The 56,291-nt window shown below is 66.9% G+C and carries 51 protein-coding genes (1 of these 51 running past the window's edge); 26 read left to right on the forward strand and 25 right to left on the reverse strand.

Annotated features, from left to right (window positions below; translation table 11 throughout):
• Positions 1-158: 158 nt before the first annotated feature.
• From QT386_RS09485 to QT386_RS09500, 4 genes are all read right to left on the reverse strand, one after another.
• Positions 159-605 (reverse strand): DUF4124 domain-containing protein, encoded by a 447-nt coding sequence (locus QT386_RS09485; protein ID WP_289273511.1) that lies wholly within the window; start codon positions 603-605, stop codon positions 159-161.
• A gap of 115 nt (positions 606-720) precedes the next feature.
• Positions 721-2,073 (reverse strand): DUF1329 domain-containing protein, encoded by a 1,353-nt coding sequence (locus tag QT386_RS09490; RefSeq protein WP_289273512.1) that lies wholly within the window; start codon positions 2,071-2,073, stop codon positions 721-723.
• Positions 2,074-2,157: 84 nt separating this feature from the next.
• A complete protein-coding gene (locus QT386_RS09495; RefSeq protein WP_289273513.1) occupies positions 2,158-2,613 on the reverse strand; it encodes a GNAT family N-acetyltransferase in 456 nt (151 codons plus the stop codon).
• Complete coding sequence (locus tag QT386_RS09500; RefSeq protein ID WP_289273514.1) at positions 2,613-4,085, reverse strand: RimK family protein; 1,473 nt, start codon at positions 4,083-4,085, stop codon at positions 2,613-2,615. Before QT386_RS09500 ends, QT386_RS09495 begins: the two co-directional genes overlap by 1 nt.
• A gap of 273 nt (positions 4,086-4,358) precedes the next feature.
• Here QT386_RS09500 and QT386_RS09505 point away from each other — a divergent pair, with 273 nt between their 5' ends.
• The 3 genes from QT386_RS09505 (at position 4,359) to QT386_RS09515 (ending at position 7,501) form a co-directional block, all read left to right on the forward strand.
• Positions 4,359-5,306 (forward strand): SPOR domain-containing protein, encoded by a 948-nt coding sequence (locus QT386_RS09505; protein ID WP_289273515.1) that lies wholly within the window; start codon positions 4,359-4,361, stop codon positions 5,304-5,306.
• 190 nt (positions 5,307-5,496) lie between these two features.
• Positions 5,497-6,666, forward strand: a complete 1,170-nt coding sequence (locus tag QT386_RS09510) for a fatty acid desaturase (protein WP_289273516.1) — start codon at positions 5,497-5,499, stop codon at positions 6,664-6,666.
• Positions 6,667-6,838: 172 nt separating this feature from the next.
• Complete coding sequence (locus tag QT386_RS09515) at positions 6,839-7,501, forward strand: hypothetical protein (RefSeq protein WP_289273517.1); 663 nt, start codon at positions 6,839-6,841, stop codon at positions 7,499-7,501.
• 243 nt (positions 7,502-7,744) lie between these two features.
• Here the strand turns inward: QT386_RS09515 and typA are convergent, their stop codons facing one another.
• Entirely contained in the window at positions 7,745-9,583 is a 1,839-nt protein-coding gene (gene typA / locus QT386_RS09520; protein ID WP_289273518.1) for a translational GTPase TypA, read from the reverse strand.
• A gap of 184 nt (positions 9,584-9,767) precedes the next feature.
• On the opposite strand from typA, the gene QT386_RS09525 reads away from it, so the two are divergent.
• Positions 9,768-10,697, forward strand: a complete 930-nt coding sequence (locus QT386_RS09525) for a GGDEF domain-containing protein (RefSeq protein ID WP_289273519.1) — start codon at positions 9,768-9,770, stop codon at positions 10,695-10,697.
• Positions 10,698-10,715: 18 nt separating this feature from the next.
• Here the strand turns inward: QT386_RS09525 and purT are convergent, their stop codons facing one another.
• On the reverse strand, positions 10,716-11,918 hold the full coding sequence (purT, locus tag QT386_RS09530) for a formate-dependent phosphoribosylglycinamide formyltransferase (RefSeq protein ID WP_289273520.1): 1,203 nt from the start codon (positions 11,916-11,918) through the stop codon (positions 10,716-10,718).
• Positions 11,919-11,997: 79 nt separating this feature from the next.
• Between purT and pyk the strand changes: the two genes are divergently transcribed.
• The 4 genes from pyk (at position 11,998) to ppk1 (ending at position 17,136) form a co-directional block, all read left to right on the forward strand.
• Positions 11,998-13,431, forward strand: coding sequence for a pyruvate kinase (gene pyk, locus QT386_RS09535; protein WP_289273521.1), 1,434 nt, complete (start codon positions 11,998-12,000; stop codon positions 13,429-13,431).
• Between the two features lie 106 nt (positions 13,432-13,537).
• Positions 13,538-14,245 carry a glycerophosphodiester phosphodiesterase family protein gene (locus tag QT386_RS09540; RefSeq protein WP_289273522.1) on the forward strand — a complete coding sequence of 236 codons (708 nt, stop codon included), beginning with the start codon at positions 13,538-13,540 and terminating at the stop codon, positions 14,243-14,245.
• Positions 14,246-14,332: 87 nt separating this feature from the next.
• A complete protein-coding gene (locus tag QT386_RS09545; protein ID WP_289273523.1) occupies positions 14,333-14,992 on the forward strand; it encodes a glutathione S-transferase family protein in 660 nt (219 codons plus the stop codon).
• Positions 14,993-15,075: 83 nt separating this feature from the next.
• The gene (ppk1, locus tag QT386_RS09550; protein WP_289273524.1) at positions 15,076-17,136 is read left to right on the forward strand and encodes a polyphosphate kinase 1; all 2,061 of its coding nucleotides are present in this window, start codon (positions 15,076-15,078) and stop codon (positions 17,134-17,136) included.
• A 213-nt stretch (positions 17,137-17,349) separates the two neighbouring features.
• Here the strand turns inward: ppk1 and QT386_RS09555 are convergent, their stop codons facing one another.
• Entirely contained in the window at positions 17,350-18,873 is a 1,524-nt protein-coding gene (locus QT386_RS09555; protein WP_289273525.1) for a Ppx/GppA phosphatase family protein, read from the reverse strand.
• 288 nt (positions 18,874-19,161) lie between these two features.
• Between QT386_RS09555 and QT386_RS09560 the strand changes: the two genes are divergently transcribed.
• From QT386_RS09560 to QT386_RS09575, 4 genes are all read left to right on the forward strand, one after another.
• Positions 19,162-19,485: a cytochrome c gene (locus QT386_RS09560; RefSeq protein WP_289273526.1), complete on the forward strand. Its 324-nt coding sequence runs from the start codon at positions 19,162-19,164 to the stop codon at positions 19,483-19,485.
• A gap of 9 nt (positions 19,486-19,494) precedes the next feature.
• A complete protein-coding gene (locus QT386_RS09565; protein WP_289273527.1) occupies positions 19,495-19,839 on the forward strand; it encodes a c-type cytochrome in 345 nt (114 codons plus the stop codon).
• A gap of 149 nt (positions 19,840-19,988) precedes the next feature.
• Entirely contained in the window at positions 19,989-20,597 is a 609-nt protein-coding gene (locus QT386_RS09570) for an outer membrane beta-barrel protein (protein WP_289273528.1), read from the forward strand.
• A 149-nt stretch (positions 20,598-20,746) separates the two neighbouring features.
• Complete coding sequence (locus QT386_RS09575; protein ID WP_289273529.1) at positions 20,747-21,361, forward strand: outer membrane beta-barrel protein; 615 nt, start codon at positions 20,747-20,749, stop codon at positions 21,359-21,361.
• A gap of 67 nt (positions 21,362-21,428) precedes the next feature.
• Here QT386_RS09575 and QT386_RS09580 read toward each other — a convergent pair whose 3' ends face one another.
• From QT386_RS09580 to rpsU, 8 genes are all read right to left on the reverse strand, one after another.
• Positions 21,429-22,139, reverse strand: a complete 711-nt coding sequence (locus QT386_RS09580) for a hypothetical protein (protein WP_289273530.1) — start codon at positions 22,137-22,139, stop codon at positions 21,429-21,431.
• 346 nt (positions 22,140-22,485) lie between these two features.
• Positions 22,486-24,384, reverse strand: coding sequence for an RNA polymerase sigma factor RpoD (rpoD, locus tag QT386_RS09585; protein WP_289273531.1), 1,899 nt, complete (start codon positions 24,382-24,384; stop codon positions 22,486-22,488).
• Between the two features lie 83 nt (positions 24,385-24,467).
• A complete protein-coding gene (gene dnaG, locus QT386_RS09590) occupies positions 24,468-26,276 on the reverse strand; it encodes a DNA primase (RefSeq protein ID WP_289273532.1) in 1,809 nt (602 codons plus the stop codon).
• A gap of 99 nt (positions 26,277-26,375) precedes the next feature.
• A complete protein-coding gene (locus QT386_RS09595; protein ID WP_289273533.1) occupies positions 26,376-26,723 on the reverse strand; it encodes a hypothetical protein in 348 nt (115 codons plus the stop codon).
• A gap of 150 nt (positions 26,724-26,873) precedes the next feature.
• On the reverse strand, positions 26,874-27,767 hold the full coding sequence (locus QT386_RS09600) for a Ku protein (protein ID WP_289273534.1): 894 nt from the start codon (positions 27,765-27,767) through the stop codon (positions 26,874-26,876).
• A 10-nt stretch (positions 27,768-27,777) separates the two neighbouring features.
• Positions 27,778-30,264 (reverse strand): DNA ligase D, encoded by a 2,487-nt coding sequence (gene ligD / locus QT386_RS09605; RefSeq protein ID WP_289273535.1) that lies wholly within the window; start codon positions 30,262-30,264, stop codon positions 27,778-27,780.
• Positions 30,265-30,405: 141 nt separating this feature from the next.
• Complete coding sequence (locus tag QT386_RS09610; protein WP_289273536.1) at positions 30,406-30,852, reverse strand: GatB/YqeY domain-containing protein; 447 nt, start codon at positions 30,850-30,852, stop codon at positions 30,406-30,408.
• 111 nt (positions 30,853-30,963) lie between these two features.
• Positions 30,964-31,179 (reverse strand): 30S ribosomal protein S21, encoded by a 216-nt coding sequence (rpsU, locus tag QT386_RS09615; protein WP_117288404.1) that lies wholly within the window; start codon positions 31,177-31,179, stop codon positions 30,964-30,966.
• A 118-nt stretch (positions 31,180-31,297) separates the two neighbouring features.
• On the opposite strand from rpsU, the gene tsaD reads away from it, so the two are divergent.
• Positions 31,298-32,323, forward strand: a complete 1,026-nt coding sequence (tsaD, locus tag QT386_RS09620; protein ID WP_289273537.1) for a tRNA (adenosine(37)-N6)-threonylcarbamoyltransferase complex transferase subunit TsaD — start codon at positions 31,298-31,300, stop codon at positions 32,321-32,323.
• A gap of 13 nt (positions 32,324-32,336) precedes the next feature.
• Positions 32,337-32,711 (forward strand): dihydroneopterin aldolase, encoded by a 375-nt coding sequence (gene folB / locus QT386_RS09625; protein ID WP_289273538.1) that lies wholly within the window; start codon positions 32,337-32,339, stop codon positions 32,709-32,711.
• Between the two features lie 43 nt (positions 32,712-32,754).
• Here folB and gmhB read toward each other — a convergent pair whose 3' ends face one another.
• Both gmhB and glyS read right to left on the reverse strand, forming a co-directional pair.
• Entirely contained in the window at positions 32,755-33,312 is a 558-nt protein-coding gene (gene gmhB, locus QT386_RS09630; RefSeq protein WP_289273539.1) for a D-glycero-beta-D-manno-heptose 1,7-bisphosphate 7-phosphatase, read from the reverse strand.
• Between the two features lie 121 nt (positions 33,313-33,433).
• Complete coding sequence (gene glyS / locus QT386_RS09635) at positions 33,434-35,500, reverse strand: glycine--tRNA ligase subunit beta (protein WP_289273540.1); 2,067 nt, start codon at positions 35,498-35,500, stop codon at positions 33,434-33,436.
• Positions 35,501-35,699: 199 nt separating this feature from the next.
• On the opposite strand from glyS, the gene katG reads away from it, so the two are divergent.
• From katG to QT386_RS09650, 3 genes are all read left to right on the forward strand, one after another.
• Positions 35,700-37,871, forward strand: a complete 2,172-nt coding sequence (gene katG, locus QT386_RS09640) for a catalase/peroxidase HPI (protein ID WP_289273541.1) — start codon at positions 35,700-35,702, stop codon at positions 37,869-37,871.
• 33 nt (positions 37,872-37,904) lie between these two features.
• Entirely contained in the window at positions 37,905-38,333 is a 429-nt protein-coding gene (locus tag QT386_RS09645) for an organic hydroperoxide resistance protein (RefSeq protein WP_289273542.1), read from the forward strand.
• A 118-nt stretch (positions 38,334-38,451) separates the two neighbouring features.
• Positions 38,452-39,360: an aspartyl/asparaginyl beta-hydroxylase domain-containing protein gene (locus tag QT386_RS09650; protein WP_289273543.1), complete on the forward strand. Its 909-nt coding sequence runs from the start codon at positions 38,452-38,454 to the stop codon at positions 39,358-39,360.
• Positions 39,361-39,447: 87 nt separating this feature from the next.
• On the opposite strand, the gene QT386_RS09655 is transcribed toward QT386_RS09650, so the two are convergent.
• A complete protein-coding gene (locus QT386_RS09655; RefSeq protein WP_289273544.1) occupies positions 39,448-40,527 on the reverse strand; it encodes a hypothetical protein in 1,080 nt (359 codons plus the stop codon).
• A 144-nt stretch (positions 40,528-40,671) separates the two neighbouring features.
• Positions 40,672-41,565: a glycine--tRNA ligase subunit alpha gene (gene glyQ / locus QT386_RS09660; RefSeq protein ID WP_289273545.1), complete on the reverse strand. Its 894-nt coding sequence runs from the start codon at positions 41,563-41,565 to the stop codon at positions 40,672-40,674.
• A 334-nt stretch (positions 41,566-41,899) separates the two neighbouring features.
• On the opposite strand from glyQ, the gene glnA reads away from it, so the two are divergent.
• Positions 41,900-43,309, forward strand: a complete 1,410-nt coding sequence (gene glnA / locus QT386_RS09665) for a glutamate--ammonia ligase (RefSeq protein WP_289273546.1) — start codon at positions 41,900-41,902, stop codon at positions 43,307-43,309.
• A 182-nt stretch (positions 43,310-43,491) separates the two neighbouring features.
• Here the strand turns inward: glnA and QT386_RS09670 are convergent, their stop codons facing one another.
• The gene (locus QT386_RS09670) at positions 43,492-44,604 is read right to left on the reverse strand and encodes a hybrid sensor histidine kinase/response regulator (RefSeq protein WP_289273547.1); all 1,113 of its coding nucleotides are present in this window, start codon (positions 44,602-44,604) and stop codon (positions 43,492-43,494) included.
• Positions 44,601-46,745: an ATP-binding protein gene (locus QT386_RS09675; protein WP_289273548.1), complete on the reverse strand. Its 2,145-nt coding sequence runs from the start codon at positions 46,743-46,745 to the stop codon at positions 44,601-44,603. Before QT386_RS09675 ends, QT386_RS09670 begins: the two co-directional genes overlap by 4 nt.
• A 238-nt stretch (positions 46,746-46,983) precedes the next feature.
• Here QT386_RS09675 and QT386_RS09680 point away from each other — a divergent pair, with 238 nt between their 5' ends.
• From QT386_RS09680 to QT386_RS09690, 3 genes are all read left to right on the forward strand, one after another.
• On the forward strand, positions 46,984-47,124 hold the full coding sequence (locus tag QT386_RS09680) for an entericidin A/B family lipoprotein (RefSeq protein ID WP_367401419.1): 141 nt from the start codon (positions 46,984-46,986) through the stop codon (positions 47,122-47,124).
• Between the two features lie 220 nt (positions 47,125-47,344).
• Positions 47,345-48,079 carry a trehalose-phosphatase gene (gene otsB / locus QT386_RS09685; RefSeq protein WP_289273550.1) on the forward strand — a complete coding sequence of 245 codons (735 nt, stop codon included), beginning with the start codon at positions 47,345-47,347 and terminating at the stop codon, positions 48,077-48,079.
• Complete coding sequence (locus QT386_RS09690; protein WP_289273551.1) at positions 48,076-49,518, forward strand: trehalose-6-phosphate synthase; 1,443 nt, start codon at positions 48,076-48,078, stop codon at positions 49,516-49,518. The genes otsB and QT386_RS09690 overlap by 4 nt, the downstream gene beginning before the upstream one ends.
• Before the next feature lie 35 nt (positions 49,519-49,553).
• Here the strand turns inward: QT386_RS09690 and QT386_RS09695 are convergent, their stop codons facing one another.
• Positions 49,554-49,793, reverse strand: a complete 240-nt coding sequence (locus tag QT386_RS09695; RefSeq protein ID WP_289273552.1) for a hypothetical protein — start codon at positions 49,791-49,793, stop codon at positions 49,554-49,556.
• Positions 49,794-49,974: 181 nt separating this feature from the next.
• Positions 49,975-50,445 (reverse strand): hypothetical protein, encoded by a 471-nt coding sequence (locus QT386_RS09700; protein ID WP_289273553.1) that lies wholly within the window; start codon positions 50,443-50,445, stop codon positions 49,975-49,977.
• Positions 50,446-50,783: 338 nt separating this feature from the next.
• On the opposite strand from QT386_RS09700, the gene QT386_RS09705 reads away from it, so the two are divergent.
• Genes QT386_RS09705 through QT386_RS09715 form a run of 3 tightly spaced genes read left to right on the forward strand, consistent with a single transcriptional unit; the run spans position 50,784 to position 52,322 of the window.
• The gene (locus tag QT386_RS09705; protein WP_289273554.1) at positions 50,784-51,587 is read left to right on the forward strand and encodes a BON domain-containing protein; all 804 of its coding nucleotides are present in this window, start codon (positions 50,784-50,786) and stop codon (positions 51,585-51,587) included.
• 45 nt (positions 51,588-51,632) lie between these two features.
• Positions 51,633-52,070 carry a PA2169 family four-helix-bundle protein gene (locus QT386_RS09710; RefSeq protein WP_289273555.1) on the forward strand — a complete coding sequence of 146 codons (438 nt, stop codon included), beginning with the start codon at positions 51,633-51,635 and terminating at the stop codon, positions 52,068-52,070.
• A 45-nt stretch (positions 52,071-52,115) separates the two neighbouring features.
• Positions 52,116-52,322 carry a CsbD family protein gene (locus tag QT386_RS09715; protein WP_289273556.1) on the forward strand — a complete coding sequence of 69 codons (207 nt, stop codon included), beginning with the start codon at positions 52,116-52,118 and terminating at the stop codon, positions 52,320-52,322.
• 103 nt (positions 52,323-52,425) lie between these two features.
• On the opposite strand, the gene QT386_RS09720 is transcribed toward QT386_RS09715, so the two are convergent.
• A complete protein-coding gene (locus QT386_RS09720) occupies positions 52,426-52,593 on the reverse strand; it encodes a DUF1328 domain-containing protein (RefSeq protein WP_104229129.1) in 168 nt (55 codons plus the stop codon).
• 174 nt (positions 52,594-52,767) lie between these two features.
• Between QT386_RS09720 and QT386_RS09725 the strand changes: the two genes are divergently transcribed.
• Positions 52,768-54,132 carry a sigma-54 dependent transcriptional regulator gene (locus QT386_RS09725; RefSeq protein ID WP_289273557.1) on the forward strand — a complete coding sequence of 455 codons (1,365 nt, stop codon included), beginning with the start codon at positions 52,768-52,770 and terminating at the stop codon, positions 54,130-54,132.
• Positions 54,133-54,176: 44 nt separating this feature from the next.
• Here the strand turns inward: QT386_RS09725 and QT386_RS09730 are convergent, their stop codons facing one another.
• Positions 54,177-54,731 (reverse strand): DUF1003 domain-containing protein, encoded by a 555-nt coding sequence (locus QT386_RS09730; RefSeq protein WP_289273558.1) that lies wholly within the window; start codon positions 54,729-54,731, stop codon positions 54,177-54,179.
• 296 nt (positions 54,732-55,027) lie between these two features.
• On the opposite strand from QT386_RS09730, the gene QT386_RS09735 reads away from it, so the two are divergent.
• Positions 55,028-56,291 carry the 5' portion of a DUF1302 domain-containing protein gene (locus QT386_RS09735; protein ID WP_289273559.1) on the forward strand. It continues 665 nt past the right edge of the window, so the window shows 1,264 of its 1,929 coding nt (coding positions 1-1,264); its start codon is at positions 55,028-55,030; its stop codon lies beyond the right edge, outside the window.

Raw genomic sequence — 56,291 nt, forward strand, 5'->3', positions numbered from 1 at the left:
ACTTAAAGGCCATCGTGTAATCGCGCTGCGTCCTCTTAACCCTTGATTCCATTTGACTCTCCTTCTCGACTTCGAAAAGGTGTCAACCCTGGGCAGGACGGGTCACAGATGTGAAAAAGGCCGGCACAAGCCGGCCTTTTTCGTGGGCGGGGCCTTCTTCAGGAAGGACCGCCGCAACTGGTGGCCGCCAGCGCCTCGGCCTGCCGGCGCTGCTCCTCGTGGCGTTCCGTGGTCCAGCGCTCCATCTCGCCCTTCTCATTGCGCGTCATCAGGCGGCTGGGAATCTTCTGCGCCAGCAGGGCCAGCCGCTCCCGGGCGGCAGTGCAGGCCTCGTCCTGCTTGGCCTGCTTGGCCGCAGCCTCGGTCTCCTTGCGGGCCGCTTCCTCCTGGCCCTTGTCCAGCGCCTCCACTTGGCGCTGCAAGGCCTCGGCCTCGGCCGGATTGCCCGGCGTCACGCGCGGCGTCACCTTTTCGGCCGTGCGGCCGACCGGCGGGGTCTGGCTGTAGGTGACGCGGCCCTGGGCGTCCACGGAGCGGTAGATATCGGCAGCGGCCAGGCCGGGGAGCGCGAGCAGCAGGGGCAAGAGCAAGGCATGGGTCTTCATGCTCCAAGCTTAGAGCTTCCGCGCCGGCAACACACGCCGGCCCGGCGGCGGCCCGACAGGAGGCACCAAGAAAAACGCCGCCCTGTGGGCGGCGTTCTGAGGACGGCGTGACGCTTTACTTGGTGGCCTGGCGCTGCACGTTGGCCGGGTCGAAGTAGGACGGCTCGAACACCTGCTCGTAGGCCTCCTCGTCTTCGTTGTTCATCGCCTGGGTCAGGTAACGGCCACTCTGCAGGTCGTAGATCGTTTCCAGCACCGAGGCCTGGAAGGTCTTGTTGTAGGCCTGGATCGGATGGGCTTCCTGCCAGCGCCACAGCTCGCCACGACGGTCGTAGATGTCCACCAGCGAGATCTGCCAGCTGTCCTCGTCCAGGAAGAACACACGCTTGGCGTAGACGTGCGAGGTGCCTGGCTTGAGCGTGCCTTCCACCACCCAGACACGGTGCAGCTCGTAGCGCGGCAGGTCCTGGTTGATGTGGTTGCGCTTGATGATGTCCTTGTACTTGTACTTGTCGCTGTGCACGACGTAGGCGTTGTACGGGATGATCATTTCCTTCTTGCCGACGATCTTCCAGGTATAGCGGTCGGTGGCGCCGTTGAAGGTGTCGGTCTGGTCGTTGGTGCGCAGGTTGTCGGCGCCCGTGCCCGGGTTGTCGTAGCCGACGTTCGGGGCGCGGCGCAGGCGGCGCTGGCCGGGGTTGTACTGCCAGGCGCGGCGCGGTTCCTTGACCTGGTCCATGGTCTCGTGGACCAGGGTGATCTGGCCGGCCAGGCGCGGCGGCTGCGCCACCACCTGCAGGAAGTAGATGATGACGTTCTGCAGCGATTCGGGCGTGGCGCCCTTCTGGCTGTAGGTGAAGCGCACGTCCTCGCGGATCTTCACCAGGTTGAAGTCACCGCTGGTGGTGACGGCGGCCTGGTTGTTCCAGCGACGGCCACCCGGGCCACGGTAGCGGACCTTGTGGTTCCACACCGGCTCGACGCCGCTCTTGGGAATCGGGAAGGGAATGCCGGTGATGGTGTTCACCAGGGCCTCGCCGCCGCCGCCCAGGTCACCTTTCAGGGCATTCTGGTAGGTGGCCTCGTTGACGAAGTCCGGGAAGGCCGCGGTGCGGCGCGTCTGGAAGACGTTGAGCTTGTAGCTGTCCGGGTACTTGGCGAACATCGCCAACTGGCCGGCGCTGAGCTTGTCCTTGTACTGGGAATAGTTCTTGCCGGTGACCGTGTAAAGCGGCTTGTCGCTGGGGAAGGGATCGCAGAGGCGCTTGCCGTCGCCCTGGTAGCAGGACGGGGTCTGGGTGTAGCCGCCGTCCCAGGCCGGAATGCTGCCGTCCTTGTTGGCCGCCTTCTCGCCACCCATCGGCATCAGGGTGGACTTGAGCTTGTCGGCCTCGGCCTGGCTGACCTTGGCGGCGGCCGGCAAGGCCACCAGCGTCAGCGCCAGGGCGATGCAGGTTTTGATCTTCATTCTTGTGAACTCCTCGAATTGCTTTCGCTTGGCGAACGATAGTGCAGAAGCAGCGCTCGTTCCAGACGGCGGCCAGGCTTTCGCTCAGCCCGGCAGCGGCTTGCGCAGGCGCAGGCCGTCGGCTCCATCTTCGTAGTATGCGCGCAGTACCGCCGTCTCGGCATAGCCGAGCCGGCGATAGAGTGCCCGCGCCGGGGCATTGTCCGCACGCACTTCCAGTGACATTAGTGCCTTTTTACCAAGCCGTGCATGCCGCTCGGCGGCATTGACCAGCCGGCCGGCGATCCCCTGCCCACGGGCGGCGGGATCCACCACCACCGAGTAGATGCGCGCCACGGCATTGTTGCGCCGCGTCAACAGTACCAGCGCGCCGAGCGTGGCACCGCGCGCGCGTGCCACCCAGATGGGGGCGCTGTCACCGGCCAGCAGGCGGCGCAGGGAGCGGGCCGACATGCGGTCGCCGGGGAAATTCTGCTCCAGCGCCAGCAGCGCCGGCAGGTCGGCAGGGCCGGCACGGCGGACCTGCGGGCGGTCGGGCATCAGCGCACCGCGTCGCGCGCGCGCGATTCCAGGCGCTTGACGAAGTATTCCATGATGCGGCGGTACAGCAGTTCCTTGAGCACCAGGTCCTCCACGCCGAAATCGATGTTGGGGTTGTCGTTGACCTCGATGACCTTGACCACCTTGCCGAACTGCTTGAGGTCCACGCCATAGAGGCCGTTGCCCACGGCACGGGCGGCATCCACCGCGATCTTGAGCACCTGGCCCGGCACGTCCTTGACGTCCACGGTCTCGTGGTTGCCTTCCTGCTTGGCGCCCTTGTCGTTGCGCTTGACCACCTGCCAGTGGCCCTCGGCCATGTAGTAGCGGCAGGCGTAGAGCGGCTGTCCGTCGAGCACGCCGACGCGCCAGTCGTACTCGGTGGGCTCGAAGGACTGGCCGATGATGAGGTCCGAGCGCTCCAGCATGTCGCGCGTCTGGCGCTTGAAGTCGGCCTCGCTCTCGGCCTTGATGACACCCTTGGAGAACTGCGAGTCCGGCTGCTTGAGCACACAGGGGAAGCCCAGCTCGCGGGCGGCGGCAGCGATGTTGCCGCGGTGGATCACCACCGTCTTGGGCTGGGGGATGCGGTGGCGCTCCATCAGCTGCGCCAGGAACACCTTGTTGGCGGCGCGCAGGATCGACACCGGGTCGTCCACCACCACCAGGCCTTCGCGCGCGGCGCGGCGGGCGAAGCGGTAGGTGTGGTGGTTGACCGCGGTGGTCTCGCGGATGAACAGGGCGTCGAACTCGGCGACGTGGCCGTAGTCGCTCTTGTCGATGAACTCGACGTCGAAGCCCTGCTCCTCGGCGGCCTTTTCGAAGGCCTTGAGCGCGCGGGCGTTGGAGGGCGGCTCCTTCTCGTCGTCGTTGACCAGGATCGCCAGGTCGTAGCGCGCCGAATCGCGCTTGGTGCGCGGGTGGCGGCGCTTCATGAAGAAGTAGTCGCGCGCCGCCTCGTAGAGGAATTCATGGTGCGCCGCCGGCACCTCGCCCAGGGCGATGGGCCCCAGGGTCTCCACGCGCCATTCGTCGCCGCGGTGGATGAACTTGGCCTGCACCAGCGGCGCCGGGAACAGGTTGAACAGCGCCCGTGCCAGGCGCTCGTGGCGCTTGGCGATGGAGCGGCCGAAGTAGACATTGAGGATGTACTCCGCCGAACCGATGCGCGACAGCGAGTTCTGGATCAGCTCCTCGATCTCGTCGTTGAGCACCGACGGACTTTCCGCCAGCTTCAGGTCCTGGATCGTGGTGATTTCGGGCAGCGGCTTGTGCCCGCGGGCACTGGCCAGCAGCGACACGTAATAGCCCGTGGTCTGGTAGCTGAAGGAGCGGCACAGGTTATAGATGCGCGAGCGCTTGGCGCGCGTCATCGACTCGTCGGTCAGGTAGTCCCAGGCCGTCACAACTTCGATACCGGGAATGTTCGCCGGCCAGTCGGAGCGCTGATCCACCACCACGATGCCGCTCACGTCGGCAGGCCCTGCGGATCGGCGGGAGGCGTAGCGACGCGTTCAGACCCGCGTATCGGGCCTTGGGAATCTTCGGGCATGTGGGAGGCGGTTGATCGGTCTTGAAGGAAAAAACCGCAGCATCATCCTAGCATGCGAAGTGCTTCGCAGAGGCGGCGTACACTGCTGCCGGCAGGATCGATGGCTGTGATTATTGATTGAATTATGAAATTAGAGTTTATCCAAAAATCAACTTCGCGCCAGGCTGCTGCACGCAGTGCCGCCGGCCTCGTCATGCTCGTGCTGGCCGGCCTGGCGTACGCGCAGCCGCTGCCCCTGGCGGTTGCCCGCGTGGCGCCCACCGCGGAACTGCGGCGCGGCGACGAGATCCTGGAACTGCGCAGCCGCGTGCCGCTGAGCCCGGACGACCGCGTGGTCACCGGCCCTCAGGGCCGGGTGTCGCTGCAACTCTACGGCGGCGGCGCCCTGCGCCTGGGCGGCGACAGCACGTTGCGCCTGCACAGCATCGAGCCGCCGGGCCCCGGCAACAGCGGCGTGGCCAAGCTGATCCTCGAACGCGGCGCCCTGCGCCTGGATGCGCGCGGCCGCTCCGGCCAGCCGCCGCAGGACTACCGCCTCAATGCCGGGCGCCTGCGCCTGCGCGTATTCGGCGGCGAGGCCTGGACCGAAGTGACGTCCCGCGGCGAAAGCGTCTGCCTGCTGTCGGGCGCGGTGGAGATCGTGGCCGACACCGGCGGCGAGCGCCTGGACCAGCCGGGCGCTTGCCTGGTGTTCGGCCAGGGGGGACGCCTGCCGGTCCATGGCGACGGCGGCGAGGCACTGGCGCGCAAGCTGCTGCGCACCGCTTTCGCCGACGACCTCAACGCCCGCGCGCTGGCCGAGCAGACGCCGGAGCCGGTGGCCGAGGTACTGCCGCCAGCCGATCCCGCCGTGGCCTCGCCCGAGGCGGCGCCGGTGCCGGTGCCGGCCACGCCCGGTCCGCGCTGGACGCTGGTCCTGGCCTCCTTCCCCGATCCGGCGGCGGCGGAGAACGCCGTGCGCAGCTGGCTCAACCAGGGCGAGACCCCCCAGGTCCGCCGCTCGGACACACCGTCGGGCGTGCGCTTCCGCGTCACCGTGGGGGATTACGCCGACCTGGCCCAGGCCCGGGCCGGCCTGACGGAACTGCGCAGCCGCCAGCTCAACGCCGCCGAAGCCTGGGTGATGCCGGTCAAGGATTAGGGCGTTCCAGCCACCCGGTGGGCCCGGGAATTGCTGCGGTTTGCAGGGCGTAGAGATTCCGTCACGAAACCGCCACGCTGTTTCTGTACAAGTGTATAGTGAGACCGTGAGGCCTCGGGTCCACGCACAGCGCTTTTGCTGCGCCTAGCGGCCGGTCAGTGCCGCAAAAGTCTTTCTGGAGAAGTGCTGTATGTCATCCGCCTCGGATTCCGCCTGGGAACGCGCGCCGCTCAACCTGCCGGCCGTGATCCTGTTCAGCCTGACCACCCTGGGCATGCTGACGGTATTCCCCTGGTACGCCTGGACCCATGATTTCAGCGCCGCCGCCTGGGTCTGGTTCGTGGTGTTCATGTACGGCACCGGCATGTCGATCACCGGCGGCTACCACCGCCTCTGGGCACACCGCGCCTACCAGGCCCACTGGAGCCTGAAGATCGTATACATGCTGCTGGGCGCCATGTCGCTGCAGAACAGCATCCTGATCTGGGCCTCGATGCACCGCATCCATCACAAGGAAGTGGACCACCGCGACCGCGACCCCTACTCCGCCGAGCGCGGCCTGTGGTTCTCGCACATGGGCTGGATGCTGCGGAACTACCCCAGCTCCGCGCTGGACTTCAAGAACGCGCGCGACCTGATGGAAGACCCCATCGTGATGTTCCAGCACAAGCACTACCTGGGCATCGCGCTGTTCATGAACATCGCCGTGCCGGCGCTGCTGGGCTGGGCCTACGGCGACGTCGGCGGCTTCCTGATGCTGGTAGGCCTGCTGCGCCTGGTGATGAGCCAGCACTTCACCTTCTTCATCAACTCGCTGGCCCACTACTGGGGCCGCCAGCCCTACACCACCGAGAACAGCGCGCGCGACAACGACGTGCTCGCCCTGTTCACCTACGGCGAGGGCTACCACAACTACCACCACATCTTTCAGTGGGACTACCGCAACGGCATCCGCTGGTGGCAGTGGGACCCCACCAAGTGGATGATCGCCGGCGCCGCCCGCCTGGGCCTGGCCTATAACCTCAAGCGCGTACCGGAATTCGTCATCCGCCGCCAGATGGTGCAGCGCCAGCTGGAACGCGCGCAGGCGCAGTTGGCCAAGGCCCAGCCCGAGGTCCAGCCGGGCCGCCTGGCTGCCCTGCAGACGCTGCTGGAGCATGAGCTGAAGCACTACGCCGAGATCGCCTCGGAGTGGGCCAAGCTGCAGCAGGAGAAGCTGGAAGCCGCCAAGCGCCAGCTCGCCGAGCAGTGGGAGAACAGCGAGGCCCGTGCCCGCATCCGCGCCCTGGAGGATTCGCTGCACCAGCAGCACCGCCGCCTGCGCCTGCTGAGCCTGCAGGCCGCCCAGGTCGCCGCCTGAGCCTGCCGAGCTGTACGAAAAAGCCCCGCTCGAGCGGGGCTTTTTCGTAGGGGCTGTCGGAGCGCAGTTTTCCGGCCATCCGAACGGTCACGCACGGCGCGCAAACGGTCACCTTTTCCGCGGGGTTTTGCCGAAAACTGATGACAGATGCCTGATTTGATCGGGGGGCGTCATGAAGCGATGCGGCAAGGGGCTTGCGGGTTTGATGATGCTGGGGTGCTGCAGCCCTGCGTCGGCGGCATGCCAGAACGACGAGGGCTTCCGCTGGCTGGGCTGCGCTCCCGAGACACCACAGCTGAGCAGCGGCTGGACCGGCGGCACGACCACCACCCCGCTGGAAGCGGGCTTCCGCCTGGCCGAGTGGCGCAACGACAGCTATGCCCGCCACAGCATGCGCCTGCGCTTCGACGCACGCAGCGATACCGAGGACCTGCTGCGCCGCTGGCGCTACGGCGCCGGCCTGGACCTGCATCTGCCCGGCGACGGCCTGCTGCAGGCCAGCGTCTCCACCACCAAGCGCCGCCGCGGCGAGGGGGCGCGCTACGCCTTCACACCGGACGGCCTCTCCAGCCGCCGCCACGGCGACCAGCCGTTCTGGGCCCTGGGCCTGTCGCTGGCCCCGGAGGATCGCGCCGACGGCCGCCGCCTGATGCTGACGCCTCAGCTACGCCTGGACGTGGACCGCTGGCTGGACACCTATGGCAGTGCCGAGCTGTACGTGGAGTACACCCCTTGGATCCACGACCTGAAGGGCACCTCGCGCGAGGACCGCGAAAACCTGCAGGACACCCTGGACGAGCGAGTGCCGCAGTTGCGGATGCGCTGGCGGTTTTAAATCCCTCCGCAGGGTGGACAAAGCGAAGCGTGCCCGCCCTGCGCGAGCTGGCGAATTTGAATAGGGGCAGGCCTCCCTACGCTCGCTCGACAGAAACCCTCTCGGCCACTGCTCCTGCGTTGCCGTACCTCGGGCATCCATGCCTTCGTCATCCCGGCCTCTCTCCCGCAAGCGGGCCAGAGGAGGAAAAGCCAACGAAAAAGCCCCGCATCGCGGGGCCTTTTTTGTTGCAGCAAACAGCTTTTAGTCGTCCTTGTCCGAACGCTTGCGCTCGTGTTCCTTGAGGAACTTCTTGCGCACGCGGATCGACTGCGGGGTCAGTTCCACCAGCTCATCGTTGTTGATGAACTCGAGGGCCTGCTCCAGCGAATGCTTCACCGGCGGCGTCAGGATGACGTTTTCATCCGAGCCGGAGGCGCGCATGTTGGTCAGCTTCTTCTCGCGCAGCACGTTGACCACCAGGTCGTTGTCGCGAGCATGGATGCCGACGATCTGGCCTTCGTAGACCTCGTCGCCCGGCGAGGACATCATCTTGCCGCGCTCCTGCAGGTTGAACAGCGCATAGGCCGGAACCTTGCCTTGGTCGTTGGAGATCATCACGCCGTTGTGGCGCTGGCCGATGTCGCTGGCCTCGGCCTTGGGGCCGAAGTGGTCGAAGTTGTGGAACAGCAGGCCGGTGCCCGAGGTCATGGTCATGAACTGGGTCTGGAAGCCGATCAGGCCGCGCGAGGGGATCATGTACTCCAGGCGCACGCGGCCCTTGCCGTCGGGGACCATATTGTTCATCTTGCCGCCGCGCTCGGCCAGGCCCTGGATCACGCCGCCCTGGTTGGCTTCTTCCACGTCGGCCACCAGGGTTTCGTACGGCTCGCAGATCTCGCCGTCGATTTCCTTGAGGATGACCTGCGGACGCGCCACGGCGATCTCGTAGCCTTCACGGCGCATGCTCTCGAGCAGGATGCCCAGGTGCAGTAGGCCGCGGCCGGAGACGCGGAACTGGTCCGGGCTGTCGCCCGGCTCGACGCGCAGCGCGACGTTGGTGCGCAGCTCGCGCTGCAGGCGGTCGCTGATCTGGCGGCTGGTGACGAACTTGCCTTCCTTGCCAGCGAACGGCGACTTGTTGACCTCGAACATCATGCTCATGGTGGGCTCGTCGACCTGTAGGGTCGGCAGCGCTTCCGGGGTCTTGGGATCGCAGACGGTCTCGGAGATGCCCAGGTCTTCCACGCCGGTGATGGCGATGATGTCGCCGGCCTCGGCCTCGGGGACCTCGTGCTTGTCCAGGCCCATGAAGCCCAGCACCTGCAGCACGCGGCCGTTGCGGGTGGAGCCGTCACGGCCCACCACGGTCACCGGCTGGTTGGCCTTGACGCGGCCACGCTTGACGCGGCCGGTGCCGATCACGCCGACGTAGGTCGAATAGGCCAGCGAGGTGATCTGCATCTGGAACGGCTGGTCCGGCTGCACGTCCGGCACCGGCACCTTGTCGACGATGGTCTCGAACAGCGGGGTCATATCGCCCTCGCGAATGTCCGGCGAGTTGCCGGCATAGCCGTTGAGGCCCGAGGCGTAGATGAAGGGGAAGTCCAGCTGCTCGTCGGTGGCACCGAGGCGATCGAACAGTTCGAACACCTGGTCGACGACCCAATCCGCACGGGCGCCAGGGCGGTCGATCTTGTTCAGCACCACGATCGGCTTCAGGCCCATGTTGAAGGCCTTCTGCGTGACGAAGCGGGTCTGCGGCATCGGGCCGTCGACCGAGTCCACCAGCAGGAGCACGCAATCCACCATGGACAGCACGCGCTCGACCTCGCCGCCGAAGTCGGCGTGGCCCGGGGTGTCGACGATGTTGATGCGGTAGTCGATGCCGGTGCGCTTGTCGAGCCAGCGGATGGCCGTGTTCTTGGCCAGGATGGTGATGCCGCGCTCACGCTCCAGGTCGTTGGAGTCCATCACGCGCTCGCCGAGCTGTTCGCGTGCATCAAGGGTCTGCGACTGGCGCAGGAGCTTGTCGACGAGCGTGGTCTTGCCGTGGTCGACGTGGGCGATGATGGCGATGTTGCGGAGATTCTGGATGCTCACGGGAGGGTGTCCGATTGCTGCGGTGCGCAAAAAAGGTCGCGAATTGTACGCGAGGTCCCGTGACGCTGCATGAACGGCTTTTATCGGCCCCCGGCGCCCTTTGGCCTGCCGGGGCCGCCCAAGGGGGCCGGGGCTGGCTATTTTGCGACCATGCATGTCCATGCGGGCCATGCGGAGTCCGCCTATGAAGCCTGTCGCCGTCACCCTCGCCTCCTACCGCCGCCTGGCCCGCTGGCTGCCGTTCCGTCAGCTGGACGCGCAATTGTCCGCCCTGGTCGCCCTGGCCGGCCTGATGCCCCTGCTGGGGCTTCTGGCCGGCCTGGTGGTGCCCGGGGCACCCCGCGGTACCCTGGTCCTGCTGGGCGCGCTGGCGGGCACCGGCCTGGCGCTGTGGGGGCTGCAGCAGCTGCTCGCCCCCCTGCGCATGGCTCAGGCCGCCCTGCAGCTGCGCGCCACCCAGGGGCGGGTCCAGCCCCTGCCGACCGACCTGGGGGGCGACATGGGGGACCTGCTGCGCGAACTGCGCCGGGCGCTGGAGGCCGAGGCGGCCCAGGGCCAGAGCCTGCAGGCCCTGAGCCTCGACGACGCCCTGACCGGCCTGCCCAACCGCCGCTTCGCCGGGGAGTACCTGCGCCTGGCCGTGCATGCCGCCGAGCGCACCGGCTCCCGGCTGACGGTGGCCCTGATCGACCCGGCCCACATCGCCCGCCTCAACGAGGAACATGGCGTGGACACCGGCGACCGGGCGATCCGGGAGCTGGGGGAATTCCTGCGCCAGTGGCTCAAGCGCAAGAGCGACTGGGTCGGCCGCTGGGAGGAGGACCAGTTCCTGGCGGTGATGTTCAGCGAGCAGAACCAGGCCACCGAGTACCTGGAAAACCTGAAGCGCGAGTTCGCCCGGCGCATGCAGCACTTCGACGGCGGCCCGCTGAGCCTGAACGTCGGCCTGGTGGAACTGCGCAAGCATGAGCGCCTGCAGGACTTCAGCGAGCGCCTGGAGACCGAGCTGCGGCTGGAGAAGCACATGGAGCCGCGCCGCCCGCCGGAGGCGGACGTGCCGGGTAGCGCGAAGGTCTATTCCATCGCCGGCGCGCTGCTGCGCCAGCGCCACTAGGGCACGGGCACTACCCGCTCAGGCGATCCGCACCGCGGCGGCAGAGCGGCGCGCCTTGGCGCGCGCCTCGTCGATGCTGTCGCCCAGCGCCAGGGCCACGCCCATGCGGCGCTTGCCGGCGATCTCGGGCTTGCCGAACAGGCGGAACTGGGTGTCGGGTTCGGCCAGGGCGGCAGCCACGCCCTCGAAGGCCGGCGCGGGACGGTCGCCTTCCAGCAGCAGGGCGCAGGACGCCGAGGGACCACGGCCGCGGATGTTGGGGACCGGCAGGCCGAGGATGGCGCGCAGATGCAGTGCGAACTCGGAGAGGTCCTGCGAGATCAGCGTGACCAGTCCGGTGTCGTGCGGGCGCGGCGACACCTCGGAGAAGATCACCTCGTCGCCGCGCACGAACAGCTCGACGCCGAACAGGCCGCGGCCGCCCAGGGCAGAGGTGATCTGGTCCGCTACCGCCTGGGCCTTGGCCAGGGCCGCGGGGCTCATGGGGTGCGGCTGCCAGGACTCGCGGTAGTCGCCGTCGATCTGCAGGTGGCCGATCGGCGCACAGTACGAGGTCTTCACGGCGGCGGAGCCGTCGGTGCCGGCGGCATGGCGCACGGTCAGCAGGGTGATTTCGTAGTCGAAGTCGATGAAGCCCTCGACGATCACGCGGCCGGCGCCGGCGCGGCCGCCGGCCTGGGCGTACTCCCAGGCCTCCTGGATGTCGGCCTCGGTCTTCACCACGCTCTGGCCCTTGCCGGACGAAGACATCACCGGCTTCACCACGCAGGGCATGCCCAGGGCACGCACGGCCTCCTCGTAATCCTCGTAGCGGTCGGCGAAGCGGTAGGGCGAGGTCGGCAGGCCCAGCTCCTCGGCGGCCAGGCGGCGGATGCCCTCGCGATCCATGGTCAGGCGCGCGGCGCGGGCGGTGGGGATCACGTGATAGCCCTCGGCCTCCAGCTCCTGCAGCGTCGGGGTATGGATGGCCTCGATTTCCGGCACGATGAAGTGCGGCTTCTCCAGCTCGATCACGCGGCGCAGCTCGTCGCCGTCGAGCATGCGGATCACATGGCTGCGGTGCGCCACCTGCATGGCCGGCGCATTGGCGTAGCGGTCCACCGCGATGCATTCCACGCCCAGGCGCTGCGCCTCGATCACGACTTCCTTGCCGAGTTCGCCGGAGCCCAGCATCAGCAGGCGGGTGGCGTTGGGGGACAACGGGGTGCCGAACGTGGTCATAGTGCTGATCGTTTCGTCGGAGAGGCGTGCCGTTTCCGGCGGCGGGAGTAGACTTATACCCAGCATTATCGGAGAACTCATGGCCCGCCGCACCAAGATCGTCGCCACCCTCGGCCCCGCCACCGACCAGCCGGGGGTGCTCAAGCGCCTGCTGGCGGCAGGCGTCGACGTGGTCCGCCTCAATTTCTCGCACGGCAAGCAGGAGGATCACGCACGGCGCGCACTGGCGGTGCGCGAGGCCGCGGCCGAGCTGGGCGTGGACGTGGGTGTTCTGGCCGACCTGCAGGGCCCCAAGATCCGCATCGAGTCCTTTGCCGCCGGCCCGGTGGAACTGGTAGAGGGCCAGCCATTCGCACTGGATACCGCCCTGGGCTCGGAGGCTGGCGATATCACGGTGGTGGGCTGCGCCTACGCCGAGCTGCCGCGCGATGTTGCGCCCGGCGACACCCTGCTGCTCAACGACGGCGCCATCTCGCTGCGCGTGGACGCGGTGGGCAGCACGCGCATCGACACCACGGTGCTCCTGGGTGGCGTGCTGTCCAACCGCAAGGGCATCAACAAGCAGGGCGGCGGCCTGTCCGCCGAGGCCCTGACCGACAAGGACCGTTCCGACCTGCGCTATGCCGTGAGCATCGGCGTGGACTTCATTGCCGTGTCCTTTCCGCGCTCGGCGCAGGACATGCTGCAGGCGCGCGAGCTGGTCAAGGAAGCCGGCGGCGACTGCGCCCTGGTGGCCAAGATCGAGCGCGCCGAGGCCCTGCCGGAACTGGTGGAGCTGGTGGCCGCCTCCGACGTGGTGATGGTGGCGCGCGGCGACCTGGGCGTGGAGATCGGCGACGCCGAGCTGCCGGGCTGGCAGAAGCGCATCATCCGCGAGGCCCGCGAACAGAACCGCATGGTGATCACCGCCACGCAGATGATGGAATCCATGATCACCAGCCCGGTGCCGACCCGCGCCGAGGTGCTGGACGTGGCCAACGCCGTCATGGACGGCACCGACGCGGTGATGCTGTCGGCCGAGACCGCCAGCGGCAAGTACCCGGTCAAGGTGGTGGAGGCCATGTCGCGCGTCTGCATCGGCGCGGAAAGTGCCATGCCGGATCGCCCCAACCGCTTCCGCCGTGCCTTCGACGCGCACTTCGAGCGCACCGACGAAGCCATCGCCATGGCCACGGCCTGGACCGCGCGCAACATGCGCGCCGACGCCATCCTGTCGCTGACCGAGTCGGGCAGTACGGCGCTGATGATGTCGCGCAGCGAGATGAACATCCCGATCTTCGCCCTGACCCGCCACGAGAAGACGCGCCGCCGCATGGCGCTGTGCCGCGGCGTGTTCCCGGTGGATTTCGCGCCGAGCATGCTGGACACGCTCAAGCCGCTGCAGGAGGCGGTGGCGCACATGGAGAAGCGCGGCAGTGTCACCCAGGGCCAGCGCGTGATCATGACCAAGGGCGATTTCACCGGCCCGGGCGGGACCAATGCGATGAAGATCGTGACCGTGGGAGAGTTCTAGAGGCTATGCCGTCCGCGAATGAACGCAAATAAACGCGACTCGCTTTGCTTTATTTGCGTTCATTCGCGTCCATTTGCGGACTGAATGCTGTTGGCGGAGGAAGACCATGACCGGCAAGGCTTCGGATTTCCTGGTGATCGGCCACCGCGGCGCCCGCGGCCACGCGCCGGAGAACACCCTGCTGGCCATCGATACCGGCATCCGCATGGGCGCGCACTGGGTAGAGTTCGACGTGCAGCAGCTCGGCGACGAACTGCTGCTGATGCACGACCTGCGCCTGGACCGTACCACCAACGGCCATGGCCCGCTGGCGGAGTACACGTTCGAGGAACTGCGCCGGCTCGATGCCGGACAGGGCCAGCAGATACCGACACTGCAGGAAGCCCTGGACGTGGTGGACCAGCGTGCGGGCGTGAACATCGAGCTGAAGACCTGGGGCGGCTGCGCCGCCGCGGTGGCGCGCGTGCTGCGCGATTACCTGGCGGACGGTTGGCCGGCGGAGCGGTTCCTGGTGTCCTCCTTCCACCTGCCGGAGCTCTGGGAGTTCCGGCAATTGCTGCCCGAGGTGCCGGTGGGCGCCCTGGTCTGCGGCGTGCCGCTGGACTGGGCCGGCTCGGCGGCCGAGCTGGGCGCCGCCAGCCTCAACGTCTCCGACGAGTTCGTGGACGACAAGCTGGTGACCGACGCCCATGCCCGCGGCCTGAAGGTCTATGCCTATACGGTGAACCATCCGGACGACATGCGCCGTCTGCGCGCGCAGGGCGTGGACGGCATCTTCACGGACTACCCGGACCGGGCCCTGGCGCTGGGCTGAATCCGGCGCCGGAGGCGGCGCTTTGACAGTTCCTCGGGCGGGGGGCCACCATGGCCAATGATCCCGCCCTCGAAGGATTTGTGATAAATGATTGACCTTTATACGGCCCCCACTCCCAACGGCCACAAGGCCTCGATCATGCTGGAAGAGTTGGGCGTGCCCTACCGGGTGATCCCGGTGGACATCTCCCGCGGCGACCAGAAGCGCCCGGACTACCTGCAGTTGAACCCCAACGGCCGCATCCCCACCATCGTGGACCGCGACGCCGGCGACTTCGCCGTGTTCGAGTCCGGTGCCATCCTGATCTACCTGGCCGAGAAGTACGGCCGCTTCCTGCCGGCCGACGTCCAGGGCCGCTCGCGGGCGATCCAGTGGCTGATGTTCCAGATGGGTGGCGTCGGCCCCATGCAGGGCCAGGCCAACGTCTTCTTCCGCTACTTCCCCGAGAAGATCCAGCCGGCGATCGACCGCTACCAGAAGGAAACCCGGCGCCTGTACCAGGTGCTCGACACCCAGCTGGGCCGCAGCGAATACCTGGCCGGCGACTACTCCATCGCCGACATCGCCACCTACCCCTGGGTGAAGATCCACGACTGGGCCGGCGTGGAAGCGCGCGACCTGCCGAACCTGAGCGCCTGGATGGACAAGGTCGCCGCCCGCCCGGCGGTGCAGCGCGGCCTCAAGGTGCCCGGCAAGGTCTCGCCCGAGGAAATCGTCAAGAGCGCGCAGAACATCGTCGTCAAGTAGGCCGCCACGGGCTCATGTCACAGGAACGCAACATTGCGGCGCTAAACGTCCGGGTCCCGGCCGAACCCTCCGCGAACGATCCCATGAAGAATCCCCCTGCGCTCGAGCTTACCCCCGCCGAGCTGTTCCTGAACCGCGAGCTGTCGCTGCTCGAATTCAACCGCCGCGTGCTGGCCCAGGCGCTGGACGAGACGGTGCCGCTGCTGGAACGCCTGAAGTTCCTGTGCATCTCCAGCTCCAATCTCGACGAGTTCTTCGAGATCCGCGTCGCCGGCCTGCAGCAGATGGCCGAAATCAACCCCGCCCAGCGCGGCTCCGACGGCCAGACGCCGGGCGAGTTGCTGACGGCCATCGGCACTCGCGCCCATGGCCTGGTGGAGGAGCAGTACCGCGTGTTCAACGAGGTGCTGATCCCGGCGCTGGAGAAGGAGAAGATCCGCTTCGTGCGCCGCAGCGAGTGGACCGCCGAGCAGGACGCCTGGCTGCGCAGCTATTTCCAGAACGAGCTGGCGCCGGTGCTGTCGCCGATCGGGCTGGACCCGGCGCATCCGTTCCCGCGCATCCTCAACAAGTCGCTGAACTTCATCGTTTCGCTGTCGGGCAAGGATGCCTTCGGCCGCAGCACGCCCTACGCCATCGTGCAGGCGCCGCGCGCCCTGCCGCGCCTGATCCAGCTCCCCAAGACGGTGGAAGGCAGCGGCCCGCACGACTTCGTGTTCCTGTCGTCGGTGATCCACGCCTACGTCGACGAGCTGTTCCCCGGCATGGAGGCCAGCGGCTGTTTCCAGTTCCGCGTCACGCGCAACTCCGACCTGGCGCTGGACGAGGCCGAGGCCGACGACCTGCTGGAGGAGCTGGAAGACGTGCTGGCGCAGCGCCAGTGGGGCGACACGGTGCGCCTGGAGGTAGCCCACAACTGCCCCGAGCAGCTGGTGAACTACCTGGCCGAGGAGATGCAGCTACAGGCCGTCGACATCTACTCCTGCAACGGCCCGGTCAACCTGATGCGCCTGATGCAGGTGCCCGACCTGATCGACCGGCCGGAGCTGAAGTACCCGGCGTTCGTGCCGCGCACCCCCAAGTCCCTGGGCGGCGACCTGTTCGCCACCATCCGCCAGAAGGACCAGCTGCTGCATCACCCCTACGACTCCTTCACCCCGGTGGTGGAGTTCCTGCGCCAGGCAGCGCGTGATCCCAACGTGCTGGCGATCAAGCAGACCCTGTACCGCACCGGTACCAAGTCGGCGATCGTGGAGGCCCTGATCGAGGCCGCCCGCAACGGCAAGGAAGTGACCGCCGTGGTGGAGCTGCGCGCGCGCTTCGACGAGGAGGCCAACATCGACCTCGCCGAGCAGCTGCAGGATGTGGGCGCGCACGTGGTCTATGGCGTGGTGGGCTACAAGACGCACGCCAAGATGTGCCTGATCGTGCGCCGCGAGGACACCGGCCTGAAGCACTACGCGCATCTGGGCACCGGCAACTACCACCCGCGTACCGCGCGCATGTACACCGACTACGGCCTGTTCACCGCCGACAAGCAGATTTGCCAGGACGTGCACGCCGTGTTCCTGCAGCTGACCAGCCTGGGCAAGGTGACCAAGCTGCACAAGCTGCTGCAGTCTCCCTTCACCATGGCCAAGGGCTTCCACAGCCGGATCGACCGCGAGATCGAGAACGCGAAGAAGGGCAAGCCGGCGCGCGTCGTCGCCAAGATGAATTCACTGGTGGAGCCGGAGATCATCCAGGCCCTGTACCGCGCCTCCGAGGCCGGCGTGAAGGTGGACTGCATCGTGCGCGGCATGTGCTCGCTGCGCCCCGGCGTAAAGGGCATGTCGGACAACATCGTGGTCCGCTCGCTGATCGGCCGCTTCCTGGAACACCACCGCGTGTTCAGCTTCCACAACGACGGCGCCGACGAGGTGTGGCTGTCCAGCGCCGACTGGATGGAGCGCAACCTGTTCCGCCGCGTGGAAGTGGCCTTCCCGGTGGAAGACAAGAAGATCCGCGCCCGCATCCTGGAAGACCTCAACGGCTACCTCGCCGACACCGCCCAGACCTGGATCCTGCAGGCAGACGGCAACTACCTGCGCCCCGAGAAGATCGAGGGCAAGGCCGTGCAGCAGAGGTTCATGGACGAGACCTGAGGCGGTCGCTCGGTATTCAGGACCCCTCTACCGGATGCGGCAGAGGGGTTTTCCTTTTCCCGAGCATTGACCAATCACTCCTTCTCGCTGGCCGGAGGAAGCTGTCAGAGGGCATGCGGGAGCAGTTGCCGAGAAGGGGCACGTGCAGCAATTATTCCACCGGTTCGCCCTGAGCTTGTCGAAGGGTGAACGCGATCAGAACCCTGCAGCCGCCTACTGCAGCCGCAACCTGATCTGCAGGGCCGCCAGCGCCTCGATCTCCTGCTCCAGCTCGGCGCGCGTCAGCGGATGCTTGTCCAGCCAGCGCTTCTGTGTGAAGGCCAGGTCCACCGAGCGCCGTTGCGCCGTCACGCGGATCGGCGGCTTCAGGCCCTCGCCGCGGGAGCGGTGCAGGATGTAGGCGATGCGCAGCACCACCGCCAGCTTGCGCACCGGCTCGGCCCAGGTGGTCGGCAGGTCGTCCAGCGAGGTCAGGGCGAACTTGCCGCGGTGCAGGCGCACCAGCGCCGCCAGCAGCTTCTGGTCGGTCTGCGAGAAGCCCTGCAGGTCGCAGTTCCGCAGGATGTACTCGCCGTGCTTGTGGTACGAGGCATGCGAGATGGCCAGGCCGATCTCGTGCAGGCGCGCGGCCCAGCCCAACAGCATGGCGGAGAACTTAGGCTCCAGGCCCCAGGGCCTGGCCACCTGGTCCAGGATCTTCAGCGCGGTGCGCTCCACGCCGGCGGCGTGCTCCTGGTCACAGCCGTAGCGCTTGGCCAGGGCCTGTACCGACTCGTCGCGCACGTCGTGGTCCGACAGGCGGCCCAGCAGGTCGTAGATCAGGCCCTCGCGCAGCGCGCGCTCGGAGGTCTCCATGCGCTGCACGCCCAGCGAGTCGAATACGCCGGCCAGCACGGCCAGGCCGCCGGGAAACACCGGGCGCCGGTCCTCGCGTAGCGCTGGGAAGTCCAGCCGATCTACATGGCCGCGGTCGATGGCCAGGTCGATGACCTTTTCCAGGCCCGAGGCGGTCATCTCATTCTCGCACCAGCCCTGCTCGCGCATCACGCGCCAGACGCCACGCACGGTGCCGGACGAGCCGATCGCAAGGTCCCAGCCCGACTCGCGGTACTGGCGCTCGAGGAACTCCAGCTCGATGCGGGCCGCAAGGCGCGCGCGGCGGAAACGGGTGCGGGTGATCTCGCCATCCTCGAAGAATCGCTGGGTATGCACCACGCAGCCCAGCGAGACCGACTCCATTAGCTTCGGAGTGGCCTGGTTGCCGATGATGACCTCGGTGCTGCCGCCGCCGATGTCCACCACCAGGCGCTTGGGCCGGCCACGGCCCATGCCATGGGTAACGCCGCCGTAGACCAGGCGAGCCTCTTCCAGGCCGGCAATGATCTCGATGCCATGCCCCAGCGCCATTTCGGCGGCGGCATGGAAATCGGCCCCGCGGCGCATGCGCCGCATGGTGTTGGTGCCCACCGCGCGCACCCGCTCCGGCGGGATGCCGCGCAGGCGCTGGCCGAAGCGCTGCAGGCATTCCAGCGCACGCAGGGCCACGTCGGGCCGCAGGCGCTTGTCGGCGTCCAGGCCCGAGGCCAGGCGCACCGGCTCGCGCAGGCGATCGACCACCTGGATGTCGCCGCCGTTGGAACGCGCCACCATCATGTGGAAGCTGTTGGAGCCGAGATCCACTGCGGCGATCTCGAAGCCGTGCTCCCCGCCCCCCGCCTTGCGTCCGCGCACCGCCATCACGCGTGGCTTCCGGGGCCGGAAATGGCGCAGCGGCTGCGCAAACCGCAGGGCAGGAGACTCATCGGGCGGCAGCGTCCATGTGTTTTAATTTATTAAATAAAACAGATTAATGTTTATTTTTAATTACGGCATCCCGCAAGGCGGAGGTCCTGCCGCCACTATACGGAGGGCGCTTCCGCGAGGCGAGCACGAGGCCCCGGTGCAGGCCTCACGTTGACCCAAACCGCTCAATGTCCGAACATATTGCATCTAGCTGTCCGCCAGATTCATTCCGGGAGTTTTCTCATGAAGTTAGCGCGTTGGGGCCTGTTGGCCCTCGTCGCGATGGCTATGCCTGCGTTCGCCGAGGGTGGCAACGTCGAGGCAGGCCGGGTCAAGGCCAATACCTGCATGGGTTGCCACGGCATCCCGAACTACAACAACGTCTACCCGACCTATCGCGTTCCGCGCATCGGCGGCCAGACCGAGGCCTACATCGTCGCGGCCCTGAAGGGCTACAAGAACGGTGAGCGTCCCCACCTGACGATGCGTGCCCAGGCCACCAACCTGTCCGACCAGGACATGGCCGACATCGCGGCGTTCTTCGCCCACGCCCCGGTCCACAAGTAAGGTCGAACCATGAAGCGGATCCTCTTCATCTCCCTGCTGGCCCTGGCCGGCACCGCCCATGCCAAGGACGCCGAGCCGCAGAAGGACGTCGCCGCGCTGGCCGCCCCCTGCGCCGCCTGCCACGGCGAGAACGGCGCCAACCCGACCACCCCGGTCTATCCGATCCTGGCCGGCCAGTACGCCAACTACCTTGAGCACGCGCTCAAGGAGTACAAGACCGGCAAGCGCAAGAACGTGGTGATGGCCAGCCAGGTGACCAGCCTGAGCGACGCGGACATCCGCGCGCTGTCGCGCTACTTCGCCGCCCAGTCGAGCAAGCTGCACACGCCGAGCGTGCACGGCAAGGCCGAGTAGAACGCCTCAAGGTGTAGCAGGGCGCACGGGGCAACCCGCGCGCCCTTTTTTGTTGCCTCTTGCGCGCCATTTGGGGGCAATTGCTAAGATCGCTCCCGGAGAGGAGTTCTCCATCGCCCCATAATCACAATGACGGAGTCACGATGCCCATGAACAAAATGCTAGTCGCAGCCATGCTCGCCGCTGTTCCGCTGTCGAGCATGGCCGCAAGCCCCGTCGGCAACCTCGATATCTACTACACCGATTCCGAGGCGGAGCTGAATGACGGCTTCACCAACGCAAAGGTCGATGGCGATGGCGGTTTCGGCATTCGCGGTAGCGGCAAGATCGCGGATCAAGCTTTCGTCTTCGGTGAGTACCAGAAGACCGACTACGACACCCCGACGGATCTGGAGATTCAGCAGATTCGCGCCGGCCTGGGCTTCCTGCTCGTCAACACCGAGCAAACCGAGGTCTACGGCAAGGCCTCGTTCCTGAACTTCAAGGCTGACAGCAACGTCGGCGAAGCCGACGACAACGGCTGGGGCCTGCATGCCGGCGCCAAGTTCAAGGTGGCCCCGGCCTTCAGCGTGTTCGGTGAGATCGGCTACCTGGACGTGGGCGACACCGACGGTCCGGAGTACAACATCGGCGCGGCTTTCGACTTCTCCCAGCAGTTCGGCGTGGTGGCCAACTACCGCTACAGCGATTTCGACGTCGACGGCGGCGGCTCCCTGGAGCTGAAGGACCTGCAGCTCGGCGTGCGCTTCAATTTCTGAAGCCAGCCCGCATCAACGAAGAACCCCGCGGATCGCGGGGTTTTTTGTTGCCGATCGTCGCTTGCGCACCGTAAAGGGGCACTTGCTAAGATCAGGGCCGGAGAGGTGGTTGTCCTCCCATGCCCCATGAAACAAGCACGGAGTGCTCAATGAAAATGAAGAAGACGCTGCTCGCTGCGCTGCTCGCCGCCGCCCCCGTGGCCTCCATGGCCGCCTCGGGTGGTCCCACCGGCCATCTCGACGTCTACTACACCGACGCTGACATTGAACTCGATGGCCCCGTCGTCAACGGAGACGAATCCGGCGACGGCTTCGGCATCCGCGGGTCGGGCAAGGTGGCGGACAAGGTGTTCGTGTTCGGCCAGTACGAGAAGAACAAGTACGACAACGACGCCGAACTCCAGACCATTCGCGCTGGCCTGGGCTTCGGCCTGTGGCAGGACGCCAACACCAGCCTCGACATCCGCGCCGAGTTCATCGACGTGGATGGCAAGGATTTCCCGCTCGGCATCGAGATCGACGACAGCGGCTACGGCGTGCACGTGGGCGCCGCGTTCCGCCCGCTGCCGGGCCTGAGCCTGTTCGGCGACGTGGGCTGGATCGATGTGGGCGACTACGACGGCCCGGAATACACCGTCGGTGCCGTGTTCAACGTCAGCAACCAGTTCGGCCTGTTCGCCGACTACCGCATCACCGACGTGGAAGACGGTGATATCGGCCTGAAGTCGCAAGACCTGCACCTGGGCGTGCGCTTCAATTTCTGAAGCCCTGCCCCGCTCCACAACAAAAAAACCCCGCAAGTAGCGGGGTTTTTTTGTTGTGGAGCGGAGCTTACTGCACCAGCAGGTAGACGCCGAAGCGCCAGGGCATCAGCTTGACCTCGCCACCGCCGCCTTCGAGATCGCTGCTGCGGTATTCGGCGAACAGGCCGCCGTAGCGGTGCACCTGCAGGGCCGTGCCGGCGAGGTATTCGATCCCGTCGACATCGTCGAGCTTCAGGTAGCCCACCTGGCCGTAGACGCTCCAGGCCGCGGTAGGGTTGAACAGCACGCCGCCATGAGCAGCCACGCCATCCTGCTTCGCGCGCAGGCGGTTGCTGACCACGGCACCGTTGCCGTCGGTGGTGTCGTAGGAGCCCTTCAGCTCGGTATTGACGTACTCGAGCAGGCCGAACAGCGTCAGCGAGCGCTCACGATAGAACGGCAGGCCGACACCCAGGCGCCATTCGGTGTAGTCCAGCTCGACGCCGTCGTTGGTGGCGATGGCCGCGCCGGTGTTGTCGCGCAACGTCAGGCCGCTTCGCTGGACTTCGGAACCCTGGTACTCGCCGGAGAAGAAGAAGTCCTCGGCGATGGAGCCACGGAACTTCACGCCGAAGCCATCCAGGCTGTCCAGGTCACCGCTGTAGTCCACGCCGCCGCTGCGGCCCTGCAGCTCGATGTCGGCACTGCTGTAGTAGAGGTCGAGCGAATCGAAGGAGGCCGCGTAGGCATTCGCGCTCAGCAGGAGCGCGGAAACTGCGAGAAGCTGAACTGGCCGCATGGTATCCCCGGCTTTGGACGTCGGTTTGTCGGTTACATCCCTGGACGGCGATTTAAGCATGCCCGCCGCCCGGCGTCATCGTGGGCCTGTCGCTTTGGTCGGACCAGCCGCGCCGTTGCTCAGGCCCGCCCAGGAGCCAGTGCCGGTGCCGCCCGCGGCGACCGGTATCCGGCCATGAGCAACGGAGCCCCGCGGGGGCAGCCCCGGGCGGCATCCGGGCACCCGGACCTTGGCCGGCCCGGGACCACACCTGCCCAGCGGGCGCATGCCAACGGAAAAGGGCCCCGGAGGGCCCTTTTCCTGCCTGAACCCCGCCGTCGGGAAGCCCCGCGGCGGCACTGCCGTATCAGGTCTCGTCCAGGAAACTGCGCAAATAGTTCGCGCGGCTCGGGTGGCGCAGCTTGCGCAGGGCCTTGGCCTCGATCTGGCGGATACGCTCGCGGGTGACGTCGAACTGCTTGCCGACCTCTTCCAGGGTGTGGTCGGTGTTCATGTCGATGCCGAAGCGCATGCGCAACACCTTGGCCTCCCTCGGGGTGAGGCTGGCCAGGATCTGGTGGGTGGCTTCCGCCAGCGAGGACGAGGTGGCCGACTCCAGCGGCGAGACCGCGGCGGTGTCCTCGATGAAGTCGCCGAGGTGGGAGTCCTCGTCGTCGCCGATCGGCGTTTCCATCGAGATTGGCTCCTTGGCGATCTTGAGCACCTTGCGGATCTTGTCCTCGGGCATCTCCATCTTCTTGGCCAGCTCTTCCGGCGTGGGCTCGCGGCCCATTTCCTGCAGCATCTGGCGGCTGATGCGGTTGAGCTTATTGATGGTCTCGATCATGTGCACCGGGATACGGATGGTGCGCGCCTGGTCGGCGATCGAGCGGGTGATGGCCTGGCGGATCCACCAGGTGGCGTAGGTCGAGAACTTGTAGCCGCGACGGTATTCGAACTTGTCCACGGCCTTCATCAGGCCGATGTTGCCCTCCTGGATCAGGTCGAGGAACTGCAGACCGCGGTTGGTGTACTTCTTGGCGATGGAGATCACGAGGCGCAGGTTGGCCTCCACCATCTCCTTCTTGGCGCGGCGGGCCTTGGCCTCGCCCACGTTCATGCGGCGGTTGATGTCCTTGATCTCGTCCAGCGAGATCAGGTTGTCGCCTTCCATCTTGCGCAGCTTTTCCTGCAGTTCGAAGATTTCTTCCTTGCGGCCGTTGAGTTCGGCGGAATACTTGCGCTTGGCGCGGATCGCCTTGTTGATCCAGTCCGGGTTGGTGGCGCCGTTGTCTTCCTTGAACATGCGCAGGAATTCTTCGCGCGTCATGCCGCAGTCGGCCACGCAGATACGCATGATGGTGCGCTCGGTCTCGCGCACCTGCTCGACCTTGCCACGCAGGTTCTGCGTGATCTCCTCGACGATCTTCGGCGAGAGCTTGAAGGTCATGATGTGCGTGGCCATGGCCTCGCGCTTTTCCTGCGTCTTGCGGTCGCCCGCGCCCTTCTTCAGCAAGGCCTCCCAGGCCTTGTCATAGAAGGCCTGCAGGTCGGCGAACTTCTCGGCGGTGAGCACCGGATCGGGGCCGGTATCGACGGCCTCTTCCTCCTCGTCGCCACCCTCGGCCTTCTCCTCGACCTCTTCCTCTTCCTCCTCGATCTCCGGCGGCAGCTCGGCCGGCGGCAGTTCCTCGGGGGCGTTGGGGTCGAAGAAGCCGGTCACGATCTCGGCCAGGCGCTTCTTGCCCGCCTTGAAGTTCTCGAAGGACTCGAGAAGGATCGCAACCGTCTCCGGGTACTGCGCCATCGCGAACATGGACTCGTTGAGGCCTTCCTCGATGCGCTTGGCGATGCGGATTTCGCCCTCGCGATCCAGCAGTTCGACGCTGCCCATCTCGCGCATGTACATGCGCACCGGGTCGGTGGTGCGGCCGAACTGGTCGTCGCTCGCGGCGATGGCGGCGGCGGCTTCTTCGGCGGCTTCTTCCTCTTCCTCGGCGGTGGCGACGACGGCCGGCTCGGAGAAGAGCTGCTGCTCGTCATCCGGGGCTTCCTCGTGGACCGGGATGCCCATCGCCTGGATCATGCTGATGATGTCCTCGATCTGCTCCGTATCGACGATCTCGGGCAGGTGGTCGGCGACTTCGGCGTAGGTCAGGTAGGCCTTTTCCTTGCCGAGGGCGATGAGGACCTTGATCTGGGATTGCTTCTGGGCGGCCTGCATATCGGCGGCAGCCTTGTCGGCTTTCTCAGTGTTGTTGCTCATGCGGATGATCACTCTGGATGGGCGCCCAAACTGCGGGCGCAATTCGCGGAATCGGAGATTTTAACAAAAATTTGTCAACCTGACTAACTTTTTGCCACTCGACTCCAAAAGCCATCTGCCCCCTGAGTGACGCCCTTCTGCTTTTGCAGCAAAATACTGATTTCATTGGTTTCTGCAGCTGTAAGAGGGCGCAGGCGCTCCTCGTCGAAGAGCTGCTGAATTCGCGCTTTAATTACTTTCTGAGTCAGCTTGTCTAGGATCAGGCGCAGTTCCGGCTCAGGCCCCTTCTCCTGATCCACTGGGGCCTCGGCGCCCTGTTGCAGCAACTTTTCCACGCCCTTGCCCTTGGGGGTGCCCCGCCAGAGCTCCAGCAGGTGTGCCGCCGTGGCCTCGGGGTGGGCGTGGAAGAAGTCGATGGCTTCCATCAGCACCTCGATGCCGGGCACCTCGGCCTGGGCCAGCAGCTCCAGGTTGTCGATGCGGTCGGCCAGGCGCGGGTCTTCCAGCAGCAGCTGCATCACGCGCCGCACCGGGCGGTTGGCGTTGCCTGCGGGGCGGTGGCGGGTGGAAACCGGCTCCTCGCCCGGCATGCCGCCCGCGGGGCCGGCTTCGGCCGCCGCCGGCGCCTTGAGCATGGCCTCCAGGTCGGCACGCGGCACCCGCGTGAGGTTGGACAACTCGCCCAGCATCAGCACACGCAACGGCCCATCGCGCAGCTTCTCCAGGTGCGGGCGCGCCAGCGCGGCGAGCTTGGCACGGCCGTCCATGTTGCCCAGGTTCACCTGCTTGCCCAGCTCGCCGAACAGGAACTGCGACAGGGTCTGGGCCTCGCCCACCAGGGCACGGAAGGCCTCGGCGCCGATCTGCTGTACCAGCGTGTCCGGATCGTGTCCATCGGGCAGGAACATGAAGACGCACTCGCGCGTACCGTCGATCTCCGGCAGCACCTGTTCCAGCGCGCGCCAGGCCGCGGCGCGTCCGGCGCGGTCGCCGTCGAAGCAGAACACCACCTTGTTGGTAGCCTTGAACAGCAGGCCCAGGTGCTCGCGCGTGGTGGCGGTGCCGAGCGTGGCCACGGCCTCGGGCACGCCGTGCTGCGCCAGCATCACCACGTCCATGTAGCCTTCCACCACCAGCAGGTAGGGCAGGTTGGACTTGGAGGACTGGCGCGCCTCGTAGAGGCCGTAGAGGTTGCGCCCCTTGTGGAACAGGGCGGTCTCGGGGGAGTTGAGGTACTTGGCCGGATCGTTGCCCAGGGTGCGGCCGCCAAAGCCGATGACCCGCCCGCGCGTGTCGCGGATGGGGAACATGATGCGGTTGCGGAAGCGGTCGTACACGCCGCCGCTGTCCTTCTGGATCAGCAGGCCGGCATCCACCGCGTGCTTCGGGTCCTGCAGGAACGTGGTCAGCGCATCCCAGGATTCCGGCGCAAAGCCGATGCCGAAGGTCTTGGCGGTCTCGCCGTTGACGCCGCGCTTCTTCAGGTAATCGATGGCCGGCTGCGCGCTGCGCAGCTGATCGCGGAAGAAGCGCTGCGCCGCCGCCAGGGCGTCCAGGGGGCCGTCCATCACCACGCGGTCGTTGCGCCCACCTTCGCGCGGCACTTCCACGCCGGCACGCTGGGCCAGTTCCTCCACCGCCTCGACGAAGCTCAGGCGGTCGTACTCCATCAGGAAGCTGATGGCGGTGCCGTTCTTGCCGGAACTGAAGCAGAAGAACATCTGCTTCTGCGGCGAGACGAAGAAGGACGGCGACTTCTCGTTGGTGAAAGGCGAACGCGCCTTGTATTCCTTGCCCGCGCGCTTGAGATCCAGCCGCGCCCCGATGATCTCTACGATATCGGTACGAGCCAGGAGGTCGTGGATGAATGCTTCGGGAATGCGGCCGCTCACCCACCTATTCTAAAGGACCCGCCCGCCCGGGCTGCGGGCCAGAAAAAACCGGCCGGCGCACGGGGCGCCGGCCGGCTCTCAGAGGGACTGCGCGAACGCTTAGCGGTTGTTTTCGCGGTCACGCTGCTGCGGGCTGCCCTGCTGGCCGCTGCGATCGGCCTGCTGGTTCTGCTGGCCGCTCTTCTGGCCCTGCTGACCCTGCTGGCCGCTGCGCTGGGCGTCCTGGTTCTGCTGGCCGCTGCGCTGCTGGCCGGACTGCTGGTTGCCCTGCTGGCTGGCCTGGTGACCCTGGCTGCCCTGCTGGCCGGAGGAGCGGTCGGTCTGGTGCTGCTGGCCCTGGTCGCTCTTCTGCGAGCCCGGCTGGTTCGGCTGGTTGCGCATCTGGGTGTCGTCCTGACGATCCTTCTGCTGGTTCTGCTGATCCGGACGCTGGTTCTGGTTAGCCATTCTCTAATCCTCCTGATGGGATGTGATTGCGGCCCCAGTGCTGGGGTGCGGGTTCTATGTCCCAAGAACCATGCCCCATTGTCTGTCAATAAAATCAATGACTTGTAAAAGTTCCGCGAGCAAACTGCAACAAACGCGCCTTGCGGCCGCTCATTTTGCGGCGCGGCGGCGGGCCACCGGCTTCTTGCGCGGGGCCGCCTTGCGGGCCGGCTTACGCGCCACGGCCTTGCTCGCCGCCGGGGTACGGCGGCCCTGGTCCAGGCTTTTCTTCAGCAGCGACATGAAGTCGACCACGTTGGTGCTGGCCTGGTCGTGGCCCTCTTCCTCCGGCTCGGCGTTTTTGACCACGCGCTTCTTGCCGATGCGCGCCTGGATCACCTTGTTGAGGCGCTCGCGAAACTCGTCCTTGTGCTGTTTCGGATTCCACCTGGCAGTCATGGATCTCACCAGTTGCTCCGCCATCTCCAGTTCCTTGGCGCTGATCCGGAAGCCCTTGGCGGCTTTCGCCGGGAAGGCATATTCGTCGGCGGGGACCAGTTCCTGCGGATAGCGCATCAGCATCAGAAGCAGGGCTTGCTCCTGCACCATCACCAGAGCGAGGTACTCGCGCGTGCGGATCACCACGCGGGCCAAGCCGGCCTTCTCCTGCTCGCGCAGGGTCTCGCGCAGCAGCACATAGCCCTTCTCGGACTTGCGCGTGGGTACCAGGAAGTAGGGCTTCTCGAAGTACTGCGGCCCGATGGCCGCGACGTCGATGAAGGCCTCGATGTCGACCGACTCCTTGCTCTCTGGCGCGGCCTTCTTCAGGTCTTCTTCCTCCAGCACCACATAGCTGCCCTTGTCGTACTCGTAGGCCTTGACCACGTCCTTCCAGGGCACCTCCTCGCCGGTGTCGGCATTCACCCGCTCGTAGCGCACGCGCTTGTTGTCGCGCGAGTCCAGCAGGCGGAAGTGCAGGTCCACGCGGCGCTCGGCCGGCATCAGTTGCACCGGGATGTTGAGCAGCCCGAAGGAGATCGCGCCGGTCCAGATCGGTTTGGCCATGGTTTGGTCCTCAATGGATTTGCGGCAGGCGCTGCCGCAGTTCGCGGAAGCCCTCCCAGGGATCGCGGCCGGCGCGCTCGAGACGCCTGAGGCGCTGCCGCAGGTTGGCGTAGCCGAACTGGTCCGGCGATTTCAGGCGCGACAGTTCGTCCCAGCCCAGCGGCACCGCGGTCGGTGCACCGGGGCGGGCGCGCAAGGTGTACGAGGCCACGGCCGTCGCGCCGCGGCCGTTGCGCAGGTAGTCGATGTAGATGCGTCCCTTGCGGCGCGCCTTGGATGCGGTGGCGATGAATTCGTCCGGCTGCTCCTCGGCCAGCATCTGCGCCAGCGCGTGCGAGAAATTCTTCACCGTGTCCCAGCCCGCCTGCGGCTGTAGCGGCAGCACCACATGCAGGCCCTTGCCGCCGGAGCTGCGCACGAAGCTCTGCAGGCCGAGCTGCCCCAGGCGCTCGCGCAGCAGGCGCGCGGCGGCCACCACCCGGCGCCAGTCCACGCCCTCGCCAGGGTCGAGATCGAAGACCACGCGATCGGGATGCTCGATGTCATCCACGGTGGCGCCCCAGGCATGCAGCTCCAGCACGCCCATCTGCACCATGCCGATGAGACCGTCGATGTCCTCGATCCAGAGATACGGCTCAACGCGCGCCTGGCGCACGCTATCCGGGAAGCCCGGCGTGGCGCGCTTCTGGAAGAAGCAGGCCTTGCCGGCACCGTCGGGGCAGCGCAGCAGCGCCAGCGGACGGCGCCGCAGCTCGGGGAGGATCCACGCCGAGATTTCCGAGTAGAAGTCCGCCAGCTGCTGCTTGGTGATGACGGGATCCTCGAAGAGATGGCGATCGGGGTGGGTAAGCTTCACGCCGGAATCGGGCGGCTCATGGGCCTTGCCGCCATGCCGCGTCCTGGTCTGCTTCACGCGGACTCCTCCCTGTGCGGGAACATGCGGAGCGCGGTCCGGCTCCTTGAGATCGGTGATCGACTTGTCGGCCCGCAAGCCCTTGAGGCTGGCCTGTCGCAGGAGGTTTTCGCCGGTGCGGCCGCGATGTTCCACCTCCAGCACCAGCGCGGGTTTCACCCACACGGGGCGCGCGCCGCGCAGGTCGGCGCGACTCGGCGGATTGAGCAGTTTCACTGCCTGCTTCGCCGGACGCATGCGCTTCAGCAGGTCCTCGATCAGCGCGGCGGTGAAGCCGCTGCCGACGCGGCCGACATAACGCCAGTCCTGGCCCGCGGGCTCGGCCAGCAGCAGCGCGCCCAGCTTTTCGCGCGAGCGCTGACCCCGCGTGTAGCCCACGATGGCGAACTCGTCGGCATCGACGCACTTGGTCTTCACCCAGGAACCGCCACGGCCCTCGCGGTAGGGCGCCTTGCGGTCCTTGCTGACGATGCCCTCCAGCCCGGCGCTGCAGGCGGCCTTGGCCGCCTTGGCACCATGGCCTTCCAGGTATTCGCTGAGGCGCAGACAATCGTCCGAGCCCTGCAGCAGTTTCTGGAGGGCCTGCTTGCGCAACTCCTGCGGCAAAGGCCGCCAGTCCTGGCCATCCAGGTGCAGCAGGTCAAACAGCATGGCCACGACATTTCCGGCGGCGTGGGGCTCCCCGAAGTCGCGCTGCAGCAGGTCGAAGCGGCTGCGGCCCTGTTCGTCCAGCACCACCACCTCGCCATCGAGAATGCAGTTCCTGCAGGGCAAGGCGAGCACGGCCTTCTTCAGCTGCGGCAGCTTCGCGCTCCACTCCAGGCCGCCGCGCGAGCGGATCTGCAGCCTGCGGCCGTTACGCATCAGCAACACGCGATAGCCGTCGTACTTCACCTCGTGCAGCCAGTTCTCGCCCTCGGGGGCCTTCTCGACCAGGCGCGCGAGCTGCAGGCCGACTTCAGCAGGGAACGCCGACCGGGAGGCCTTTGCCGGCTTGTTCGCGGCGGCCCTGCGCGGTGCCGCGGTCTCCTTCCACTGATCCAGCGGCGTGTCGTCGGCGATGTCGCCCTTCTTCACGTGCGCGTCGCTGCGCTTGAACAGCAGCCACTGCGGCCGCTTGCCCGACATGCTGGTGCGGATCAGCGACCAGTGGCCCTTCATGCGGCTGCCGAAGAGTTCGAAGTCCAGATGGCCTTTCTTCAGTGCCTTGGCCGCGTCGCCCTCCGGCGCCCAGCGGCCCTCGTCCCAGATCCATACCTCGCCGGCACCGTAGTGACCGTGCGGGATCGAGCCCTGGAAGCTGCCGTACTCCAGCGGGTGATCCTCCACCTCCACCGCCAGGCGCTTCTGCTTCGGGTCCAGTGAGGGTCCCCTGGGCACGGCCCAGCTGCGCAGCGCGCCGCCCACCTGCAGACGAAAGTCGAAATGGCGGCGGCTGGCGTGGTGCAGCTGGATGACGAAACGGTCGCCGCGCACAGAGTCCACGGCCTTCGGTGCCGGCTCGGGCGTGGCCGTGAAGTCGCGGCGCTTGCGATAGACATCGAGGCGCTGGCGCGTGCTGCTGTAAGCGGTTGGAGGCGGCATCGGCGGTTCGCAGGGCGGAGATGACGCCTGCTGGCAACCATTGTTCGTGCCGAGAGCCAGTCCCTTGGAAATCAAGGACCTGGAAAAGCAGAACGGCGCCTTATGCAGCGCCGTTCGGTTACAACAGTGCAGATTGCGGGATCAGCCGAGCTTGGCTTTTACCAGCCCCGAGAGCTTGCCCATGTCCGTGCGCCCCTGGACCTTGGGCTTGAGCCAGCCGATCACCTTGCCCATGTCCTTGCCGCCCTGCGCCCCGGTCTCGGCGACGGCCTGGGCCAGCAGGGCATCGAGCTCTTCCGCCGTGAGCTGCTGCGGCAGGTACTCGGTGAGTACGCGGATTTCCTCGGCTTCCTTGTCGGCCAGTTCCGGCCGGTTGCCGGCACGGAACTGGGACTCGGAGTCGCGACGCTGCTTGAGCATCTTCTCGATCGCCGAGAGCACGACGGTGTCGGTCAGCTCAATGCTTTCCACCACTTCACGCTGCTTGAGCTCAGCGGTGAGCATGCGCAGCAGCATCAGGCGCGCCTTGTCACCGGCACGCATCGCCGTCTTGACGTCTTCACCGATGCGAGTCTTCAGGTCGGACATAGCAAGATCAGCCAGGTGGAAACGGAATCGCTGGATTTTGAGCCCCGGGCCACGGGTGGCCCGGCTTTCTCCAGGGACGACGGTGGTCGGCCCCGGCCACCGCAAACGCCTTTAGAACAGGCGGATACGGCGGTTGGACTCGCGCTGGACCTTCTTGGCCTGGCGCTTCACGGCGGCAGCGCGCTTGCGCTTGCGCTCCTGGCTCGGCTTCTCGAAGAACTCGTGCTTGCGCAGGTCGGTCAGCACGCCGGCCTTTTCGCAGGTGCGCTTGAAGCGGCGGATCGCAACTTCAAACGGTTCGTTATCGCGGACGCGGACAGAAGGCATTCAAATCACTCGCTTAGGACAAAAGGGGCACTGCCCCCAAGGGTAAGGGGGCGCAGATTCTATGCGCAGCCGGCGGCAAAGGCAATCCAGGGGGCGGCCCGCTCGCTACAATACCCCGATGAACATCCTCGGGATCGAGACCTCCTGCGACGAAACCGCCGCCGCCGTCTATGGCAGCGGTGGGCTGCGCTCTCACACCCTGCACAGCCAGATTGCCCTGCATGCCGAGTATGGCGGGGTGGTGCCGGAGCTGGCCTCCCGCGACCATGTCAGCCGCATCAATCCGCTGATCCGCGAGGTATTGGCCCAGGCCGGGCTGCAGGCCTCGGAGCTCGACGGAGTGGCCTATACCGCCGGCCCAGGGCTGATCGGCGCGCTGATGGTGGGGGCCTCGGTGGCCGCCGGCATCGCCACCGCCCACGGCCTGCCGCTGATCCCGGTCCATCACATGGAGGCGCACCTGCTGGCGCCGATGCTGGAAGATCCTCGCCCGGAATTCCCCTTCCTGGCGCTGCTGGTGTCGGGCGGCCACACCCTGCTGGTGAACGTGCAGGGCGTCGGCCGCTACGAGATCCTGGGCGAGAGCCTGGACGATGCCGTGGGCGAAGCCTTCGACAAGACCGCCAAGCTGCTGGGCCTGCCCTACCCCGGCGGCCCGCACCTGGCGCGGCTGGCCGAGGGCGGCCAGGCCAGCAAGGCCTGGAAATTCCCGCGGCCGATGACCGACCGCCCCGGGCTGGAATTCAGTTTCAGCGGCCTGAAGACCGCGGTGCTGACCGCCCTGCCCCGGGCGCAGAGCGAGCAGGACCGCGCCGACCTGGCCTGGGCTTTCCAGGAGGCGGTGACCGACACCTTGGCGATCAAGTGTGCCCGCGCCCTGGAGCAGACCGGGCTGACGCAGCTGGTAGTGGCCGGCGGTGTCGGCGCCAACCAGCGCCTGCGCGAGAAGCTGGGCGAGCTGGCACGCCGGGACGGCCTGCGCCTGTACTTCCCGCGCCACGAGTTCTGCACCGACAACGCGGCGATGATCGCCTACGCTGGCTGGGCCCGCCGCAGCGAGGGCCGCGCGCCGGCCGGCAAGCTGTTCACCACCCCGCGCTGGGCCATCAGCGAGCTGCTGCCCCCTACTCCCGTTACCGCATAAAGAGCCAACTTACGTGGACAAGATCTTCCTGCGCGGCCTGCAAGTCGAAACCATCATCGGCATCCACGCCTGGGAGCAGCGCGCGCCCCGCCCGCTGATCCTGGACCTGGAGATGGGCACCGACATCCGCGAGGCCGCCTCCAGCGACCACGTGCGCGACGCGATCGACTACGCCGCAGTCACCACCGCGGTGGTGAAGTTCGTGTCGGAGACCCAGGTGGGCCTGCTGGAAACCCTGGCCGAGCGCCTTTCTCGGCATCTGTTCCAGCAATTCCCCATCCTCAGCCTGCGCCTGGGCATCAACAAGCCCGGCGCGGTGCCGGACGTGAAGGCCATGGGCGTGGAGATCGAGCGGCGGCGCGAGGATTACGCGATATGTGGCGTTTAACCAGGCAAACCCTAGGGCCGGCAGAAGCCAGGGGGCGGTTTGCTCAGTTCACTGCCGGCAGCGCCTGCTGCGCGGCGATGAGCGCAGAGGCAAAAGCAGCGAGGTCATCGTAGACCGCGACCCCTTTTAGTGCGCGCTCTTTTTCAGTGCGCGCCCCATTGCCGGTTCGCACCAAAACAGGGCGAGCCCCAGCGGCGCGGGCCGCTTCGATGTCGCGGAACGAGTCGCCCACCGCGGGCACGTACTCCAGGCTGACGCCCAGGCGCTTGGCCAGGTCCAGCAACATGCCGGGATTGGGCTTGCGCATGGGCCCCGGGCGATCCGGGTGGTCCGGGGCGAAGAAGCTGCCGTCGATACGCCCGCCGAGCTCGGCCAGGGACTTCTGCAGGTGGCCGTTCTGCTCGGCGAAATTCTCGTAGTCCACCTCGCCGCGGCCCAGGCCGGGCTGGTTGCTGGCGAGATACACGCGGAAACCCGCCTGGGTCAGGCGCGCGATGGCCTCCAGGCTCCCGGGTATGGGGCGGAACTCGGCGACCGAGCGGACCGGGTCGGTGAGTTCTTCGTTGATCACGCCGTCACGGTCGAGGATTACGAGCTTCATGGGGATATTCCTGTAGGAGCCAGCTGGCTGGCGACGCGAGGCCTGCTGTCGCCAGCCAGCTGGCTCCTACATTAGCGCGGCCAAAGGCGAAGAGCCGCCTTCTGGCGGGAGCGACGCCGTATCACCCCGGCAGCTGCGACAGGTCCGCCACCGAGCGGCAGGCACGATCCAGCTGCGCCAGCAGCGCGAGTCGGTTGGCGCGCACGGCGGCATCGTCGGCATTGACCATGACGCCGTCGAAGAAGGCGTCCACCGGCTCGCGCAGCGCGGCCAGGTTCACCAGCTGCGCGGTGTAGTCGGCGGTCTTGGCGTTCTGAGCCTCCACCTCGCCGAGCCGGGCGTGCAGGGCGCGCTCGGCGTCGTGCTGGAATTTGGCCGGGTCGACCGTGCCGCCGATGCCGCCGGCCTGTTTGAGGATGTTGCGCACGCGCTTGTTGGCGGCGGCGAGGTTCGGCGCGGCGGGCTGGGCGACGAAGGCATGCACGGCCTGCACGCGACGCTGGAAATCCAGCGGCTGGCTGATGCCCATGGCGCGCACGGACTCGAACATCTCCACCGTGACCGGACGGCCGCCGATGTCCTGGCCGACCAGCCAGGCGCGCAGGCGCTCCATGACGAATTCCACCAGTTCTTCCAGCAACGCGGCATCGCGCTTGCCGGCCGGCTGGCCGTCCAGCGCGCTCTTCAGCACGGCGCGCAGGTCCAGCGGCAGCTCGCCCTCGACGCAGATACGCAGCGCACCAAGAGCGGCGCGGCGCAGGGCGAAGGGGTCCTTGCTCGCCGTGGGCTTCTGTCCGATGGCGAAGATGCCGGCGAGCGTGTCGAGCTTGTCGGCCAGCGCCAGGATCTGGCCCTCGCACGTGGAGGGGATCGAGGTGCCCTGCTGCGCCGGCAGGTAGTGCTCGCGGATGGCCTTGGCCACGCCCGCGCTTTCGCCGGAACGTGCGGCGTAGTAGCCGCCCATCAGGCCCTGCAACTCGGGGAATTCGAAAACCATCTTGGTGACGAGGTCGGCCTTGCACAGCGCGGCCGCGCGCTCGGCAATGGCGACGTCGGCCTTCAGCTCGCCGGCGATACGGCCGGCCAGGGCGCGCACGCGCGCCACCTTGTCGCCGGTGCTGCCCAGCTCCTTCTGGAAGGTGACCGTGGCCAGCTTCTCGCCGTAGGCGGCCAGCGGCTGCTTGAGGTCCTGCTGCCAGAAGAACAGGGCGTCGGTCAGGCGCGGGCGCACCACGCGCTCGTTGCCGGCGATGACCTGCGAGACATCACGCGACTCGATGTTGGAGATGGTGATGAAGGCATTGGTCAGCTGCGTCTGCGCGGCATCGCTGAACACGGTGAAGTAGCGCTGGTTGGTCTCGACCGTGGCGACGATCACCTCGGGCGGCAGCTCCAGGAAGCGCTCCTCGAAGTGGCCGGTGATGGCCACCGGGCGCTCGACCAGGGCGGTCACTTCGTCCAGCAGGTCCTCGGTGATGCGGGCGTGGCCGTCGAGCTTGGCGGCCTCGGCCTCGATCTGGCGGCGGATCTCCGCCTTGCGCTCGGCCACGTCGGCCCAGACGCTGGCGGCGCGCAGCGCCGGGGCGTAGTCGGCCGGCGTCTTCAGCACGATCGGCGCGGGCGCATGGAAGCGGTGGCCGAACGTGGTGGTGCCGGCGGTCAGGCCGAAGCGCTGCAGCTTGATGACGTCTGCCCCGAACAGGCAGACGATCCACTTCACCGGGCGCACGAAGGTCTCCTCGCCGCTGCCCCAACGCATGCGCTTGGGCACCAGCTCGTCCATCTGCTTGAGCGTCTCCTCGAAGATTTCCGGCAGCAGCTCGGCGGTGGCGCGGCCGGGCGCGGTCTTGGAGAAGTGCAGCTTGCCGTCCTTCTGCCCCAGCGCGGAAAACTCCACACCGCAGGACTTGGCGAAGCCCAGCGCGGCCGGGGTCGGCTGGCCGTCCTTGAGCGCGGCCGCCAGCGCCGGGCCGCTGCGCTCGATGGCCTGGTCCGGCTGGGTCTCGGCGACACCGGCGATCAGCACGGCGATGCGGCGCGGGGTGGCGAACAGCTTCAGCTCGCCGGGGGCGATGCCGCGCTTCTCCAGGCCGCCGGCAATGCCGCCACGCAGGGCCTCCGCCAGCGGGAGGACGTAGCGGGCCGGAAGGTCTTCGGTGCCCAGTTCGAGCAGCAGATCACGCGCCATGGGTTCTGTAACGCTTTTTGAGGTAAAAAAGAGCGCGCAATTCTCCGGGATCGGCGGCATTTAAGCCAATCCGGACCGAAAGCTGATTTAACAAAGAGACTATCGACTCAACACAAACAATCAATTTTATTTATCGATCCGCCGGCGTCAGGATGTCGTTCGTTCCAGCCACTTCCGCCCCTTCCCGAGGAGAAAAGCCATGACCGAAGCCAAATGCCCGTTTCACCACACCTCCGGCGCCACGTCGAACCGCGACTGGTGGCCCAACCAGCTCCGCGTGGACCTGCTGCACCAGCACTCCGCCAAATCCAACCCCCTGGGCGAGGACTTCGACTACCCCCAGGCCTTCAAGAGCCTGGACCTGGCGGCGGTGAAGAAGGACCTGCACGCGCTGATGACCGATTCGCAGGACTGGTGGCCGGCGGACTTCGGCCACTACGGCCCGCTGTTCATCCGCATGGCCTGGCACAGCGCGGGCACCTACCGCGTGGGTGACGGCCGCGGCGGCGCTGGCGCCGGCCAGCAGCGGTTCGCGCCGCTGAACAGCTGGCCCGACAACGGCAACCTCGACAAGGCGCGACGCCTGCTGTGGCCGATCAAGCAGAAGTACGGCAACAAGATCTCCTGGGCCGACCTGATGATCCTGACCGGCAACGTGGCCCTGGAATCCATGGGCTTCAAGACCTTCGGCTTCGCCGGCGGCCGCCCGGACGTCTGGGAGCCGGACCAGGACGTGAACTGGGGCGCCGAGAAGAAGTGGCTGGCCGACGACCGCTACACCGGCGACCGCGAGCTGGCGCAGACCCTGGGCGCGGTGCAGATGGGCCTGATCTACGTGAACCCGGAAGGCCCCAACGGCAACCCGGACCCGGTGGCGGCGGCGCGCGACATCCGCGAGACCTTCGCCCGCATGGCGATGGACGACGAGGAAACCGTGGCGCTGATCGCTGGCGGCCACAGCTTCGGCAAGACCCACGGCGCCGGCGATGCCGGTCTGGTGGGCGTGGAGCCGGAGGGTGCGGACATCGAGGAGCTGGGCTTCGGCTGGCGCAGCAAGCACGCCAGCGGCAAGGGCCGTGACGCCATCACCAGCGGCCTGGAGGTGACCTGGACCACCACGCCGACGCAGTGGAGCAACAACTTCTTCGAGAACCTGTTCGGCTACGAGTGGGAACTGAGCAAGAGCCCGGCCGGCGCGCACCAGTGGGTGGCCAAGGGCGGCGCCAAAACGATCCCGGATGCCTACGACGCGGACAAGCGTCACGCGCCGACCATGCTGACCACCGACCTGTCGCTGCGCTTCGACCCGGCCTACGAGAAGATCTCGCGGCGCTTCCTGGCCAACCCGGACCAGTTCGCCGATGCCTTCGCCCGCGCCTGGTTCAAGCTGACGCACCGCGACATGGGCCCGCGCGCCCGCTACCTGGGCCCCGAGGTGCCGGCCGAGGAACTGCTGTGGCAGGACCCGATCCCGACGGTGAACCACCCGCTGGTGGACGACAAGGACGCGGCCGCGCTGAAGGCCAAGGTGCTGGCATCGGGGCTGAGCGTGGCGGAGCTGGTCTCCACCGCCTGGGCCTCGGCCTCGACCTTCCGCGGCTCCGACAAGCGTGGCGGTGCCAACGGCGCGCGCATCCGCCTGGCGCCGCAGAAGGACTGGGAGGTCAACCAGCCCAAGCAGCTGGCCAAGGTGCTGAAGACGCTGGAAGGCATCCAGCGCGACTTCAACAGCGCCGCGGCGGGCGGCAAGAAGATATCGCTGGCCGACCTGATCGTGCTGGCAGGCAATGCCAGCGTGGAGCAGGCGGCCAAGGCCGCCGGTCAGGCCGTGACCGTGCCGTTCTCGCCGGGGCGCATGGATGCCTCGCAGGAGCAGACCGACGTCGCCTCCTTCGCGGTACTGGAGCCGGAGGCGGATGGCTTCCGCAACTACCTGAAGGCGCATCACAAGGTGCCGGCCGAGGTGTTGCTGGTCGACAAGGCGCAGTTGCTCAACCTGAGCGCGCCGGAGCTGGCCGTGCTGGTCGGCGGCCTGCGCGTGCTGGGGGCCAACGCCGGCGGATCGGCACAGGGTGTCTTCACCCAGCGTCCGGGCACGCTGACCAACGACTTCTTCGTGAACCTGCTCAGCATGGACACGGAGTGGAAGCCGGCCGCCGACAGCCCGGGCGCCTACGAGGGCCTGGACCGCAAGAGCGGGCAGAAGAAGTGGACCGGCAGCCGCGCCGACCTGGTTTTCGGCTCGAACTCGGTCTTGCGTGCCGTGTCCGAGGTCTACGGCAGCGCCGACGCGCAAGCGAAGTTCGTGAAAGACTTCGTCGCGGCCTGGACCAAGGTGATGAATCTGGACCGCTACGACCTGCACGGCTGATCCACCCCAGACAACGACAACAGGAGACGAACCATGGCAGTCAATGTGCTCTACACCGCCCACGCGGTGTCCTCCGGCGGCCGCAACGGCCATACCGAGTCCCGCGATGGCGTGGTCAAGGCCGATCTCTCCGTGCCCAAGGCAATGGGCGGCCCCGGCAAGCCGGGCACCACCACGCCGGAGGACCTGTTCGCGGCGGGCTATGCCGCCTGCTTCGGCGGCGCGGTGGACCTGCTGGCCGGCAAGATGGGCCTCAAGCCCAAGTCGGTGGAGATCGAGGTGGCGGTGGGCATTGGCCCGGACGACACCGGCTTTGGGCTCAAGGCGGACATCACCGCCTGGGTCGGCGGCCTGGAACAGGCGGAGGCGGACAAGCTGATCGCCGCCGCCCACCAGTTCTGCCCCTATTCCAAGGCCACGCGCGGCAACATCGAGGTGGGCCTGAAGACCATCGTGGTCTAGATCCGCCGTCCGTCGGAAAATCAGGGGTGCCGGAGACTTCCGGCACCCTTTTCCCGGCGCTGCGGCTACGGCCGGGTAGCGCGATGGACTATCATCGCGCCCGTCTCCGGAGGGTGCCGTGGGTGTACTGATCGCAATATTCCTGACCTACGTCGGCTCGCTGGTCTTCGTCCGGCTGAGGAACCGCGTGCACCTGCCGTTTGGCCGGCAGCTGACCGACTTCTCCACCTTCATGGTGCCGTTCAACATCCCGGCCTACCTGCTGTCACGCGTCTCCACTGCCGCACGCCTGCCGCCGGTGGAAACCTTCCCGCAGCTCAAGCTGCTGCAGGACAACTGGGAAACCATCCGTGACGAGGCACTTGCGCTGTACGGCCAGGGCCATATCGCGATCAAGAATGATCTGCCGGGCAGCAGCTTCTACAAGGACAATCGCTGGAAGAGCTTCTACCTGAAGATCTACGACAACGACATCCCCTCGGCCAAGGCGCTGGCGCCCAAGACGCACGCCCTGATCGAGCAGATCCCCGGCATGAACCTGGCGCTGTTCGCCGTGCTGATGCCGGGCAAGCGGCTGACGCAGCACCATGATCCCTTCGCCTTCAGCCTGCGCTATTCGCTGGGCCTGTCCACGCCGAATTCCGAGCAGTGCGGCCTGATGGTCAACGGCGAGCACTACATCTGGCGCGACGGCGACAGCGTGCTGTTCGACGAGACCTACATCCACTCGGCCTACAACGACACCGAGATTCCTCGCGTGATCCTGATGACCGACGTCGATCGGCCCATGCGTCTGGCGCCCGTGCAATGGCTGTACTTCCGTTTCGCGCGCTTCTTCAACAGCCTGTTCTACATCGACAACGTCGACAGCAACATCTCCGGCGTCGGCAACCGACTCAGCAGCACCGTGGTCAACTACAAGGCCACCATGAAGAAGCTGAAGCAGAAGAGCCCGCGCGGCTACCGCGTGGGCAAATGGGCATTGCACCTGGGCCTTGTAGGCCTGGTCGTGGCCTGGGCGCTGTAATGCCTCCGCCATCGCCGGCCTGCGTGGCCGGATTCAACAGAAAGCCGCCGGATCGCTCCGGCGGCTTTTTTGCTGCCCGCGGGCGGCTCAGCGGACGCGGACGCGCCTCACGCGGTTGAAGTCCACGCCGTCGTCGCCGCCGGTGCCGTCGGCGATCCACAGGGTATTGCCGTCGTCCGACAGGGCGAAGCCTTCCAACCCATAGAACTGTGCCGTCAGGCCTTCCCCGGGCGCGAAGCCGCGCGTGCCTGTACCGGCGATGGTCTCCACGTTGCCGCCGGCGATGCGGCGCACCAGGTAGTTGGTGGTGTCCGCGACGTAGACCGTCGCGCCGGCGGCGGCGACGTCCTGCGGGCCATTGAGGGTGGCGGTGGCCAGCGCGCCGTCGGCGCGGCCGGCGGTGCCGGTGCCGGCGAAGGTGGTGACCTCGCCCGCCAGGGTCACCCGGCGGATGCGGTGGTTGTTCTGGTCGGCCACCAGGATGCTGCCGTCAGCGGCCAGCGCCATGCCATAGGGCCGGTTGAAACGGGCGCCAGCGCCGGTGGCTTCGGCAAAGCCCGGGGTGTCGGTGGCACCGGCCAGCGCCGCGATGGCGCCGGTGCCAGGCGTCAGCAGTCGCAGGTCGTGGCGGACGATGTCGCTCATCACGATGCGGCCGTCGGGCAGTGCCAGCAGGCCGCGCGGGCGGCCGACGTTGCGCACCACCACCGTGGCGGCACCGGTGGCGGTGTTCACGCGCCAGACCGTGCCGGTGGTGGCGTCGCGCACGCCGGTGTCGTTGGTGTCGGTCTGAACGTACAGGCTGCCGTCCGACGCCAGCGTGAGGCCGAAGGGCCGCTCGAAGCCGGCTTGCGCCACCAACGTACGCACGCTGCCGTCCGGCGCTATCGCGCGGACGGCGTTGTTGCCGAAGTCGGCGACGTAGACCGTGCCGTCTGGCCCGACCTCGGTATTGACCGGGTTGTTGAAGCGCGCCGAAGCCGCTGGGCCGTTGACCAGCCCGGCGGGACCGCTGCCGAGGATCGCCGGGCGTGCGGCGCCATTGCCCTGCGGGCCGCCGTCATCGATGTCCTGGCAGGCCCCCAGGCCGCCGACCGAGGCGAGCAGCAGCGCGGCGCGCAACAGAGAAGTGATGGTCTGCGGTACCGCGGTGGACGTGCTGCGCATGTGAAGCCCCCTGTGGTTGGAACGCGGGGTTCCCAGGCCCCGCCGGAGCATCATAGATCGAGCCCCGGGGCACCAACGCAAACTGCGTCACGCGGCGGCCAAAGAAAAGCCGCCCGGAGGCGGCTTCGTCGCGTCCAGCCCGGCTCAGGCCGCTTTCAGCGGCGCAAAGCCGGCGATACGGGCGCGCGAGTTGTAGTAGGCCTCGGCGCAGGCACGGGCCAGGGTGCGCACGCGCAGGATGTAGGCCTGGCGCTCGGTGACGCTGATCGCGCCGCGGGCGTCGAGCATGTTGAAGCTGTGCGAGGCCTGCACGGTGCGCTCGTAGGCCGGCAGCGGCAGCGGCGGATCCAGCGCCAGCAGGCGCTGGCACTCGGCCTCGGCCTTGTTGAAGCGCTCGAACAGCGTGGCGGTGTCGGCATGCTCGAAGTTGTAGGTGGACTGCTCCACCTCGTTCTGGTGATAAACGTCGCCGTAGGTCACCACGCGGCCACCGGTGTCGCTCCAGACCAGGTCGTAGACGCTTTCCTTCTTCTGGATGTACATGGCCAGGCGCTCGAGACCGTAGGTGATCTCGCCCGCCACCGGACGGCACTCGATGCCGCCGACCTGCTGGAAGTAGGTGAACTGGGTGACTTCCATGCCGTTGAGCCAGACCTCCCAGCCCAGGCCCCAGGCGCCCAGCGTCGGCGACTCCCAGTTGTCCTCGACGAAGCGGATGTCGTGGGTCAGCGGGTCGAAGCCGAGCATGCGCAGCGAATCCAGGTACAGCTCCTGGATGTTGGCCGGCGACGGCTTCATCAGGACCTGGAACTGGTAGTAGTGCTGCAGGCGGTTGGGGTTCTCGCCGTAGCGGCCGTCGGTGGGGCGACGGCTGGGCTGCACATAGGCGGTGTTCCAGGTCTCGGGGCCGAGGGCGCGCAGGAAGGTGGCCCAGTGGAAGGTGCCGGCACCCATTTCCATGTCCATGGGCTGCACGATCACGCAGCCGTGGCCGGCCCAGAACTGCTGGAGCTTGAGGATCAGGTCCTGAAAGGTCATGACGGAGACTCGAAATTTTGAAGTTCGCCCGCACGGGCGCGAAGGGGCGGGAGTATACGGTCGCCCCGTCATTCATTGCAGGGCAGCAGCGATTTCCGGGAGGTTTGTGATTATATATTGTATAAAATATGGTAGTTTTTAGTTATTAAACAACCGCTTCGCCACCGCGCCTTTTCCGGGCAGCCGGGGGCGCCGGAAGTGGTTTTCCGCTACCATGCTGCGCCCGCCGTCCCCGCCCGCCCGCCCAATTGGCATGCTACGTGCATCTTTTTGGCGCACGCTGGGGCAGCCCAGCCCATTCACTTTTTCACTCACACCGTAACGGGAGTAGCCCATGTCGGCTAAAGAAGTTTTGAAGCTCATCCAGGAAAAGAGCGTGAAGTTCGTAGACTTCCGCTTCTGCGACACGCGTGGCAAGGAACAGCACGTCACCGTGCCGGCCTCCACCGTCGATGAAGACCTGTTCGTCGACGGCAAGATGTTCGACGGTTCGTCGATCGCAGGCTGGAAGGGCATCAACGAGTCCGACATGATCCTGCTGCCGGACGCCAGCACCGCCTTCATCGACCCCTTCTTCGAAGACACCACGCTGGTCCTGACCTGCGACGTGCTCGAGCCGTCCACCCGTGAAGGCTACTCGCGCGATCCGCGCTCGCTGGCCAAGCGCGCCGAAGCCTACGTGAAGTCCACCGGCCTCGCCGACCAGGCCTTCTTCGGCCCGGAAAACGAATTCTTCATCTTCGACAGCATCCGCTATGACTCCGGCCTGAAGGGCTGCTTCGTCGAGATCGACGCCGAGAACGCGGCCTGGAACTCGGGCAAGGCCTACGAAGGCGGCAACATGGGCCACCGTCCGGGCGTCAAGGGCGGCTACTTCCCGGTTCCGCCTGTCGACAGCCTGCAGGACATCCGCTCCGCCATGTGCGAGACGCTGGAAGCCGTCGGCATGGGCGTCGAAGTGCATCACCACGAAGTCGCCACCGCCGGCCAGTGCGAGATCGGCGTGAAGTTCGGCACCCTGACCAAGAAGGCCGACGAAGTCCTGAAGCTGAAGTACGTGGTCCAGAACGTGGCCCACAGCTACGGCAAGACCGCCACCTTCATGCCGAAGCCGATCGTCGGCGACAACGGCTCGGGCATGCACGTGCACCAGTCCCTGTCGCTGGGAGGCAAGAACCTGTTCTCCGGTGACAAGTACGGCGGCCTCTCCGAGACCGCGCTTTACTACATCGGCGGCATCCTGAAGCATGCCCAGGCCCTGAACGCCTTCACCAACCCGGGCACCAACAGCTACAAGCGCCTGGTGCCGGGCTTCGAAGCGCCGGTCATGCTGGCCTACTCGGCTCGCAACCGCTCGGCCTCGATCCGCATTCCGTACGTGGCGAACCCGAAGGGCCGCCGCATCGAAGTGCGCTTCCCGGACAGCAGCGCCAACCCGTACTTCGCCTTCGCCGCGATGATGATGGCCGGCCTCGACGGCATCCAGAACAAGATCCACCCGGGTGAAGCCCAGGACAAGGATCTGTACCACCTGCCGCCGGAAGAGGACAAGCTGATCCCGCGCGTCTGCCACAGCCTCGACATGGCGCTGGACGCCCTGGACAAGGACCGCGACTTCCTCAAGAAGGGCGGCGTGTTCACGGACGACCTGATCGATGCCTACATCGAGCTGAAGATGCAGGAAGTGACCCGCTTCCGCATGACGACGCACCCGATCGAGTTCGAGATGTACTACTCGCTCTAAGCGCGTCTGCTGTTGCTTGTTTCAAGAAACGCCCCGCTTTCGCGGGGCGTTTTCTTTTGGGCGTCATCAAGCAAGCCGCGTGTGTCGCTGGGGGTGCCGGCGACTACGTCGACATCACCGCGTGCCTCGATACGCCGCTACGCGGCGCTCGGCATGAACGGGCAAACGGCTCCCGGGCGCTATCAGTTCCCGCGCTGCTGCGGCAACTCGAAGCCGAACACGCTGCCGCCACCCGGTCGCAGCTCATACCACAGGTGCCCGCCCATGCGGGTAATGTCGTGCTTGGCAATGGCCAGGCCCAGGCCGGAGGAATACTCCGGCACGGCGCGCGCGGTGACGATGCGGGCGAAACGCTGGAACAGCTTCTTCTGGTCCGCCTCCGAAATGCCGGGGCCGCGGTCCAGCACCAGGCAGCGGGCGTTGCCGCTGCGCGTCACCGACAGCGACACCAGGATCTCCTCGCCCTCGGGCGAGTGGCGGATGGCGTTGGAGACCAGGTTCTGCAATACGTTGCGCGCCGCCATGTGATCACCCAGCGCGGAAACTTCCGGCTCGGAAGACTCGAGACGCAGACGCAGCCCGCGTACCTCTGCTTCGGCCTGCTGCAGACGCAGGGCCTGCGTAGCCATGGCGCAGAGATCGATGGGCTCGCTGTGGAACTGGCGCAGGGCCTCGCCCTCGGCGCGTTGCGTCAGGAAGCGTTGCACGAACTTAAGCGCCTCGTCGCTGCATTCGTCGATCTCCTGCATCAGCTCGGCGCGACGCGACGGATCATCGGTGCGCGACAGCAGCTGGTTGGCGAAGCGGATGCAGGTCAGCGGATTCTTCAGGTCGTGCGCGACGACGTTGACGATCTCGTCGCGCTCGCGCAGCACCATCTGCAGGTGGTCGCGCGCGCGCTTGAGCTCGACGTGCGTGCGCACGCGCACCAGCAGTTCGCGCGCGACGAAGGGCTTGGCGAGATAGTCGACGGCGCCCAGCTCGAAGCCGCGCGCCAGCTCCTCCACGCCGGTGGCGGCGGTGACGAAGATCACCGGCAGGTCGGCCAGGCCCGGCAGGGCATGCAGGCGACGGATCGCCTCGCTGCCGTCCATGCCGGGCATCATCATGTCCAGCAGCACCAGGTCCGGCTTGCGCAGGGCGGCACGCTCCAGCGCCTGCGCGCCGCTGGTGGCGGGCACCACGTTGTAGCCGGCGCCATCGAGCAGCTGCCCCAACAGCTGCACGTTGGCCGGATTGTCGTCCACCACCATCACCAGTGGTGCCGTAAGGTCCTTGTCTGCGGACTCGTTCATTTTCCTTCCTTCCCCTTGGCCAGCAGCGCTCCACCACGCTGCGGAAATTCTTCCAGCAAGGCCTCGACGCGCAAGGCGTCGAAGGCAAAAGCCGCGTCGTTGAGTTCCCGCGCGTAGTCGCGCAGCTCGGGCCGCCCGCAAGCCAGGGCCACCTCATCCAACGCCTGTGCAAAATTCTTGACGTCGCGCATCGCCGGCGCGGCGCAGACGGCAGGCCAGTCGCGCACCAGCAGGCGCTCGAGCCGCTGGCGCACGCCCTCCGGCAGCGGCGCCATGGCTTCTTCGGCCTGGTCTCGCTGGCCCTGTGCCATGACGCGACGGATCTCGGCGACCAGGCCGTCGCGCGTGAAGGGCTTGGCGACATAGCCGTCGAACTGCTTGCGCAGCTCGGCCTGTTCGCCGCGCAGGCTGGTGGCGGTCACGGCGATCACGCGCGGTGGCGCCAGCAGCGGTTCGGCGCGCAGCCGGCGCAAGGTCTCGAAGCCATCCATGCCCGGCATCAGCAGGTCCAGCAGCAGTAACTGCGGTGCGGACTCGCGCACCATGCTGAGTGCCGTGGGGCCGTCCGGGGCGAACAGCATCTCGTGCGGCGAGTCCTTGAACATGGCCGCGATCAGTTCGCGGTTGAGCTCGACGTCGTCCACCACCAGGATACGCAGGCGTTCCTGCCCGGCCTCGTCGCTGATCGGCTCTTCCGGCGGCGGCGCACCGGCGGCGGCGATGCGCGGCAGCAGGATGCGGAAGGTGGAGCCCCTGCCGGGTGCGCTCTCCACCTCCAGGCTGCCACCCATGCGTTGCACCAGCTGGCGCGTGATCGCCAGGCCCAGGCCGCTGCCCTCGCGCGGCGCTCCGCCAGACTCGGCCTGCACGTAGGGCTCGAAGATGCGTTGCAGCTCGGCCTGCGCGATGCCGACACCGGTGTCCTGCACTTCGAACACGCAGGACAGCAGTTGCGATTCCTCCGGATTGGGGCGTGCGGAAATGCGCAGGGTGACGCTGCCGCGGTCGGTGTACTTCACCGCGTTGCCGACCAGGTTGAACAGCATCTGGCGCAGGCGTGCCACGTCCAGCAGCACCGACTCCGGCACCGCGGCATCGACGCTGGCGGAGAGCTGCAGGCGCTTGTCGGCGGCCTGCTGCGAGAACACGGCTACGACACCGTCGGCGACTTCGCGCAGGCTGGTGGGCAGGGCGCGAATCTCGATCTTGCCGGCTTCCACCTTCGACAGGTCGAGGATATCGTCGATCAGGGCCAGCAGGGAGCGGCCGCTGACGGTGATGGCCTCGACGTAGCGGCGGCTGACGGAGTCACCGGTGCGATCAAGCAGCAGCTGGCTGAACCCCAGGATGGCATTCATCGGCGTGCGGATCTCGTGGCTCATGGTGGCCAGGAAGCTGCTCTTGCGCAGGCTCTCGCGCTGCGACTCGATCATGCGCGCGCGCATCTGCTGCTCTTCATGCAGCGTGACGTAGTAGCGACGCAGCAGGAACAGGGCACCGAGCGCACCGACGGCTCCGAGCAGGATCGTCAGGTAGATAGCGATGTTGCGCCGGGTGATGACATCGTTGAGCAGGTCCTGCTCGCGGGTGGCAACTTCCACCAGGCGCATCTGCAAGTTCACTACGGCCGTGCGCGTGGCGTCCATCGCCGGAATCTCCGGCAGGCTGCGCGAGCGCTGCAGCGCCTCGTCGCTGCCCTGGCTGTCGGCCAGGCCCTGCAGGCCCGAGAAGGCCTGTCGCTCCTCCAGCGCGAGACGGCTGAGCCGCTGCATCTCGGCGCGGAAGTCGCTGCGGTCGCGCAGCATCCCGTCGAGCCGGGCGAGCTGGTGCGGGAGCTGTGTCTCGGCCTCGCGGTAGCGCTGCAAGGCCTTGGTGTCCTGGCGCAACAGCCAGTCGCGCTGCCCACCTTCGAGTTCGACCACCAGCCCCATCAGCACGGAGGTCTCCTTGAAGGCCTCCTGCAGGCGCTGCACGCGGTCGAGCTTCTCGCTGAAGCGGCTCTTGGAGTAATAGGCCAGGCGCGTACCGCTCACCACCAGGGCCAGCACCAGCAGCCACAGGAAGCCGAGTCCCAGCCAGACCAGCAGCATGCGCTGCCGGCGTGGCGACTCGACTTTCTCCGTTGCGCTGTATGCGTCCATGCCTTCCTGTGCCGCCGGACGACGCCGCAGCCTGCGTTTTGCATGGCCGGGATGGGTGGCCTCTGCGATGTGCAGTCAAGACAGTCCGGCGAGAGTTACCAACGCCCTTTTCAAATCAATCGCTTGTGGATTTTTACGGCTGGCACGAAACATGGGTCTCATGTGTCGTCGCCGCAGTGTACCTACATTGCCGCGTCGCTTTGGAGTCCTCACAAGGAGAAGTGACATGACGCAATGGATGCAGAAGCTCGTCGTCGCGATATTGCTGGGTGGCAGCACCCTGCTGGCCGCCTGCAATACGGTGGAAGGCGCGGGCAAGGACCTTGAACGCGGCGGACAGGAAGTGCAGGACGCAGCCAAGCCGGGCGACCAGCGCTAGGTGTGAAGCCGGGCTGCGGTGTTGATGTCCTTGAGCGCGTTGCGCCAAGGACGGTGCGGTCGCCGCGAGGGATTGCGGGATCGCTCAGGGGCATCACCACCGCAGCCCGGCGTACAGGAATCCGATGATGAATTTTCTGAGCGAGCAGCGGTACCGACAGGATGTCGGTTCGAAGGAAGGCCGGAGCGCGGCACAAGGACGTGCTGCCCGGCCCGAGGCGATGGCCTCGACTCCCCCGCCGCCGCTCGCCCATGACATCGCGCTGTTCCACGATCTCGACGGTAGCCTGCTGGATCTGGCACAGCGGCCGGACGACGTGGTGGTGGCGCCGCATCTGCCCGGCCTGCTGGAAGCGCTCCGGCACCGCCTTGGCGGAGCGCTGGCGATCGTCACGGGTCGCCAGATCCAGACCGTGGACCGCCTGCTGTTTCCATTGCAGTTGCCGGCTGCCGGCCTGCACGGCGCCGAGCTGCGGCGCGCGGGCGCAGCCACCGAGACACGGCCCGCGGCCACGGATGGCCTGGCCGATGCCTTGCGCCGCTACTTCGGCGACGATCCCAACATCCTGATCGAAGACAAGGGCATGGCCGTGGCCGTGCACTACCGGCTGGCGCCGGAGCGCGCCGCCGAATGCGAGGCCGTGGCCTCGGCCCTGGCCTCGGCGATGGGCCTGGCGGCGACCAAGGGCAAGATGGTGATCGAAGTTCTGCCGCCGCAGGCCAACAAGGGCTATGCGGTGCAGTCGCTGATGGAGCAAGCTCCCTTCGCAGGCCGCAAGCCGGTCTTCGTGGGTGACGATCTCACGGACGAGAACGGCATCCTGGTCGCGCAGGCGATGGGCGGCTACGGCGTGAAGGTCGGAGCGGGCCCCAGCGCGGCGCGTTATCGCCTGGGCAGTGTGCTGGCAGTCCACCGCTGGCTGGCAGCAGGAGCCGGGCTGCGGAATTTCGTATGACGCCGCCGAGCCTGCGCAAGGCCGCTCAACGTCCGCGGCTGGTAGCCGTGTCCAATCGCGTGACGCATCCGCGTGGTGCCGCCCGGGGCGGCGGCCTGGCGGTGGCGCTGCTCGACGCCCTGCGTGAGCGCGGCGGCCTGTGGTTCGGCTGGAGCGGACAAATTTCCGATCATCCCGACACACGCCCGGCGGTGGTGGAATCGGGCCCGATCCGGCTCGCGACCATGGACCTCAGCCAGGCCGAGCACGATGCCTACTACAACGGCTTCGCCAATCGATGCCTGTGGCCGCTGTTCCACCTGCGCCTGGACCTTACGGCATTCGATCCCCAGCACTACGATGGCTACATGCGGGTGAACCGCCGCCTGGCGGGCGCACTGTGGCCCTTGCTGCAGGACGATGACCTGATATGGATTCATGACTATCACTTGCTGCCCTTCGCCGAGGCGCTGCGCGAGCAGCGCGCCAAGCAGCAGATCGGCTTCTTCCTGCACATCCCCTTCCCGGTCCCGGAGATGTTGACGGCACTGCCGCATTACCGCGACCTCATGCGCAGCCTGTTCTCCTACGACCTGCTCGGCTTCCAGACCGAGGACGACGTGCAGCGTTTCCGCGATTGCGCGGTCCGCGAGTTCGGTGCGCAGTTGCGCGGGGATACCATCACCGCTTTCGGCCGGCGCCTGACGGCCAGGGCCTTCCCCATCGGCATCGACGCACGCGAGTTCGCCCAGATCGCGGGGTCGCCGACGGCGCAGCAGGAATTCCAGCGCGTGCGGGCGCACCGGGAAGATCGCACCGTGATCGTCGGCGTCGATCGGCTCGATTACACCAAGGGCATTCCCGAGCGTTTCCGCTCGGTGGAATGCCTGCTGGATCGCTACCCGGATACCCATGGCCAGGTGGAACTGCTGCAGATCGCACCGACCAGCCGCGGGGAGGTGCCGGAGTACATGGCGATCCGCCGCGAGCTGGAGCAGATCGCCGGCAACATCAACGGCCGCTACGCCCAGCTCGACTGGGAGCCGATCCGCTACATCAACCGGCCGCTCGGCCGGCGCCAGCTCGCCGGCATCTACCGTGCCAGCCGCATCGGCCTGGTGACGCCGCTGCGCGACGGCATGAACCTGGTAGCCAAGGAATATGTCGCCGCACAGGATCCGGCCGATCCCGGTGTGCTGGTGCTGTCACGCTTCGCCGGTGCGGCGCGGCAGATGCAATCCGCGTTGATCGTGAACCCCTACGACAACACCGCGGTGGCCGACGCGCTACAGACCGCGCGCTACATGTCGCTGGAGGAGCGCCGCAATCGCCACGCCGCGCTGATGCGAGACCTGCTGCGCGACGATGCCGACGCCTGGCGCGAGGCATTCCTGGAGGAGTTGCAGCGCTGCAGTGCCCAGCGTGAGGAACCGGCCTCTCCGACGGCGCAAGCCGCCTGAGAAGCCCCGCTGATTTCGCGGTAACGCGCGTTCCGCTACTCCGTCGTTCCCCTCTTGGTCTTGGCATCTTCTGCCTTGCGCGGCCGCAACATCTCCTCACCCTTGCCGATCGCCGCGTCGGTAGCTTCCTCGCGCCGCGGCACGCGGCTGGGCCCCAGGCGTGCACCCTTGCTTCCATCACCTGACTTGTGTGTGGTCGGCGCCGGGAGCTTGCGGACATGTTCTTCCTTGGCTTCACCGGTGACGATACCGCTGGTCTTACGCTCCTGCTTCATCGCTGCGCTCCCGCCGCGCTAGGCGGCCTTGAAAAAGAAAACCGGCGCGGTGGGGCCGCGCCGGCGAGAGAGGAGCGCTCGTGGGGGCGGCGCTCTGAGGGAGTTCCTTCTCCGCTATGCCGACCATCCATGTCGGCAGGGGTTCTGTATCAACAGGCAATCAAGCGGGGCGCGGACCTGTTCAGCCGGCGCCCGGCGTACTGTCCCGGCGGGTCTTGGCCTCGCTGAGCTTGCGTTCCTGTTCCGCCTTGGCGGCGTCGATGCAGGCACTGCGGTCGCCGCTGGGCAGACCGTTGCAGCGCTGCTTTTCCGTGTTGAAGGCGGCGTCGATTTGCGCAGACTCCACCTTGTACCGCCCCTCGGCTTCCTGCTTCAGGGTCTCGCCACGAGCCTGCATGTTGGTGAGCGCCGCGTCCGCCGCGTCCGGGTTGCTGGCGGCATCGAGCGTCGCCTGCGTCTCGGCCTGCTTGGCGGCAGCGATGTCCTGCTGCGCCTGGGCGCTGGCTTCGGCGACGTTCTGCTGGCCCTCGGTCTGGGCTTCGCTGATCTGCTCGGCGTTGGCCGCTTCCTTCGGCTTGCAGCCGGCCACGGCGACCAGGCTGGCCATGGCCAGCGGGATCATCCATCCCTGCTTCAGACATCCGTGTTTCATCGTGTGCTCCTGCTTCGGTATGCGGCGGCGTCCCTGCCACCGGCCTGGATTCAGGCGCAGGCTTCGTGCCAACCACCAATGGAATATAAGTGGTTGATTTTTAAAGGTGACGCGCCCCGCCATCGCCGCAGGTTCCATGCAATTCGCAGGGATTCAGGATGAATCCCCTGGAATCTGCATGCTCGCCCTCGCATATTGCAATCTGCATGATTTCCTCTCCGCAGGCATGCAGCTTGCCGGGGTGGTCGAGGGCCAATCTCCTGCAAGCCTTTGAATAAAAAAGAATTCAAAGTTGGTATGTCGCTTGCGGCCGTTGTCTGGAAGCCTGGAGAACCCCGATGCGAACCTGGCGCTCGTGCCTGCTGATGACGACTTTGCTGTGGCCCCTGGCGACGCCGGCGGCGAGCCTGGAGCAGATCGGCCGTGAAACGCAGATCTACGCGGCGTTCGCAACGTCGGACGTCCTGCGTCCGTTGGGTTTGACGGTCAGCGCGGAGGGTGAGCGGGTGGTGTTGACCGGCGTGGTGGCCAGCGAGGAACAGAAGCGCCTGGCGGAGCAGGTGGCGCGGGAGGGTGGCGCGGGCGTGCCGGTGGACAACCGCATCGAGGTCGATGCCCGGCAGGCGACGGCAATGCAACGCGCACCTGAAGCGCCGGAGCGCGGCGTGCGTGAGCGCCTGCGCGACAGCCTGCTGGCGGCACGCATCAAGCTGCGGTTGCTGCGCGACGATATCGGCGGCGCGCTCGACGTGAACGTCGACACCGTATCCGGGCATGCCCGGCTCCAGGGTATTGCCGACCGCCCCGAGGATCGGGCACGGATGATCCGCATCGCGGCCGCCACGCCTGGCGTCCGAGAGGTGGAAGAGCTTATTGCGTTGCGCGCTCCCGAGGGCGCGACACCGGAACTGGAGGCACCGCGTGCCTCCCTGGTGGATGCCTGGATCACGGCGAGGTTGAAGTCCTCGCTACTGCTGTCACGCGAGGTGAACGGTCATGCGATCGCCGTTGCCACCAGCCGAGGCGCGGTCCGTCTGAGCGGACGCGTCTCCACGCCGGCGGAGCGTTCGGCCGCCGTCGAGATCGCCCGGGGCATCAGCGGCGTCCGCGACGTGGACGCCAGCAGCCTGCGCACGGGCTAGTGCCGGCGACAGGCCCCGGCCATTGACGAATAGAGGAGTGCCGACATGAAGAACGCAAGCCAGTTGAAGGAACTGGTGCAGGTGGCCCGCGACGGCGCGGAGTTCTATGAACAGGCCGGGGGGCAGGTTCAGGACGCGCAATTGCGAGGCCTGTTTGCCCAGATGGCTGCCGCCAAGCGCGAATTGATCAACGGGCTCTCCGCCAGCATCGCCGCCAGCGGCGAGGACGTGCCGCACGGCGGCACGCTGGCAGGCAGCCTGCAGAAGGCCTATGGCCAGGTCCGCGCCGCCGTGGCGCGCAACGAGAACCGTGCCTGGGTGGCACAGCTCGAGGATGCGGAGGATCGCCTGCTGGAGCACATGCGCCGCGCGATCCGTGAAGCCGACGATCCCTCGGTGCTGGGCCAGCTCGAGGCTTATCTGCCCCGCGTGCGCGACTGCCATGAGCAGATGCGTGCGCTCAAGCAGCGTCTGGCGGCCTGATGGCCGCGTATTGATGTTTTTCACCAACCAAGGAAGGAACGACACATGAACCAGGACATCATCAAGAGCCAGTGGAAGCAGCTCAAGGGCGAGATCAAGCAGAAGTGGGGCAAGCTCACCGACGACGATCTCACCCTGATCGAGGGCAAGCGCGACGTGCTGGAAGGCAAGATCCAGGAGCGCTACGGCCTGGCCAAGGACAAGGCCTCGGAGGAGATCCGCGCGTTCGAGGAACGCCTGTCCAAGCACTGAGCCCGCAGGCATGAAAAATCCCGCACACCTTCCGGTGTGCGGGATTTTGCGGCCGGGGAGCAACAGGAACCGTCCCGTTGGCTCCCCGGTCAATTGCAGTAGATCAGGTGGCAGGCGGACGACGACCCAGCACCAGCGAGATGACGAACAGCACCAGGAACACCAGGAACAGCAGTTTGGCGATACCGGTGGCAGTGCCGGCGATGCCGCCGAAGCCCAGTGCAGCGGCGATCAGCGCGATAACCAGAAAAACAATGGAGTAATAGAGCATGGATTTTCTCCTCCTCGGTTGGGGCGGGTACGACAACATTCGGATACCAAGCCTCGTGCCATTTAAAAAATCCTTTTATATCAATAGCCTGATCGAAAGCTCGCACAAGCGTTCCGGCGCCTTGCAGGGCCCAGCAAAGCGTTATCGTGCAATTTGCACTCAAGGAGCCCGGTCATGAGCGACCGTCAAGACCTGCGTCAGGCCGGCGTGCTGCTGGTGGATGACGACCCGGCGATGCTGCGCAATTTCCGTCGCGCGTTGGATGAGTACGGCTACCGCATCGAGACCGCGCAATCGCCGGCCGAGGCGGAGTCGGCGCTGGCGCGCGCTGTGTTCGATGTCTGCCTGCTCGACGTGAACCTGGGCGAGGACTCGGGCATGGACCTGCTGCCGCGGCTGCGCGAAGCGGCACCGTGGATGCGCGTGGTGATGGCCACGGCACTCAACGACGCGACGCTGGCGGTCAGCGCGCTGCGCACCGGCGCCAGCGACTACCTGGTGAAGCCCTGCACGCCGGATGAACTGGTGCATGCGGTGGCGCAGCAGGCCGATGCGCGTCGGCTGGAAAAGCGTATCGAGGCCTTGGAAAAGACGGCCTCCGACGGCCGCTCCGAGATCGACCTGGAAACGCGCAACCCGCAGTTGCTGGCCACCTACGAGGTGGCGCGCCAAGTGGCGGCGACCGATGCCACGGTACTGATCCTGGGCGAGAGCGGCGTCGGCAAGAACGTGCTGGCCCGCGCGATCCACGACTGGAGCGCGCGCTCGAAGAACAACTTTGCCACGGTGAGCTGTCCGTCGCTGTCGGCGGAGTTGCTGGCCAGCGAACTGTTCGGCCATGTGCGCGGCGCCTTCACCGGTGCCACCGACAACCGCCAGGGCCGCGTGCAGGTGGCGGACGGCGGCACGCTGTTCCTCGACGAGATCGGCGACATGCCGGCGGCCATGCAGCCCAAGCTGCTGCGTTTCATCCAGGACCGCGAGTACGAGCGCGTGGGCGATCCGAATACGCGCAAGGCCGACGTGCGCGTGATCGCCGCGACCAATCACGACCTGCGGGCGATGGCGGCCGACGGCCGCTTCCGCGAGGACCTGTACTACCGCCTCAACGTGGTGACGCTGACCATGCCGTCGCTGCGCGAGCGCCGCGAGGACATCGCACGCCTGGCCACGCGCCTGCTGGAGAAGTTCGTGCGGCAGTACGACCGCCCGGCACGCCGCTTCGGCGAAGCGGCTACGGCGCTGCTCGTGGCCTACGACTGGCCCGGCAACCTGCGCGAGCTGCGCAACGTCGTGGAGCGCGCGGTAATCCTGTGCCAGGGCGAGGCCGTGGGGCCCGAGCACCTGCCCTTCTCCAGCAACGCACGCGGGCTGGGTGGCGGCCTGCGCGTGGGCGATCCGGTGAGCCTGCAGGAACTGGAGCATGCGCATATCCAGGCGCTGCTGGCGATCTCGCCGACGATGGAAGCGGCGGCACGCACGCTGGGGATCGACAGCTCGACGCTGTATCGCAAGCGCAAGCAGTACAACATGCCCTGAAGCCCGGCTTGCTCCGCGCCCGCGGGAGCAAGCCGCCGGCGCCCTTACTTCTGCAGCATCTGCGTCAATTGCTCCAGCTGCTTCTGCTGGCGCTCGATGACCTCGGTGAGCTGCTCCAGGCGCAGGGCGTCGAGCTTGTCGTGCAGCGCCATGATCTCGATCTCGGCCTTGAGGTTGACCTCGTAGTCGTGGGTGGCCATCTGGCGGTCCTTGGCGGACTGCCGGTTCTGGCTCATCAGGATCACCGGCGCCTGCACCGCCGCCAGCATCGACAGCACCAGGTTGAGGAAGACGTAGGGATAGGGATCGAAGGCGGTCTTGCCCAGGATCTCGGTGTTCAGTACGGTCCAGCCCAGCAGGAAGGATCCGAACAGGCTGATGAACAGCCAGGAGCCGCCGAAGGCGGCGACACGGTCCGCGAGGCGCCCGCCGAAGCCGGTCTGCTCGTCGATCAGGCGGTTGGGATCCTCGGTGCTGGCCTGGCGGCGGGCGGCACGCGCCAGCGCACGGCGCTCCGACTGGTCCAGGTGGTCGGGGCTGCGGCCGAACCAGCGAGTGGCGGCTTCGAGGTAGTTGAGGGCGGCCTTCTTCTTGGTCATGTAGGGCGGTCTCCTGGGTTCACGGCACCATTGGGCTTGCCTCCATCCTGATGCGTCACCGCGCCTCGCGGAAGACCTCTCCGGCCGCCTCCTCCGAGCGGGATGGCAGGCACCAGTCAGGCTCATTCCGCGGGGGCCAAGCCCCACCGCTTATCCCCCCAACGATACCGCTCAGAGAAAAACTACTGCAATTTGAGTAGGTTAAATCCTATCGACGGTGTAACTATCCCCATGGTCAATTAAACACCGGCCGCTGCGCCAAGAACGGCGGACCGGCGAGTTCCATGGAGGAAGAGATGTCGCCGAGCCGTCCCCCCGCCCGCGCGCCGCGTCTGGCTGCGCCTGCCACCCTGCTGCTGGCCGCCGGCTGGGCGGCCCCCGCCGCCGCCGGTTCCTTCGAGATGTTCGGCCTGGAAGGCAGCTACCAGCTGCAGGGCAGCTATGCCCTGGCGGTGCGCACGGAGAGCCCGCACGACGGCATCATCAACACGCCACCGAGCCCGAAGATCCCGATCCCGGATTTCATCAAGTTCAACGAGTCGAACAACTACGACGACGGCGACCGCAACTTCCGCAAGGGCGACATCGTCAACAACCGCGTGTCGCTGCTGGGCGAACTGCAGCTGAGCCGCGGCGACTACGGCGTGCTGCTGCGCGGCGACGCCTTCTACGACCGCGTCTACCGTGGCTACAACCACAACGACTCGCCCGAGACCCTGAACCGCACCGAAGGGCGCCACAACTTCCCCTTCGAGGGTGATCCACAGGCCTTCACGGACGAGGCGGCGTTCTACGACGGCCGCCGCGCGCGCCTGCTCGATGCCTATGCCTACGGCTCCTGGTACGTCGGCGACGAGGGTGCGCTGAACCTGCGCATCGGCCGCCATATCGCGGCCTGGGGCGAGAGCCTGTTCTTCTCCGGCATCGCGCTGGCGCAGTCACCGGCCGACGCGACCAAGGCGGCGGTGCCGGGCGCGGACGTGAAGAGCATCCTGCTGCCGGTCAACCAGATCTCGATGCAGTTCGCGCTCAACAGCAAGCTGACCCTGCTGGGCCAGTACAAGCTGGAGTACAAGGAGACCGAGCTCAATCCCGTGGGCGAGTTCTTCTCGGTCAGCGACGTGGTGGGCCCCGGCGCGCAGTTCATCTGGGGCATCGAGAACCCGCTGTACCTGGCCAACCTTTCGGACCTGAACCTGCTGTCCTCGGACCTGCCCGAGACGGTGGACCTGCTCAACGATCTGCTCAACCTGAACCTGCCGATCCAGGGCGTCACCGGCCTGCTCGGTGGCCTGCTGGACCGGCTGGACCCGATCCTGCCGGACCTCAACCTGCCGCTGGGCCTGATCCCGCAGCCGAACGTGCCGCGCTACATCAACGTGGAGCGCAAGCACGACATCCGCCCCAGCGACCACGGCCAGTGGGGCGCGGGCCTGAAGTACCAGGTAACGCCAGAAACCAACGTGGGCCTCTACCGCCTGCGCTACCACAACACCACGCCGGCGCCGGTGCAGAACTACGACTACGCCGTGCTGCTGCCGGGCGTCGGCGGCCTGCCGG

The sequence above is a fragment of the Solimonas sp. SE-A11 genome, assembly GCF_030345715.1.
Classification (GTDB): Bacteria; Pseudomonadota; Gammaproteobacteria; order Nevskiales; family Nevskiaceae; genus Solimonas_A.

What these genes read in the sequence shown, in the direction of transcription:
- QT386_RS09680 (WP_367401419.1), top strand. Translation starts at nt 46,984, where the DNA reads ATGCAGAAGCTCGTCGTCGCGATATTGCTGGGTGGCAGCACCCTGCTG.
- glnA (WP_289273546.1), top strand. Translation starts at nt 41,900, where the DNA reads ATGTCGGCTAAAGAAGTTTTGAAGCTCATCCAGGAAAAGAGCGTGAAG.
- pyk (WP_289273521.1), top strand. Translation starts at nt 11,998, where the DNA reads ATGGCCCGCCGCACCAAGATCGTCGCCACCCTCGGCCCCGCCACCGAC.
- QT386_RS09565 (WP_289273527.1), top strand. Translation starts at nt 19,495, where the DNA reads ATGAAGCGGATCCTCTTCATCTCCCTGCTGGCCCTGGCCGGCACCGCC.
- QT386_RS09595 (WP_289273533.1), bottom strand. Translation starts at nt 26,723, where the DNA reads ATGGCTAACCAGAACCAGCGTCCGGATCAGCAGAACCAGCAGAAGGAT.
- QT386_RS09675 (WP_289273548.1), bottom strand. Translation starts at nt 46,745, where the DNA reads ATGGACGCATACAGCGCAACGGAGAAAGTCGAGTCGCCACGCCGGCAG.
- katG (WP_289273541.1), top strand. Translation starts at nt 35,700, where the DNA reads ATGACCGAAGCCAAATGCCCGTTTCACCACACCTCCGGCGCCACGTCG.
- QT386_RS09555 (WP_289273525.1), bottom strand. Translation starts at nt 18,873, where the DNA reads ATGGCGGTGCGCGGACGCAAGGCGGGGGGCGGGGAGCACGGCTTCGAG.
- QT386_RS09610 (WP_289273536.1), bottom strand. Translation starts at nt 30,852, where the DNA reads ATGTCCGACCTGAAGACTCGCATCGGTGAAGACGTCAAGACGGCGATG.
- gmhB (WP_289273539.1), bottom strand. Translation starts at nt 33,312, where the DNA reads ATGAAGCTCGTAATCCTCGACCGTGACGGCGTGATCAACGAAGAACTC.
- QT386_RS09495 (WP_289273513.1), bottom strand. Translation starts at nt 2,613, where the DNA reads ATGCCCGACCGCCCGCAGGTCCGCCGTGCCGGCCCTGCCGACCTGCCG.
- QT386_RS09490 (WP_289273512.1), bottom strand. Translation starts at nt 2,073, where the DNA reads ATGAAGATCAAAACCTGCATCGCCCTGGCGCTGACGCTGGTGGCCTTG.
- ligD (WP_289273535.1), bottom strand. Translation starts at nt 30,264, where the DNA reads ATGCCGCCTCCAACCGCTTACAGCAGCACGCGCCAGCGCCTCGATGTC.
- glyQ (WP_289273545.1), bottom strand. Translation starts at nt 41,565, where the DNA reads ATGACCTTTCAGGACCTGATCCTCAAGCTCCAGCAGTTCTGGGCCGGC.
- QT386_RS09485 (WP_289273511.1), bottom strand. Translation starts at nt 605, where the DNA reads ATGAAGACCCATGCCTTGCTCTTGCCCCTGCTGCTCGCGCTCCCCGGC.
- QT386_RS09510 (WP_289273516.1), top strand. Translation starts at nt 5,497, where the DNA reads ATGTCATCCGCCTCGGATTCCGCCTGGGAACGCGCGCCGCTCAACCTG.
- QT386_RS09720 (WP_104229129.1), bottom strand. Translation starts at nt 52,593, where the DNA reads ATGCTCTATTACTCCATTGTTTTTCTGGTTATCGCGCTGATCGCCGCT.
- rpsU (WP_117288404.1), bottom strand. Translation starts at nt 31,179, where the DNA reads ATGCCTTCTGTCCGCGTCCGCGATAACGAACCGTTTGAAGTTGCGATC.
- QT386_RS09700 (WP_289273553.1), bottom strand. Translation starts at nt 50,445, where the DNA reads ATGAAACACGGATGTCTGAAGCAGGGATGGATGATCCCGCTGGCCATG.
- QT386_RS09540 (WP_289273522.1), top strand. Translation starts at nt 13,538, where the DNA reads ATGACCGGCAAGGCTTCGGATTTCCTGGTGATCGGCCACCGCGGCGCC.
- QT386_RS09580 (WP_289273530.1), bottom strand. Translation starts at nt 22,139, where the DNA reads ATGCGGCCAGTTCAGCTTCTCGCAGTTTCCGCGCTCCTGCTGAGCGCG.
- rpoD (WP_289273531.1), bottom strand. Translation starts at nt 24,384, where the DNA reads ATGAGCAACAACACTGAGAAAGCCGACAAGGCTGCCGCCGATATGCAG.
- QT386_RS09715 (WP_289273556.1), top strand. Translation starts at nt 52,116, where the DNA reads ATGAACCAGGACATCATCAAGAGCCAGTGGAAGCAGCTCAAGGGCGAG.
- QT386_RS09725 (WP_289273557.1), top strand. Translation starts at nt 52,768, where the DNA reads ATGAGCGACCGTCAAGACCTGCGTCAGGCCGGCGTGCTGCTGGTGGAT.
- QT386_RS09575 (WP_289273529.1), top strand. Translation starts at nt 20,747, where the DNA reads ATGAAAATGAAGAAGACGCTGCTCGCTGCGCTGCTCGCCGCCGCCCCC.
- QT386_RS09670 (WP_289273547.1), bottom strand. Translation starts at nt 44,604, where the DNA reads ATGAACGAGTCCGCAGACAAGGACCTTACGGCACCACTGGTGATGGTG.
- QT386_RS09705 (WP_289273554.1), top strand. Translation starts at nt 50,784, where the DNA reads ATGCGAACCTGGCGCTCGTGCCTGCTGATGACGACTTTGCTGTGGCCC.
- QT386_RS09690 (WP_289273551.1), top strand. Translation starts at nt 48,076, where the DNA reads ATGACGCCGCCGAGCCTGCGCAAGGCCGCTCAACGTCCGCGGCTGGTA.
- QT386_RS09645 (WP_289273542.1), top strand. Translation starts at nt 37,905, where the DNA reads ATGGCAGTCAATGTGCTCTACACCGCCCACGCGGTGTCCTCCGGCGGC.
- QT386_RS09570 (WP_289273528.1), top strand. Translation starts at nt 19,989, where the DNA reads ATGAACAAAATGCTAGTCGCAGCCATGCTCGCCGCTGTTCCGCTGTCG.
- QT386_RS09560 (WP_289273526.1), top strand. Translation starts at nt 19,162, where the DNA reads ATGAAGTTAGCGCGTTGGGGCCTGTTGGCCCTCGTCGCGATGGCTATG.
- QT386_RS09695 (WP_289273552.1), bottom strand. Translation starts at nt 49,793, where the DNA reads ATGAAGCAGGAGCGTAAGACCAGCGGTATCGTCACCGGTGAAGCCAAG.
- QT386_RS09655 (WP_289273544.1), bottom strand. Translation starts at nt 40,527, where the DNA reads ATGCGCAGCACGTCCACCGCGGTACCGCAGACCATCACTTCTCTGTTG.
- QT386_RS09505 (WP_289273515.1), top strand. Translation starts at nt 4,359, where the DNA reads ATGCTCGTGCTGGCCGGCCTGGCGTACGCGCAGCCGCTGCCCCTGGCG.
- purT (WP_289273520.1), bottom strand. Translation starts at nt 11,918, where the DNA reads ATGACCACGTTCGGCACCCCGTTGTCCCCCAACGCCACCCGCCTGCTG.
- tsaD (WP_289273537.1), top strand. Translation starts at nt 31,298, where the DNA reads ATGAACATCCTCGGGATCGAGACCTCCTGCGACGAAACCGCCGCCGCC.
- ppk1 (WP_289273524.1), top strand. Translation starts at nt 15,076, where the DNA reads ATGAAGAATCCCCCTGCGCTCGAGCTTACCCCCGCCGAGCTGTTCCTG.
- QT386_RS09710 (WP_289273555.1), top strand. Translation starts at nt 51,633, where the DNA reads ATGAAGAACGCAAGCCAGTTGAAGGAACTGGTGCAGGTGGCCCGCGAC.
- QT386_RS09525 (WP_289273519.1), top strand. Translation starts at nt 9,768, where the DNA reads ATGAAGCCTGTCGCCGTCACCCTCGCCTCCTACCGCCGCCTGGCCCGC.
- QT386_RS09515 (WP_289273517.1), top strand. Translation starts at nt 6,839, where the DNA reads ATGAAGCGATGCGGCAAGGGGCTTGCGGGTTTGATGATGCTGGGGTGC.
- otsB (WP_289273550.1), top strand. Translation starts at nt 47,345, where the DNA reads ATGGCCTCGACTCCCCCGCCGCCGCTCGCCCATGACATCGCGCTGTTC.
- glyS (WP_289273540.1), bottom strand. Translation starts at nt 35,500, where the DNA reads ATGGCGCGTGATCTGCTGCTCGAACTGGGCACCGAAGACCTTCCGGCC.
- QT386_RS09545 (WP_289273523.1), top strand. Translation starts at nt 14,333, where the DNA reads ATGATTGACCTTTATACGGCCCCCACTCCCAACGGCCACAAGGCCTCG.
- QT386_RS09600 (WP_289273534.1), bottom strand. Translation starts at nt 27,767, where the DNA reads ATGGCCAAACCGATCTGGACCGGCGCGATCTCCTTCGGGCTGCTCAAC.
- QT386_RS09730 (WP_289273558.1), bottom strand. Translation starts at nt 54,731, where the DNA reads ATGACCAAGAAGAAGGCCGCCCTCAACTACCTCGAAGCCGCCACTCGC.